The sequence below is a fragment of the Massilia sp. UYP11 genome (assembly GCF_050434805.1).
Taxonomy (GTDB): Bacteria; Pseudomonadota; Gammaproteobacteria; order Burkholderiales; family Burkholderiaceae_D; genus Telluria.
In genome coordinates this window covers 1-56722 of sequence record NZ_JBNDJE010000012.1, presented here as the reverse complement: position 1 = coordinate 56722, position 56722 = coordinate 1, and the positions used below count along the sequence as shown (strand labels likewise).

Genomic DNA, 56722 nt, shown 5'->3' with positions numbered 1-56722 from the left:
TCTCGATCCACGACGTCGGCGCCGGCGGCCTGTCGAACGCCTTCCCGGAAATCGTCAACGACGCCAAGCGCGGCGCGATCTTTGACCTGCGCAAGGTGCCGCTGGAAGAGAGTGGGCTGGCGCCGAAGGAAATTTGGTCAAACGAGTCGCAAGAGCGATATGTGTTGGCAATTTCGCCAGAAAACATTATAAAATTTGCATCGCTGTGCGAGCGCGAGCGTTGCCCGTTCGCCGTGGTCGGCACCGCGACCGAAGAGCGCCAGTTGAAACTGATCGACCCGCAGGAATGCAACGCGCCGGTCGACATGCCGATGGACGTGCTGCTCGGCAAACCGCCGAAGATGCTGCGCGACGTCGCCCACGTCAAGCACGCCTTCCCGCCGGTGGACCTGACCGGCATCGAACTGCCGGAGGCGGCGCGCCGCGTGCTGCTCAACCCGGCCGTGGCCGACAAATCGTTCCTGATCACGATCGGCGACCGCAGCGTGGGCGCGACCAGCGTGCGCGACCAGATGGTTGGCCCGTGGCAGGTACCGGTCGCCGACTGCGCCGTGACCGCGATGGCCTTCGAAGGCTTCGTGGGCGAGGCGATGGCGATGGGCGAGCGCACCCCGCTGGCCGTGATCGACGCCGCCGCCTCGGGCCGCATGGCCGTGGGCGAGGCGATCACCAACATCGCCGCCGCCGCGATCGACGACATCTCGGACATCAAGCTGTCGGCCAACTGGATGGCGGCCTGCGGCCAGCCGGGCCAGGACGCCGCGCTGTTCGACACCGTCAAGGCGGTCGGCATGGAACTGTGCCCGGCGCTGGGCGTGTCGATCCCGGTGGGCAAGGATTCGCTGTCGATGCGCACCACCTGGAACGACGACGGCCAGAACAAGGCCGTGGTCTCGCCGGTGTCGCTGATCGTGTCCTCGTTCGCGCCGGTCGCCGACGTGCGCCGTTCGCTGACCCCGCAACTGCGGACGGACAGTGGCGAGACCGCCCTGATCCTGGTCGACCTGGGCCGCGGCAAGAACCGCCTGGGCGCCTCGATCCTGGCGCAAGTGACGCAGCAGCTGGGCGACTCGGTGCCGGACGTCGATTCGCCGCAAGACCTGAAAGCCTTCTTCGTCGCGATCCAGCAGCTGAACAAGGACGGCAAGCTGCTGGCCTATCACGACCGCTCGGACGGCGGCCTGTTCGCCACGCTCGCCGAGATGGCCTTCGCCGGCCGCACCGGCGTGTCGGTCAACCTCGACATCCTGACCATGGAAGGCGAGCACGCATCGGACTGGGGCGACGCCAAGAACTGGACCGGCCAGGTGGCCGAGCGCCGCAACGAGATGACGCTGCGCGCGCTGTTCAGTGAAGAGCTGGGCGCCGTGATCCAGGTGCGCGTCGAGGACAAGAGCGCGGTGATGAACGTGCTGCGCGACCAGGGCCTGGGCGCCTGCAGCCACATCATCGGTAAGCTCAACGACCGCGGCGCGGTCGAGTTCACCCGCGATGCGAAAGTGATCTACAACGAATCGCGCAGCAGCCTGCACCGCCTGTGGAGCGAGACCAGCTGGCGCATCGCGCGCCTGCGCGACAACCCGGCCTGCGCCGATGCGGAATACGACCGCCTGCTCGATGAGAGCGACCCGGGCATGCAGCCGAAGATCAGCTTCGACCTGCTCGACAACGTCGCCGCGCCGTTCATCGCGACCGGCGTGCGTCCGCGCGTGGCGATCCTGCGCGAGCAGGGCGTCAACTCGCACATCGAGACCGCGTGGGTGATGCACCAGGCCGGTTTTGCCGCGATCGACGTCCACATGAGCGACCTGATCGCCGGCCGCGCGAAACTGGACGACTTCCACGGCATCATCGCCGTCGGCGGCTTCTCGTACGGCGACGTGCTGGGCGCGGGCGAAGGCTGGGCCAAGACGATCCTGTTCAACCCGCAACTCTCCGAACAGTTCGCACGCTTCTTCCAGCGCCAGGACACCTTCGGCCTGGGTGTCTGCAACGGCTGCCAGATGATGAGCAACCTGAAGTCGATCATCCCGGGCGCGCTGGCATGGCCGAAGTTCACCCGCAACAAGTCGGAACAGTTCGAGGCGCGCTTCGGCATGGTCGAAGTGCTGGATTCGCCGTCGATCTTCTTCGCGGGCATGGCCGGCACCCAGGCGCCGATCGCCATCGCCCACGGCGAAGGCTTTGCCGACTTCTCGCTGACCGGCGACCTCTCCGCCGTCAACCAGGCGATGCGCTTCGTCGACAACCGCGGCCAGGCCACCGAAGTCTATCCGTTCAACCCGAACGGCTCGCCGGGCGGGCTGACTTCGGTCACGACCACTGACGGCCGCTTCAGCGTACTGATGCCGCACGCCGAGCGCGTGTTCCGCGCCGCCACGCATTCGTGGGCGCCGGAATCGTGGGGTGATGAGTCGCCGTGGATGCGCATGTTCCGCAATGCGCGCAAGTGGGTTGGCTGATCGGCTGACGTCGTTTGAAAAACGCCTCTTCGGAGGCGTTTTTTGTTGGCGCGTGATCGAGCGATCGAGGGGCAGCGGAGCGATCTCCAGCCCGCCTGCTCGCAAGTTGCGATCCTCGTTAGCTTGTGACGCTCGCCAGGTTCAGCGTATAGGTGATCTCGTCGCCCGAGTCGGCATGCCGCGTCCAGCCCTGGCGGGCGTAGAACCCCTCGGCCCGCGTGCCGGCTCCGGTCGACAGCGTGACCTGCGCATACCCGACCTCGAACAGCCAGGCGACCGCGAGCTGCAGCAGTCGTCTGGCGAGCCCCTGGCCTTCATGATCCGGATCGACGAACAGCGCCCAGATCGAGCCGTCGAGCTTGTTGGCGTAGCTGAACGCGACGGTGACGCCATCGACCTGCGCCACCCAGCCGCGGCCATCCTTTTCCAGGAAGTCTTCATACATCCGTGGCGTGACCCGCGCCGGGTCGCGCAGCCGGTTCTCAAGCACCGATAAACGGACGCGGGACATGTGCGGGATATCGGCGACGGTCGCACGGCGGAAGACGGGAACAGATGCGCTCATGTGGACTCCCACAAAAGAAAAAAGCGCCCCCGCGGGAGCGCTCTTCGAAACGGCTGAACAGCGATTACTGCACCTTGGCCTTCTTGACCAGGCTTTCGCGATACGCCGCCAGCTGACGCTGCTGCAGGCCTTCCGCGACTTGCTGCTTGACTTCTTCCAGCGGCGGGACCTTGGTCGCGCGCACGTCTTCCAGCTTGATGACGTGGAAGCCGAACTGCGATTTGACCGGGGTCTCGGTGATGGCGCCTTTTTGCAGGGCGGTCATGGCTTTCGAGAACTCAGGCACGTAGGTCGCTGGGCTTGCCCAGCCCAGGTCGCCGCCGTTCTGGGCGCTGCCGTCTTTCGACTGCTTGGCCAGCTCTTCGAACTTGGCGCCGCCTTTCAGCTTGGCGATGATGTCCTTGGCGGTGGCTTCGGAATCGACCAGGATGTGGCGGGCGTGGTATTCCTTGTCGCCGATCATGGCTTTCTGCTTGTCGTACTCGGCCTTGATCTCGGCATCCTTGACCGGGTTCTTCTTGACGTAGTCGGCCAGCATCGCATTGATGATGATGCTCTGGCGGGCATTGTCGATGGCGGACTTGACGTCGGCGCGGTTGCCGATGTTCTGCTTGTCGGCTTCCTGGATCAATACTTCGCGGCTGATCAGGTCTTTCTTGATCGCTTCGCGCAGATCAGGCGAATCGGTGGCGCGGCCCTGGGCGACGACTTGCTTGACCAGCTGGTCGACCCTCGCTTGCGGGATCGCCTTGCCATTGACGGTTGCAGCGTTTTGCGCGAGTGCAGGCAGGGCAACCAGTGCGGTCATGGCTAACAACAGGCGGGCTGGCTTCAAAATCATTGTTGAGATCCTATATAAACACGAAAAGTATCGCCGCAGGCGACGAAAGCCGGCGCAAGATCAGCGCCGACGACAGCACATCTTACTGCACCTTTGCCTTCTTGACCATTTGCTCCTGGTAGTCACGCAGCTTCTCCTGCGCCAGGGAATCGGCGATCTGCGGCTTGACTTCTTCCAGCGACGGCAGCTTGACCGGACGGGTATCGTCCAGCTTGATCACGTGGAAACCGGCGTTGGTCTTGACCGGCACGTCGGTGATCGCGCCTTTCTGCAGCTTGGTGAAGCCGGCCGAGAATTCCGGCGGCAGCGCGTTCGGGGTGACCCAGTCCAGGTCGCCGCCATTGTTGGCGGTGCCGGTGTCCTTCGAGGTCTTGGCCAGGTCTTCGAACTTGGCGCCGCCTTTCAGCTTGCCGATGGCCGCCTTGGCTTCGGCTTCGGTCGTGAACAGGATGTGACGCACGTGGTATTCCTTGTCGCCGGTCTGCGCCTTGAACTTGTCGTACTCGGCCTTGATCTGGGCGTCGCTCACCGGGTTCTTGGTGATGTATTCGCGGGCCAGGGCGTTGACGACGATCGACTGGCGGGCATTGTCCAGCGCTTCGCGCACTTCGGGCTTCTTGTCGTAGCCCTGCTTGACGGCTTCCTGCATCAGCACTTCGCGGGCGATCAGGTCGTTCTTGACGGCTTCGCGCAGCTGCGGCGAATCCTGGCCCTGGCCCTGGGCCACGACCTGCTTGACGACGGCATCGGCGCGCGCCGAAGGGATCGCCTTGCCGTTCACCACCGCGAGGTTCTGGGCGAAAGCGGGAGCCGATGCGACGGCGACAAGGGCTAACAGCAGGCGAGCTGGCTTAAAGGTCATGTGTGTTCCTGTAGCGGGGATAGTTGCTGGACGAAATTAGAAGTTTTCTTGTGACTAGCAGTGACAATTGTCGGGCACATTACTTAAAACTGCCTGAAGCCGACACTCAGGACAGCTCGGAAGGCGCGGTCGCGTTGATGGCGAGCGCGTGGATTTCCGCCTTGTTGATCATATCGTGAACGGCATCATACACAAGACGATGGCGCATGACCAGCTTGAGGCCTTCGAAGCAGGGCGACACGATTTTGACCGTGAAATGGCTGCCGCCGGAGGCCGCGCCGGCGTGGCCGGCGTGCAGGTGCGAGTCGTCGATGATCTCGAGGGACGCCGGGGCCAGCTCGGCCTCGAGGATGGCGCGCAGGCGTGCTTCGCGGTCGATAGTGGTCATGCTTCTTCCTCCTTGATGTATTTCGAAAGCATCATCATCTGGATCACGATGAATCCGAACATGATGCCGGTAAAGCCGAACAGCTTGAAGCTGACCCACGCGCTGGTGTCGTTACGGAAGACCACGAACGCCATCAACAAGTTCAACACGCCCATGCTGGCGAAGAACAGGACCCAGCTGTAGCCAAGCCGGTTCCATACCATGTCCGGCAGCTTGACATTGGCCTCCATCACGGAACGGATCAGGTTCTTCTTGTAGAACACCTGCGCCACCAGCAGGCCAACGGCGAAGGCCCAGTACAGGATGGTCGGCTTCCATTTGATAAACAGGTCGTCATGGAAATAAATCGTGGCGCCGCCGGCAACCAGGATCACGGCCATCGAGATCCACAGCATATTGTCGACCTTGTGACCGCGCACCAGCAGGTAACCGACCTGCACCGCGGTGGCGACGATCGCCACCGCGGTGGCCAGCAGGATCGCCGACTGCGCAGGCGGCACCGCGCCGCCTGCGACCAGCGCGCCCAGGTACTCGATGGCCATGCGATGCGCCCAGTCCTGGTTGCTGTCGCCGTACTTGTAGACGCCAAAGAACAGAATGACCGGGAATAGGTCGAACAGAAATTTCTTCAACGCGCCACCTTCAGATCGGTTCGAACCGCATAGCGGCCGAGTTGATGCAATAGCGCAGCCCGGTCGGCGGCGGGCCGTCGGGGAACACGTGGCCCAGGTGGGCGTCGCACACGCCGCAGATGACTTCGGTGCGCACCATGCCGTGGCTGCGGTCGACCTTCTCGATCACGTTCGCCGGGTCGAGCGCCTGGAAGTAGCTGGGCCAGCCGCAGCCCGAGTCGAACTTGGTGTCCGATTCGAACAGCGGGGTGTCGCAGCACACGCAGTGGTAGATGCCGTGTTCGTGGTGGTCCCAGTACTTGCCGGTGAAGGCGCGCTCGGTGGCGGCGTGGCGGGTCACCTGGTATTCCGTCGGATCGAGCTGGTCGCGCCACTCGGCGTCGGTCTTGGTCACTTTGTCGGTCATGATTCTCTTTCGTGGTTTGAGAGGCCAGGCCCAAATATGGCCCGGGCGGGCTCAGGACGAGCAGCTCACCTCGAGGTGAGTCGCCCAGTCCGGCGGCAGGGCCGCATAGGATTCGTTGCCGGGCTGCTCGTCGAACGGACGTTCCAGCACGGCCAGCAACTTGTGCACGCCACCAAAATCGCCGTTCTGGGCCTGTTCGATGGCGATTTGCGCCAGGTAGTTGCGCAGGATGTATTTTGGATTGACCTTGTGCATGGCGTCGCGCCTGGCCGCGTCGGCGCCGCCTTCCTGGCGCAGGCGGGCGCGGTAGTCGAGCGCCCAGGCGTCGAAGGCCGCGCGGTCGATGAACAGGTCGCGTAAAGGTTCGTCCAGGGCCGGCTCGTCGACCCGCAGCTCGCCCAGGCGGCGGAAGAACAGCGTGAAATCGGCGTGGTTGTCCTGCAGCAGCGTGAACGTATTGTCGAACAGCGCCGCGTCGCCGTCCCGGGTTTCCTTCAGGCCGAGCTTGGCATGCAGCAGGGTGTCGAGCTGGCGGCCGAATTCGGGACGGTAGACGGCGAGCGCTTGTTCGGCCACTTCCGGCTCGCCGATCAGCGGCAGCAGGGCGTTGCCCAGCGCATAACAGTTCCAGTGGCCGACCGGCACCTGGTTGGCATACGAGTAGCGGCCGCCCTGGTCGGTGTGGTTGCAGATGTGCTTGGCGTCAAACGCCTCCATGAAGCCGAACGGGCCGTAGTCGAGGGTCAGGCCCAGGATCGACATATTGTCGGTGTTCATCACGCCATGCATGAAGCCGACCGCCTGCCAGTGCGCGATCATGCGCGCGGTGCGGCGGGTGACTTCGGCCAGCAATTCCTTGTATGGGTTGGCGGCGCCCTGGAACTGCGGATAGAACTGGCGGATGACGTAGTCGGCCAGGGTTTTCAGCTGGGCCTCTGCCCCGCGCGAAGCCCAGTGCTCGAAGGAACCGAAGCGCACGAAGGTGGGCGCCATGCGCGTCACCACGGCAGTGCTTTCCATGGTCTCGCGCGCCACCTGCTGGGGCGAGCCGGTCACCACCAGCGCCCGCGTGGTCGGGATGCCGAGCGCGGCCATGGCTTCGGAACACAGGAATTCGCGGATCGACGAGCGCAGCACGGCGCGGCCGTCGCCCATGCGCGAATACGGCGTGCGGCCGGCGCCCTTGAGCTGGAGTTCCATCGGGCCGTCCGGCGTGCCGACCTCGCCGAGCGTGATCGCACGGCCGTCGCCCAGCTGCCCGGCCCAGACGCCGAACTGGTGGCCGGAATACACGGCGGACAGAGGTTGCGAACGCGCCGCGACCTTGTTGCCGGTAAACACCTCAACGAAATCGGGACGCGCGAGATCGGCCGCATCGAGCCCGATCAGGGCGGCGGCGGGGCCGCTCGCCGCGATGAAATGGGGCGAAGGCAGCGGCGTCGGCATGAGGCGCGTGTAAAACGCCGGCGGCAATTCGGCGAACGAATTGTTCAGTGGAAGTTCGTCGGCAATGATGGCAGTGTCCGTTGAAAAGTAAACAAAGTTGGCGCGATTTTACCGCACCCGACCGATTCTATTCGCGCACCGGTGCGATGTGGGCCGGCGTTACATCCGGTAACCGCCCATTGTCGATCGGGGTCAAGGCGTTGATGCGGTGCATCATCGAATCCGGTTGACGCGCGCCCGATACGAGCGCGACACTACCTTGTCATCCTTACCATGGAAACGCGATGCACGAACATGCAATGACGCCTTTGCCAGGCCAGATGATGGATCAGCCGCTGCTGATCTCGGGCATCCTCGAGTTCGCGGCACGCCATTACGGCGCCACCGAGATCGTCTCGCGCCGCGTCGAGGGCGACCTGCACCGGACCACCTACCGCGAGTGCGCTCGCCGCGCGCGCCAGCTGGCCAATGCCCTCGCGACATTGGGAGTGGGCATGGGCGAGCGCGTCGCGACCCTGGCCTGGAATGGCTATCGCCACCTGGAACTGTACTATGGCGTGTCCGGCTCGGGCGCGGTGCTGCACACGATCAATCCGCGCCTGCATCCCGAACAGATCGCCTACATCGTCAACCATGCCGACGACCGGGTCCTGTTCTTCGACCTCACCTTCTTGCCGGCGGTCGAGGCGATGGCGCGCGAATGCAAGACCGTCAAGGCGTACGTCGCCCTGTGCGGCCGCGAGCACATGCCGCCCGCCACCGCGATTCCCGGCCTGCTGTGCTATGAAGAGCTGATCGAGGCCGCCTCTGGCGACTACGACTGGCCGCAGTTCGACGAGCGTTCGGCGGCGACGCTGTGCTACACCTCGGGCACGACCGGCAACCCCAAAGGCGCGTTGTATTCGCACCGCTCGACCGTGCTGCACGCCTATGCGTCGGCGCTGCCGAACGCGCTCGCCATCGGGAGCGCCGACGTGGTGCTGCCGGTGGTGCCGATGTTCCACGTCAACGCCTGGGGCTTGCCGTACTCGGCGCCGCTGGTGGGCGCGAAGCTGGTGTTTCCGGGGCCGGCGCTGGACGGCAAGTCGCTGTACGACTTGTTCGAGGCCGAGGGCGTGACCTTCTCGGCCGGCGTGCCCACGGTCTGGCTGGGCTTGATCAACCACGTGCTGGAGGGCGGCTTGCGCTTCTCCACCTTCCGTCGCACCGTGATCGGCGGCTCGGCCTGTCCGCCGGCGATGATGGACGCCCTGATCGATCGCCTCGGCGTCCAGGTCGTGCACGCCTGGGGCATGACCGAGATGTCGCCGCTCGGCACCGCCTGCTCGCTGCAGTCGAAGCACGCGGCCATGCCGCAGGGCGCCCAGCGCGCCGTGCTGAGAAAGCAGGGCCATGCGATCTGCGGCGTCGACATGAAGATCGTCGACGACGACGGCGCCGAACTACCCTGGGATGGCGCGACCCCTGGCCACCTGCTGGTCAAGGGACCGTGGGTGGTGTCCGGCTATTTCCGCGGCGAGGGCGGCGACGTGCTGCAAGACGGCTGGTTCCCGACCGGCGACGTGGCCACCATCGACGCCGACGGCTACCTGGAGATCACCGACCGCAGCAAGGACGTGATCAAGTCGGGCGGCGAGTGGATCGGGACGATCGAGCTCGAGAACGTGGCGATGTCGCACCCGGCGGTGCTGCAGGCGGCCTGCATCGGCGTGCAGCATGCGAAGTGGGCCGAACGGCCGTTGATGGTGGTGGTGCGCCGGCCGGGCATGACGGTCACGCGCGAAGCGCTGCTGGCCTGGTTCGACGGCAAGGTCGCCAGGTGGTGGACGCCGGACGACGTGGTGTTCGCCGACAGCCTGCCGGTGGGTGGCACCGGCAAGATCCAGAAGAACAAGCTGCGCGAGGCGTATGCGGGGCACCGGCTGCCGGCGGCTTGATGCCGGCAGATCGGGGCGGCATGGGGTGCGGCGGCGTCAACAGCGCGCGGCGCGCGAGCGGGGGCAGGTAGACTGTTATCACTTTTGACAACTTTCGACCACAGGATTTTCCATGCGCCTCCTCATCGCCCTCATTCTTCCCTGGCTGACCTTCTTCACCATCGGGCGCCCAGTCGCCGGCATCATCTGCCTGCTCCTGCAAATCACGCTGATCGGCTGGCTGCCTGCGGCGATCTGGGCTGTCTACGCCCTCAGCCAGTACAAGACCGACCAGAAGATCGAGCGCGCGCGCCACCAGCGCGACGTGTGACCGGGGCGGCGCCCTAAATAGTACGTTCGTGCATTTTCTGCGGTATAGTGGACGGCTCAGCCAGCACCACCTCCAAGGAGCACGACAGACATGAGCGCCGACTACCAGGTCCACGGCAGCGTTGCCGTCATCACCCTGAACAATCCGCCGGTCAACGGCCTGGGGCTCGCCACGCGCAGCGCCGCCGTGCAGGGCGTGCAGGCGGCCGAGAGCGATCCGGCGGTGAAGGCGATCGTGCTCACGGGCGCCGGCAAGGCCTTTTCGGGCGGCGCCGACATCCGCGAGTTCAATTCTCCGAAAGCGCTCACCGAGCCGACCCTGCATTCGCTGATCCGGGCGGTCGAGGGCGCCGCCAAGCCCGTGGTGGCGGCGATCCACGGGGTGGCCATGGGCGGCGGGCTGGAGCTGGCGCTGGGTTGCCACTACCGCGTGGCGCTGCCGGGCGCCCAGATCGCGCTGCCCGAAGTCAAGCTGGGCCTGCTCCCGGGCGCCGGCGGCACCCAGCGCCTGCCGCGCCTGCTTGGCCTGGAACAGGCGCTGGACATGATCGTCGGCGGCAGAGCGATCCCGTCCGAGAAGCTCGCCGGTTCGCCGCTGTTCGACGAAGTCTTCCCCGCCGGCGCCGAGCTGCTGCCGGCCGCCATTGCCTTTGCCGAGAAGGTCGCCGCTGTGCGCCCGCTGCCGAAGGTGCGCGATCGCCAGGTGACGCATCCCGACGCGGCCGGCTTCCTGGCCAGCGCGCGGGCGCAGGTCGATGGCAGCGCCGGGCCGTTCCCGGCGCCGCGCGCCTGCGTCGAAGCGGTGGCGGCCTCGGTGGCGGCCGCCTCGTTCGAGGATGGCCTGCGCTTCGAGCGCGAATGCTTCATTCATCTGACCACGACGAGCGAATCGAAGGCGCTGCGCCATGCCTTCTTCGCCGAACGTTCGGCCGCCAAGGTGCCCGACCTGGCCGCCGACACGCCGCTACGCCGCATCGCGGCGGCGGCGGTCGTCGGCGCCGGCACCATGGGGCGCGGGATCGCCATGAGCTTCGCCAACGCCGGCATTCCGGTGACGCTGCTCGAGACGCGGCAGGACGCCCTCGACCATGGGCTGGCCGCGATCCGCACGGTGTACGAGAGCGGCGTGCGCAAGGGCAAGCTGGAAGCCGGACAGGTCGGCCAGCGCATGGCCCTGATCCAGGGCGCGCTGTCCTATGACGCCATCGCCCAGGCCGACATCGTGGTCGAGGCGGTGTTCGAAGACATGGAAGTCAAGGAGCGCGTGTTCCGCGCGCTGGACGAGACGATGAAGCCTGGCGCGATCCTGGCCACCAATACCTCGACGCTCGACGTCGACCGGATCGCCGCATTCACCGGGCGAGCGCAGGACGTGATCGGCCTGCATTTCTTCAGCCCGGCCCACGTGATGAAGCTGCTCGAGATCGTGCCCGGCGCGCACACCGGCATGGACGTGCTGGCCACCGCGCTGGCGCTGTCGAAAAAGCTGAAAAAGACCGGCGTGGTGTCGGGCGTGTGCGATGGCTTCATCGGCAACCGCATGCTGGAGCAGTACCTGCGCCAGGCCATGTTCCTGCTGGAAGAAGGCGCGCTGCCGGAACAGGTCGACCGCGCGATCGAGGCGTTCGGCTTCGCCATGGGCCCGTTCCGCATGAGCGACCTGGCGGGCAACGACATCGGCTGGCAGATCCGCAAGCGGCGCGCGCTGGAGTCGCCGGGCTTTTCCTGGTCGAAGCTGCCCGACCTGCTGTGCGAACAGGGACGGTTCGGGCAGAAGACCGGGGCCGGCTGGTACGACTATCGCGCGGGCGAGCGCACGGCGCTGCCGTCGCAGACGGTCAACGACATGGTCGTGCGCCATGCGGCCGACATCGGCGTGGCGCGGCGCGAGGTCGCGGACGAGGAGATCGTCGAGCGCCTGGTGTATGCGCTGGTGAACGAAGGCGCGAAGATCGTGGAGGAGGGCATTGCGCTGCGCGCATCCGACGTCGACATGGTGTACCTGAGCGGGTACGGTTTCCCGTTGCACCGGGGCGGGCCGATGCATTACGCGGACAGCGTGGGTTTGCCCAAGGTGCTGGAGGCGGTCGAAGGGTTTGCCCGCGCGCGCCAGGGCGAGGCGTGGCAGCCGGCGCCGCTGCTGGTACGCCTGGCGGCGCTGGGACGGGGTTTTAACGGGTAAACAACGTTCGGGATGCGGCCGGTTCAAAAAAATGCCGCTGGGGAGCCAGCGGCATTGTTCGTTCTACGCCATCGGGTTCAGTCGTTGGCGTAGATATTGTTGTCCTTGGTTTCCCGCACGAACAGCGCCCCGATGACGAAGGTGACGAGCGCGATGATGATCGGATACCACAGTCCGTAATAGATATTGCCCTTGAACGCCACCAGCGCGAAGGCCGTCGTCGGCAGCAGGCCGCCGAACCAGCCGTTGCCGATATGATACGGCAGCGACATCGAGGTATAGCGGATCCGGGTCGGGAACATCTCCACCAGCATCGCCGCGATCGGGCCGTACACCATGGTCACGTACAGCACCAGGATGAACAGGAACAGCACCAGCATCGGCTTGTTGATCTGCGTCGGATCGGCTTTTTCAGGATAACCGGCGGCCTTCAGCGCGCCGTTCACTTCGCTCTTGAGCGCCGTCTCACTGGCCAGCGACGCCTTGTCGAAGTTCAGGTTATCCGGCGTCATGACGGCGTTGAACGAACGGAACTCGGTCTCGCCGATCCTGATCGTGGCGACCGTGCCGGCTGGCGCATCGACGCGGTTGTAACTCACCGACGCCGCGGTCAGCATGCGCGTGGCGATGTCGCACGAGGACGGGAATTTCTTGGTGCCGGTGGCGTCGATCTGGAAGCTGCACGTGTTCGGGTCGGCGACCACCACCACTGGCGAGGTCTGGATCGCAGCTTCGAGCGCTGGATTGCCGTAGTGGGTGATGGCCTTGAAGATCGGAAAATAGGTGGCGGCGGCGATCACGCAGCCGCCCAGGATGATCCACTTGCGCCCGATCTTGTCCGACAGCGCGCCGAACACGATGAAGAACGGGGTCGCCAGCAGCAGGGCGATCGCGATCAGGATGTTCGCGGTGGGCTCGGCGATCTTGAGCGTCTTGGTCAGGAAGAACAGGGCGTAGAACTGGCCGGTGTACCACACCACGGCCTGGCCCATGGTCAGGCCGAGCAGGGCCAGCAGGGCGACCTTGGCGTTCTTGGGCTTGAGGAAGGCTTCGGACAATGGCGCCTTCGAGGTCTTGCCCTCGGCTTTCATCTTGGCGAAGGCCGGCGACTCGTTCATCGACAGGCGGATCCAGACCGAGATGCCGAGCAGGATCACCGAGATCAGGAAGGGAATGCGCCAGCCCCAGGCCTGGAATTCCTCTTCGCCGGTCAGGGTGCGGGTGCCCAGGATGACCAGGATCGACAGGAACAGGCCGATCGTGGCCGTGGTCTGGATGAAGGATGTGAACAGGCCGCGCTTGCCGTGCGGCGCGTGCTCGGCCACGTAGGTGGCGGCGCCGCCGTATTCGCCGCCCAGCGCCAGGCCCTGCAGGATACGCAGCGTGACCAGGATGATCGGCGCCGCGATGCCGATCTGGGCGTAGCTCGGCAGGATGCCGACCAGGAAGGTCGAGGCGCCCATCAGCAGGATGGTCACCAGGAACGTGTACTTACGCCCGATCATGTCGCCCAGGCGGCCAAACACCAGCGCGCCGAACGGGCGCACGATGAAGCCGGCGGCAAAGGCCAATAACGCGAAGATGAAGGTGGTGTTGGGGTCGCCGATGAAGAACTGCTTGGCGATGATGGTAGCGAGCGAGCCGTACAGATAGAAGTCATACCATTCGAACACGGTGCCCAGGGAAGAGGCGGCGATGACCTTGCGTTCTTCCTTGGTGAGTCCGGTGGAGGTCGGTGCAGCTTGTCCTCCGACAGTATTGCCGGGTGTGATAGCCATAGATGTCTCCGTCATTAATTTTTTGTAACCGGAAATGCTGATTGTTGGTCAGCTGACATGACTGTGCGCCCGAAACCTTACGCGAATCTTGCATCCACCTTACGCACAGCTTACGGATCGCCTGGGGTATCCCGCTTTTTTGTGTCGGACTACATCCCGTGGGGGAAAGAATCGTCCTATCCCGTTGCATATGGATTTGATATTTCGTCCCGAACGGCCACGCTGTCGCTATGCTATCCTCGACCGGCTTTCCGGCACGGCAAGTGCCGGGAGGGCATTCACCCACCATGCATAGACAGGAACAGGAATGATCAAGCACATCGTGATGTGGAAGTTGAAAGAGCAGGCGGAAGGCGCGGACCGCGCGACCAATGCGCGCGAGATGAAGCGCCGGCTGGACGCGTGCGCGGCGGTCGTGCCGGGCATCCTGGCCTTCGAGGTGACCCTGGCCCAGCCCGGCCTCGAGGCGACCTATGACGTGGTGCTGTATTCGGAATTCGCCGACCGCGCCGCGCTCGAGGCTTACGCCAAGCATCCGACCCACCAGGCCGTCGTGCCCTTCATCGGCGCCATCCGTGAAGCGCGCCAGTGCATGGACTACGAGGTCTGAGCAACGCCGCTTTCCGCTAACGACCACCGGGAGACCCCATGCGCACCACCCAGGAACTGTTTTCACTGAAGGGCAAGACCGCCATCGTGACCGGCGGCTCGCGCGGGCTCGGCCTGCAGATGGCGCAGGCGCTCGGCGAGCAGGGCGCGCGCCTGGTGATCGCGTCGCGCAAGCAGGAAGAGCTCGATGCAGCCGTTGCCCAACTGCAGGCGCTCGGCATCGAGGCCAGCAGCTTCGCGGGGGACCTGTCCGACCCGGGCCAGGCGCAGGCGCTGGTCGAGGCCGCGATCGCGCGCCTCGGGCAGGTCGACATCCTGGTCAACAACGCGGGCGCCACCTGGGGCGCGCCGGCCGAGGACTTTCCGCTCGAGGCCTGGGACAAGGTGATGAACCTGAACGTGCGCGCGATCTTCCTGGTGTCGCAGGCGGTCGGCAAGCTGTCGATGATTCCGCGCCGTTACGGCCGCATCGTCAATATCTCGTCGATTGCCGGCCTGGCCGGCAACCCGCCCGATGCGATGCAGACGCTGGCGTACAACACGTCCAAGGGCGCGGTGGTAAATTTCACCCGGACGCTTGCTGGCGAGTGGGGGCGCTACGGCATCACGGTCAATTCGATCGCGCCGGGCTTCTTTCCATCGAAAATGACGAAGGGCGTGCTTGCTGCCTACGGCGCCGACGGCTTGGCGGCCGCGGCGCCGCTCAAGCGCCTGGGCGACGACGAAGACCTGAAGGGCGCCGTGGTGCTGTTCGCCTCGGATGCCGGCAAGCACATCACCGGCCAGGTGCTGGCGGTGGATGGCGGGGTGACGGCGGTGTGACCGCGGTCTGGTTTGACGAGAGGGAGGGGTGGAGATGGACGAGTTTCACGGAAAGGTTGCGGCCATTACCGGCGCCGCCAGCGGCCTGGGGCGCGAGTTCGCGAACCTGGCCGCTGGCCTTGGCATGAAGCTGGTGCTGGCCGACGTCCAGCCCAAGGCCCTCGAAAAGGCGGCCGATGAACTGGCGAAGCGCACCGAGGTGCTGGCCATGGTGTGCGACGTGCGCAAAGGCCAGCACGTGCAGGAACTGGCCGATTCGGCGATGGCGCGGTTCGGTGCGGTGCACCTGGTGTTCAACAACGCCGGCGTCGGCGCGGGCGGCCTGGTGTGGGAAAATTCCGAGGAAGACTGGGAATGGGTACTGGGCGTGAACCTGTGGGGCGTGATCCACGGCGTGCGCGTGTTCACCCGCACGATGCTCGAGTGCGCAGCGCAGGATCCGGGTTACCGCGGCTGGATCGTCAACACCGCCTCGATGGCGGGTCTACTCAATTCGCCGGCGCTGGGCGTCTACAACGTATCCAAGCATGCGGTGGTGTCGCTCACCGAGACTCTGTACCACGACCTCAAGCTGGTCGATGCGCCGATCGGCGCCTCGGTGCTGTGCCCGTATTTCATCCCGACCGCGATCGCGCAATCGCACCGCCACCGGCCGGACGAATTGCGCACCGACGAAATCATGACCGCGAGCCAGATGGCGGCGCAGGCGCTCACCGAAAAGGCGGTAGGTTCCGGCAAGGTGTCGGCGGCGGACGTGGCGCGGCTGACGTTCGAGGCGATCCGCGAGGGGCGGTTCTACGTGTTCTCGCACCCGCAGGCGCTGGGCGCGGTGGCCGAGCGCATGGACGCTTTGGTGCATGCGCGCCAGCCGGCGGATCCGTATGCGGCGACGCCGCATCTGAAGGAAATTTTGAAGGCGGGGATGAAAGGGCGACGCTGACGTTCACGGGGACGATTCTGTGCCGATGCGCCGGCTGGCTTGGGTTCCCGCCTTCGCGGGAACGACGTGCTGGCGCTAACGATCCTGCTCAACGTTGCCACGTGCCCCGAAACGTCGTTCCCGCGAAGGCGGGAACCCAAGTTCGTTCGCGTCATCGCGACGCCAAATTTTGAAGGCGGGATGAAAGGGCGACGCTGACGTTCACGGGGATGATATGCGCCGATGCGCAGGCTGGCTTGGGTTCCCGCCTGCGCGGGAACGACGTGCTGGCGCTGACGATCCTGTTCAACGTAGCCACGTGCCCCGAAACGTCGTTCCCGCGCAGGCGGGAACCCAGGTTCGTTCGCGTCATCGCGACGACGAATCACGCCGCAGCCACGACCCCCGGCTGCACCACCCGCTCATGCAGCTCCGGCGCCGCATCGTGATACAGCTTGACCACGGTCGAGGTGCGCGTGCCGTATTCGGGCGACTCGATGCATACCGGCGACAGCATGCGCTCCATCTCGATCGGCACGCCGGTCTCGGGCAGCCGCACGTCCGGCGCGGGCGTGGTGTCGGCCAGCATCTCGAAGTAGGCATCCTCGGGCGCGCCCTGGCACAAGAGGCTCGCGAACTGCGCCTTGGTGCGCAGCACCTTGGGCCAGGGCGTGTCCAGCAGGCCGTTCGAGATGCCGTAGATGCGGCCCCGTGGCAATGGCTGGCCGTTGTGCGGGTCGGTCTTGCCGCGGTTCGAGTACCAGTACAGCGACTCGCGGTCGCCCAGCACCAGGTTGTAGCCGTTGTACAGGTCGGGGCGCGCCGCCAGTTCGGCCACGTAGGCCGCCGCATCGAGCTCGCCGCGCAGGTAGTCGGCCACCAGCGCGCCGCGCGACGGGGCGTCGGTGCGGCGTTCTTCGGGGCCCCGGATATTGGTCAGCGCCGCGAAGCGCGGGCCGTTGGGGCCGGTGAGCGACACGCCCATCCAGCTGCCGCCGCCCTGCAGGTCGCGCCCCGCGATCACGTGCGGCGCATGCGGCCAGGGACCGGCCGGCGTGGCGGGGCGGTCATAGAATTCGTCGCGGTTGGCCGCAGCGATGACGGGCACGCCGGGAACGACGTGCCAGGCGAAGACGATCAGGCACATGGCGGCAGGTCCGTGAAAATTTCAAGGCGGCGCGGCCCGGCGAGCAGGGCGTCGATGCCGGCCTCGCCGACCGCCCGCGCCAGCACCTCGTCGAAGTCCTCCGTCACGCCCGGATAGATTTCCATCCAGGTCTGCAGGCCGTCCTTGTCTTCGGGGCGGCGCTTGAGCGCGACCCGCACGCCGGCGTCCAGCTCCAGGCGGCGGGCCATGGCGTGCACCAGCGGCGCCAGCCGGGAGGCATCGACGCTGCGCACCTTGTAGTAGACGTAGAAGTCGACCATCGCTAGTCGTCGATCGCGTCGAGGCTGTAGGGCATGGGCAGGAAACGCAGCGGCGCGCCGGCGGCCGAACCCAGGCGCACCTCTTCTCCCAGCGCCGCCAGCTTGATCTCGACCAGCGCATCGGCGCCGCCACGGCCGTTTGGCGCGGCGTTGACCACCATGCCGCAGGGTTGGTCCGGGTCCGCGGTGGAGAAGACCTCGTCGCCGGCACGCGCCGTGGCATCGTCGATGCCGGCCAGCGTGGTGCGGCGCTTGATCTTGCCCAGGTATTTGGTGCGCGCGACGATTTCCTGGCCCGGATAGCAGCCTTTCTTGAAATTGACGCCGCCCAGCAGTTCGAGGTTGATCATCTGGGGCACGAACTGTTCCTGCGTCGCGGCGTCCACCTGCGGCTCGCCGGCGTGGATGGCGGCCAGGCGCCAGGCCTGGTTGCCGCCCAGGGCGAGCTCCTGTTTCAGTATCGGCAGGGCGGCGCTCGCCGCCTCGTTTGACGCGAGCCACAGGTAGCGCGGCGCGCCGAAGGCGTCGTGCAGGCGCAGCACGGTGCCGAACGCGCCGCTGGTCTTGCCCATCGGCGCGCCGGGTAGCGCATTTACGAAGCGGCCGAGTGCCGCCTGCGCCCTGGCGCCGCCAAGGCCGAGCACGGCCGCGAACGGCGCTGCGTCGGTGGCATCGACCAGCTTGGCTTTGCTGCGCAGCACAAACATCGACAGGCGTTTTTGCAGCGGCGCCTGGATCGCGCGCGGCAGCTGCAAATAGATGGTATCAAGGCCGGCGTCAGGGTCGCGCCACATCAGCAGGCTGGCCTGCAGGCGGCCTTTCGGCGTGCAGAATCCGGCGAAACGGGCTTCGGTTTGCTGCAGGTGCTCGACGTCGTTAGTGAGTTGCGCATGCAGGAATTTCGCGGCTTCTTCACCGGCGACGGCGATCAGGCCCTGGTCGCTGACGGCGGCGACAAAACCCGCCGCGAGCGTGTCAATATCGAGGGGCGCGCCGAAGTCCTCGACCTGGGTGGCTCCGTCGGGATGGAAGCGTGCGCCGTATGTGGCGAGGTGATCAGTCCAGTTACTCATGAAAATCCGAAATATTTTGGCAATTAGGCTTTATCATTACGGCCTCATTATAGAGTTGTCGGGGAAATCGCGCCGGGAGCGCCGCAAACTGCACCTGCCGCCGCGCTGAATCCGCACACACCACATGGCATTCATAAAAAAATTACTCGTAACCGGCGTCGTGGTGACGCTGGCAGCCGCAGGCGGATTCTCCTGGTGGACCAAGCACGCGCTCACCACGGGCGGCGAGCCGATCGAATTCACGATCGATGCCGGCAGCGGCGTCGCAGCGAGCGCGCAGCAGATGGTGGCGGCCGGCGTGCCGATCAATCCCACCCTGTTCGTGCTGCTGGCACGCCTGACGGGCGACGCCGCCCGCATCAAGGCCGGCAGCTATGAACTCAAGCCCGATACCAGCCCGCGCCGCCTGCTGACCCAGTTGGTGCGCGGCGAGTTCGCGCAAGAAGCGATCACCATCATCGAAGGCTGGACCTTCCGCCAGATGCGCGAGGCGATCGGTTCGCACAACCGCCTCAGGCACGACACGGTCAAGCTCTCCGACCAGGCATTGATGAGCAAGATCTCGACCGAGTTCAAGGATCCGGAAGGCCTGTTCTTCCCAGACACTTATTTGTTCGCCAAGGGCTCGTCGGAAATCGAGATCTACCGCCGCGCGCACCAGGCCATGCTCGACCACCTGAACGCGGCCTGGGAAAAGCGCAACAAGGACCTGCCGTACAAGACGCCGTACGAAGCCCTGATCATGGCCTCGATCGTCGAGAAGGAGACGGGCCAGAAGAGCGAACGGAACATGATCGCCGGCGTGTTCGTCAACCGCCTGCGCACCGGCATGCTGCTGCAGACCGATCCGACCGTGATCTACGGGATGGGCCAGGCCTATGCGGGCCAGATCCGTAAAAAAGACCTGCTGACCGATACCCCTTACAATACCTATACGCGCGGCGGGCTGCCGCCGACGCCGATCGCGTTGCCTGGTTTGCAGTCTCTGCACGCGGCGCTCGCGCCGGCCGAGACCCCGGCGCTGTATTTCGTGGCGCGCGGCGACGGCACCAGCCACTTCTCGAACAATTTGCTGGATCATAACCGGGCGGTCAACCGTTTCCAGCGCGGCATCACCAACGGGCCACTCACCGAGTCCCACTAATAGAATCAAGGCAGCGCATGCAGGGCAAGTTCATTACCTTCGAAGGCATCGATGGGGCCGGGAAATCGACCCACATCGGCTTCGTCACCGATTACCTGGCATCGCGCGGCAAGCAGATCGTCTCGTCGCGCGAACCGGGCGGCACGCCGCTGGGCGAAAAGCTGCGCGACTTGCTGTTGCATGAAAAAATGCACCTGGAAACCGAGGCGCTGCTGATGTTCGCCAGCCGGCGCGAACACATCGCGCAAGTCATCGCCCCCAGCCTGGCCGCGGGCAAATGGGTGCTGTCGGACCGCTTCACCGACGCCAGCTTCGCCTACCAGAGCGGCGGCCGCGGCCTGCCGCGCGCCAAGATGGAAGCGCTGGAAGCCTGGGTGCATCCCGAGCTCCAGCCCGACCTGACCTTGCTGTTCGACGTGCCGCTCGAGGTGGCGCGCCAGCGCCTGGACGCGACCCGCACGCTGGACAAGTTCGAACGCGAAGAGGCCGACTTCTTCGCCAAGTGCCGCGCCGAATACCTGCGCCGCGCGGCGCAGTTCCCCGCGCGTTTCGTGGTGGTCGATTCGACCCGCAGCATTGCCGATATCCAGGCCAGCCTGGCCCACGTTCTGGAGAAATTGCTGTGACGATGTACCCGTGGCACGGGGCCGCCTGGTCCCAGCTGCAGCAGATGCGCGCGCGCATGCCGCACGCGATCCTGTTCCATGGCCCGGCCGGCACCGGCAAGGCCGACTTCATCGAAGCCTTTGCCCAGGCGCTGCTGTGCGAGAACCCGCGGCCCGACGGCCATGCCTGCGACGCTTGCGCGTCGTGCGGCTGGTTCGTCCAGCACAATCACCCGGATTACCGCCGCGTGCGGCCCGAGGCGTTCGAAGACGACTTGCCGGAGGGCGGCGAGGACGGCGAAACGGGCGCCAAGTCGAAATCGACCAGGGCGCCGTCGAAAGAGATCAAGATCGAGCAGATCCGCAATCTGGCGGATTTCATGAACATCTCGACCCACCGCCAGGGCTTGCGGGTGGTGGTGCTGTATCCGGCCGAGGCGCTGAACATGCCGGCGTCGAACGCGCTGCTCAAGACGCTCGAAGAACCGCCGCCCGGCACCGTGTTCCTGCTCTCGTCCAACAGCCTGGATCGCCTGCTGCCGACGATCCTGTCGCGCTGCCGCAAGTTCGCGCTGCCGATGCCGTCGCACGACGACGCCCTGGGCTGGCTCAACGAGCAGGGTGTGCCGGACGCCGAGAGCTGGCTGCGCGAGCAGGGCGGCGCGCCGCTGGCGGCCCTGGCCGAATCGAACAGCGGCAGCCGCGACGACATGGAGGCGCTGCTGCAATTCCTGGCGCGGCCGGCGCCGGATGCGGCGCTGCGCGCCGCCGAGAAGCTGGCCAAGGCGGAACTGCCGGCCCTGGTGGCCTGGACCCAGCGCTGGCTGTACGATGTGTTTTCGTACAAATTGTCGGGCAAACTCCGCTACTATCCGCGCTACCAGAAGGAGGTGGCGGCGCTGGCCGGCCGCGTCCAGACGCAGGGGCTGCTGCGCGTCGTCAAGGCCGTGAACGAGCGGCGGGCTGTGGCGGATCATCCTTTGTCGGCAAAATTGTTTGTCGAAGATATGCTGCTTGAGTACACTGCTTGCTGCACATGAAAGGACCACGATGAGCGTCACCCAGCCAGAGACGAACCCAGCCCAGGCCCCGCGGCCGTCGGTGCTGTCGCTGGCGATCAAGGAAAAGGCGGCGCTGTACGCGGCCTACATGCCGTTTCTGAAAAACGGCGGCATGTTCGTGCCGACCAACAAACCTTACAAGATCGGCGACGAGATCTACCTGATCCTGGCGCTGATGGACGACCCGAACAAATACCCGATCGCCGGCACCGTGGCCTGGATCACCCCGAGCGGCGCCAATAACAACAAGGCGCAAGGCATCGGCGTGCATTTCCCGGCCGACGAGGCCGGGCAGCGCGCCAAGGCCCGCATCGAGGAAATCCTCGGCGCGGCGTTGCGGTCTTCGCGCGCAACCCATACCCTGTAACTTCACTATCGTTTCATGCCATCCTACGTCCATCGCCTGGCCCGACGCGACGACCTGCCGGTCATCGTCGACATCTACAACTCCACCGTCGCCTCGCGCGAAGTCACCGCCGACACCGAACCGGTCTCCGTCGCCTCGCGCGAAGCCTGGTTCGACGACCACACGCCGGATCGGCGCCCGCTGTGGGTGATCCACGATGCCGACGACCAGAGCGCGCATCCCGAGGTACTGGGCTGGCTGTCGTATTCGAACTTCTACGGCCGTCCGGCGTATTCGGGCACGGCCGAAGTGTCGATCTACATCGCAGAAAGCGCGCGCGGCAAGGGATTGGGCCGCTATTGCCTGGAGCTGGCGATCGCCTTCGCGCCCCAGGTCAACGTGCATACCCTGCTGGGTTTCATTTTCGGCCACAACCAGCCGAGCCTGGCGCTGTTCCGCAAGTACGGCTTCGAGACCTGGGCCAATTTTCCGCGCGTGGCCAATCTCGACGGGATCGAGCGCGACCTGGTCATTCTCGGCAAGCGCGTCGCAGACTGACGGAGGCTGAGGCAGCTGTTATAATTTTTTAACATTTGCCGAGTGATTCCCGTGCGCCGGATCGTCCACATCCTCCTGCTGCTTTGCCTGCCCCTGTATGGTTTCGCCATGCAGGGCGGCTTGCCGCCCGTTGCAGGCGCGGTCTCGCTCGCGCACGCGCTGGAGCACGACCAGGGCATACCCCATCACCATCACGAGGACGACGGCAGCGTTCACTACGACGCGCCGGATGCAACCCTCGACCACGCGCACGAACATTCCTCGCCGTTACAACCGGTAGGCGTCGGTTTCCCGCGCCTGGTGCTCCCGGTGGAACCGCCCGTCTCCGAGCCGGGGCCCTATATCGCCCACGCGGTCCCCGAACCGTTCCTCGACGGGCCACACCGGCCTCCCGCTGTCTCCCTCGGCCACGCTGCCGGGGGATCGCTGCACGCATAATCGACAGATCGAGGCGCAACGCAACTTGCGCCGACGTGCTCGCCCTCGGTGATCTTGAACGTCATCCGATGGAGCACACATGCGCACCTGCCGCCTGTCCCTTTACCTTGTCGGCGCCGCCCTCGGCCTGTCATGCCAGGTCATCGCCGCGCCCGCGGCGCCGGCCGCACCCGGCGCCACCTTACAACTCGCCGTCGAGCGCGCGTGGCAGCGCGCGCCCGCCGCCCGCACGCTGGACGCCCGCCAGGCCGAAGCCGCCGCGGCGCGCGACATCGCCGCTTCGTGGCTTGCCGCCAGCCCGACGCTCGGCCTGTCGCGGCGTGCGGACCAGGGGTCGCTTGACCGCGACCAGCGCGAATCCGAGATCTCGGTGTCGTCATCGTTCTACCTGCCGGGCCAGAAGAGCGCCCGCGAAGCGCTGGCCGCGCGCAGCCTGGAAGAAGTCGCGGCCCATCTCGGCGCCACGCGCCTTGTGGTTGCCGGCCTGGTACGCGCGCGCATGTGGGAAGCGGCCGCCGCCCGGGTCGCCCTGGAGGAGAAGCAGGATCACCTGGTGCATCTCGAAGAACTCCTTGACGAGGTGCAGCAACGGGTCGCGGCCGGCGACCTGGCGCGCAGCGACGGGCTGCTCGCCCAGCAGGAAGTCCTCGCGGCCCGGATCGACGTCGGCGCGGCCCGCACCGCGGCGAGCGAGGCGCTGGCGCGCTATCGCGTCCTGACCGGCCTGTCCGACCTGCCCCCGCTCGACCCCGAGCCGCTCGCCGAACGCGCGGTCGCGGCCAATCCGCGCCTGGCGGCGGCGCAGGCTTCCGAGTTGCGCGCGCAGGCGGCGCTGCGCCTTGCCGCGGCATCGCGCTCGGCGCCGCCGACCATTGCCGTGGCGGTTCGCCGGGAGGAAGAAAGGCTGCTGCGACGGCCCGCCGACAGCATCGGCGTCGCCCTGCAGATCCCGCTCGGCAGCGCCGCACGCAACCGGCCGGCCGAAGCCCAGGCCCACACCGTGATCGCGACCGCCGCCGCCGAGGCGGCCGAGGCCCAGGCCAATGCCGAGGCCGACGTCGAGGTCGCCAGGGAACGGCTGGCGCATGCGCGCGCCGCGCTGGAAAACGCCACGGCGCGCGCCAGCGCGCTGCGCGAGCACACCGCGCTGTTCGACAAAGCCTTCCGCCATGGTGAAAAAGGCCTTGCCGAGCTGCTCCGTTCACGCGCACTCGGCCACGAGGCCGAGGTCGCCGTCGCACGGCAACAAGTCGCGCTCGGGTTCGCGCATGCCCAACTCAATCAAGCCTTGGGAATCCTTCCATGAAATATCTGCACCTGTTATTGACCGCCATGCTGCTCATGTCGTCGGCGTTCGCCGGCCCCGGAGCCCACGGACCCGACGGCGAACACCTCGACGGCCCGGCGAGCGCCGGCGGCGCCGCATCGTCCGCCCCCAGCGTCGAAACCTTCACGGAAGCGTTCGAACTGGTCGGCCATCTATCCGGCGGCGAACTGTCGATCATGATCGACCGCTATGAAACGAACGAGCCGGTGCTGGGCGCCGTCCTCGAGGTCCAGTACCGGGACTTGACGGCGCAGGCCACGTTCCACCCCGACCTGGGCGACTACGCGATCGACGACCCGAAGCTGGTGGCCGCCATCTCCGCGCCGGGCGCCCATGCGCTGCTGTTCACCCTGGTCGCAGGTGAGGAAAGCGATCTGCTCGAGGGCACGCTCACGGTCACCGAAGCGCTTGATGACCACGGACACGGGCACGGGTTCGAGCGCCGCTGGCTGCTGGCCGGGACTGTAGCGCTTGTCCTGGCTGCTGCCGCAATGGTCGTTGTACGACGCCGCCGCCACGCGAAGGAAATCTGACATGACCATCACACAACGCATGATCGCCGGCCTGAGCGCCGGCCTGTTCGCAACGTTCGTGCTGGCCGCGCCCGGCGCGCATGGCCCGAACGGCGAGCATTTGGACGGCCAGTCCACGGCCAGCGCCGGTGGACTGGCGCGACTGCCCGATGGCAGCGTCAACGTTCCCAAGCTGGCGCAGCGCCGCATGGGCGTGCGCACCCTGATGGTCAAGGAGGGGGAATATGCGCGCACCGTGCAATTGAACGGGCGCGCAGGCATCGACCCGAATGCGGGCGGACGGGTGCAGGCGCCGTTCGCGGGCCAGATCGCGCCGGGTCCGAATGGCTTGCCGGTTGCCGGACAGCGCGTCGTCAAGGGCCAGATGCTGGCGCGCCTGCAGCCGGTGGGCGGCGCGATCGAGCGGGGCAACCAGGCCGCGCAACTGGCCGCGCTGCGCGCCAACCGCGCCCTGCTGGAAAAGCGCGTGGAGCGCCTGACATCGCTCGAAGGCGTGGTGCCGGCCAGGGAAATCGAAGCCGCCCGGGCCGAACTGGCCGCGACCGTCGGCCAGGAACGCGCGGTGGCCCGTTCGATCGGCGGCGCCGAGGCGATCGTGGCCCCTGCGGGTGGCGTGATCGCCAGCGCAGCGGTGCTGAACGGCCAGATCGTCGAATCGCGCGACGTGCTGTTTGAGATCGTCGATCCGCAGCGCATGGTGATCGAGGCCATGTCGCCCGATGTGGCGATCGCGCGCAAGATCCGCGCCGCCACGCTCGCCGGCATGCCGGATGTCGAGCTGACCCTGCTGGGCGGCGCGCGCGCGCTGCGTGCCGGCGCAGTGCCGATCAATTTCCGTGCGCGCGGCACGGCGCTCGACCTGGCCGTGGGCCAGCCGGTGACGGTGCTGGCCAGGCTCGATACGACGGTCAAGGGCATTGCCTTGCCGGCCGCGGCGCTGGCGCGCAACCCGGCCAATGAGACGGTGGTCTGGATCAAGTCCGGCGCACAGCGTTTCATCGCCCTGCCGGTGGAGGCGACCGCGCTCGACGCGCGCACTGTCGTCGTCACCAAGGGGCTCAGCCCCGATAACCGGGTGGTGGTCACGGGGACCTCCCTGATCAACCAGATTAGGTGACCATCCATGTTTGATTCAATCGTTCGCTTCAGCCTGCGCAACCGCCTGTTCGTCCTGGCGGCGGCGGCGATGCTGATGGTTTACGGCGCCATGACCGCATGGCGTACCCCGGTGGATGTGTTCCCCGATCTGAACAAGCCGGTCGTCACCGTGCTGACCGAAGCCGGCGGCATGGCCCCGGAAGAGGTCGAGCAGCTGGTGTCCTTCCCGATCGAGACGTCGCTCAACGGCATGCCCGGCGTCACGCGCGTCCGTTCGGTGTCGGGTGTCGGCCTGTCCATCGTGTACGCCGAGTTCGACTGGGGAACCGATATCTACCGCAACCGGCAGCTGGTATCCGAGCGGATCACGCTGGTCAAGGAGCAGCTGCCCGGGAATATTTCGCCGGTCATGGGGCCGGTGTCGTCGATCATGGGCGAGATCATGCTGATCGCCTTGCCGATCGATGTCGCCAGGACCGATCCGATGAAGGCGCGCGAGTATGCCGATTTCGTCTTGCGGCCGCGCCTGCTCTCGATTCCGGGCGTGTCGCAGGTCATCCCGATCGGCGGCGACGTGCGCCAGCTGCGCGTCGAGCCGGATACGGCGCGCATGGCGCAATTCAATGTATCGCTGGAGCAGGTGACGACGGCGCTGCGCGGCTTTGCCTCCAACACCAGTGGCGGCTTCGTCGACCTGAACAACCGCGAATACCTGATCCGCAACCTGGGCCGGACCAACCGCCTGGACGACGTCAAGGGCCTGGCGGTCGCCTATCGCGATGGCGCGCCGGTGCTGCTCGAACAGGTGGCCGGCGTGCGCTACGCGCCCGCCTTCAAGCGCGGCGACGCCGGCCTGAACGGCAAGCCGGCCGTGATCGTCAGCGTGCAGAAGCAACCCGCCGCCGACACCGTGCGCCTGACGCGCGACATCGAGACCGCGCTGGCGGAGCTGAAACAAGGTCTTCCGGCCGGCATCTCGAAGCCGGTGGTCCTGTTCCGCCAGGCGAATTTCATCGACGCTTCCATCGGCAACGTGGTCGAGGCCCTGCGCGACGGCGCGATCCTGGTCGCGATCATCCTGTTCGCCTTCCTGCTCAGCGCGCGCACGACCCTGATCTCGCTGGTCGCCATTCCGCTGTCGCTGGCCATGACGGCGCTGGCCTTCCACCTGCTCGGCCAGTCGATCAACGTGATGACGCTGGGCGGGCTGGCCATCGCGATCGGCGAACTGGTCGATGATGCCGTGGTGGACGTGGAGAACATCGTGCGCCGCCTCAAGCAGCGCCAGGAAAGCGGCCACTCGGTGCTGGAAACCATCTGGCATGCCTCGGTCGAGGTGCGCTCGGGCATCGTCTACGCGACGGTGATCGTCGTGCTTGTGTTCGTGCCGCTGTTCGCCTTGCCCGGCATCGAGGGCCGGCTGTTTGCACCGTTGGGCATTGCCTACATCACCTCGATCCTGGCCTCGATGCTGGTGTCCATGACCGTGACCCCGGCACTGGCCTACTACCTGCTGCCGAAGATGAAGCGCCTGCACCGCGGCGACAGCCCGATCGTGCGCCGCATCAAGGCCTGGGACACGGCCGCCCTGCACTGGTCATTGCCGCGCATCCGCATGCTGCTGGCCGTGGCCCTGATCGCGGTGCTGGCGGCCGCGGCGTCCGTGCCGTTCTTCCCGCGCGCCTTCCTGCCGTCGTTTAACGAAGGCTCGCTGGTCATGGGCATGACCTTCACGCCGGGTACCTCATTGGCGGAGGCGAACCGCATGGGCTCCCTTGCCGAGACCCTGATCGCCCAAGTGCCGGAAGTAACGAAGGTCGGGCGCCGCACGGGCCGTGCCGAACTGGATGAGCACGCCGAGGGCGTGCACTCGGCAGAGATCGATGTCGATCTGAAATCGTCCGAGCGCTCGCGGGAAGAAATCATGGCGAGCATCCGCAACCAGCTGTCGGTGATTCCCGCCTCGGTCGCGATCGGCCAGCCGATCTCGCACCGCCTCGACCATCTGCTCTCCGGCGTGCGCGCCCAGGTCGCCCTGAAGATCTACGGCGACGACATCGATACGCTGCGCGGCCTGGCCGACGGCCTGCAGGGCCGCCTGCGCGCGGTGCCGGGCCTGGTCGACCTGTCGGTGGAGCGGCAGGTCCTGATCCCGCAGATCAAGGTGCGGATCGATTACCGCAAGGCGGCGCAATACGGCCTCGCGGCGGGCGATGTGCTGCAGGCGCTACAGGCCTTGGCTGAGGGCACGCGCGTCACCCAGGTCATTGACGGCGCACGGCGCTTCGATCTGGTCGTGCGTCTGGCCGACGTCGACCGCACGCCGCAGGACTTGGCACGCGTGATGCTCACCACGCCCGCGGGGCAGATTCCGCTCTCGAGCGTGGCCACTGTCGAAGAAGGCGACGGTCCCAACCAGATTGGCCGCGAGAACGGGCGCCGCCGGATTGTCGTCTACGCAAATACCGACGGTTCCAACATGTCGCGCATTATCGACGACGTGCGCAAGACGGTTGCCGCCAGCCAGCTCCCGGGCGGCTACTTCGTCAGTGTCGAAGGGCAGTTCCAGGCACAGGAACAGGCGCAGCAACTGATCGTGGGCCTGTCGCTGGGATCGCTCGTACTGATCTTCCTTGTGCTCTATTCGCGCTACCGCTCGTCGACGCTTGCGCTCGTCATCATGGGAAATATTCCGTTCGCCCTGGTCGGCAGCGTCGTCGCGATGTGGATCGCGGGCGTGTCCTTGTCGGTCGCCTCGATGGTCGGCTTCATCACGCTGGCCGGCATCGCGACACGCAACGGCATCCTCAAGGTGAGCCATTACATCAACCTCTGCAAGTTCGAGGGCGAGACGTTCGGCTGGCCCATGATCGTGCGCGGCTCGATCGAACGCCTGACGCCGGTCCTGATGACGGCGCTCGTCGCGGCCTTCGCACTGACGCCCCTGCTGTTGGCCGCGGATGCTCCGGGCAAGGAAATCCTGCATCCGGTCGCGGTCGTGATCTTCGGTGGGCTGATCAGTTCCACCTTGCTCGATTCGCTGTTGACGCCACTGATCTTCTGGAAGGTGGGACGCCGCCCGCTCGAGCGCCTGCTGGCGGAAAAAGGCGGCGACAGCTATTGATTTACATGGGCCAAGTGGCGGCGCCCATTGTCAGCCGCCACGGTTTTCTGGAGCATCAAATGAAAAACATCCTTGCAGTAGCGGCCCTGGCGGCCAGCATCGTCCTGTCGGGCAACGTCCTCGCGCACGAGGCCAAGCCCAAGCATGGCGGCATCGTGCAAAGCGCGGGCGACCTGTCGTTCGAACTCGTTACCAAAGACGGCGGCGCCACCATTCACGTCGACGACCACGGCAAGGACTTGCCGACCGCGGGCGCCACCGGCACCCTGACCGTGTTGAACGGCGCGCAAAAGTCCCAACTGCCGCTCGTGGCAGGCGCGAACAACACGCTGGTCGCGAAGGGCGACGCCAGGCTCGCCCCTGGCAGCAAGGCGGTCGCGGCCATCACCTTTGCGGACAAGAAGGCGGTGAGCGTTCGTTTTTCGATCAAGTAATTGTTGGGGGAGCGGCCCGCATGGCGCTCCCCGTCAGCTGGCTTTACAATGGCGGGATGTATATCGATTCCCATTGCCATATCAATTTCCCGGAACTGGCAGCGCGCATGCCCGAAGTCCTGGCCAAGATGGCCGAGAACAAGGTGACGCACGCGCTGTGCGTGTCGGTGGACCTGCCTGACTTTCCGCAGGTGCTCGCGCTGGCCGAGCAGTATCCGCATATCTTCGCCTCGGTCGGGGTCCATCCCGACTACGCAGACACGCCGGAACCGACCGTGGCGCAACTCGTCGAGCTGGCGGACCATCCGAAGATCGTCGCCATCGGCGAGACCGGCCTGGATTACTACCGCCTCGAAGGCGATCTGGAATGGCAGCGCGAGCGCTTCCGCGTGCACATCCGCGCTTCGCGCGAGACCCGCAAGCCCTTGATCATCCACACCCGCGCCGCCAGCGAGGACACGATCCGCCTGATGAAGGAAGAGGGCGCCGGCACGGACGCGGGCGGCGTGGCCGGCGTCATGCATTGCTTCACCGAATCGCTGGCCGTGGCCGAGGCCGCCATGGCCCAGGGCTTTTATATCTCGTTCTCGGGCATCGTCACCTTCAAGAGCGCCAAGGAGCTTCAAGCGGTGGCGCAGGCCGTGCCGCTCGAGCGCATGCTGATCGAGACCGATTCGCCGTATCTCGCGCCGGTGCCGTTCCGCGGCCGGATGAACGAGCCGGGCTATGTGGCCCACGTGGCCGAGTACATCGCCACGCTCAAGGGCGTCTCGCTGCGCGAGGTGGCCGAGCGCACCAGCGAGAATTTCTTCAAGTTGTTCACGACCGCCAGGAGCTGACCCATGCCGATCCGCCGCCTGCTTGCCGCCAGTTTGCTGTTTGCCGCAGTCGCCGGCGCCCACGCCGTGGAGCCGCCCACGCCGCAGCAGGTGAGCTCGTTCTTCCGCGCGGTGCAGATGGATGACGCCAGTACGGTGCGCAAGATGGTCGGCGCGGTCGTCAATGCCAACGAACTCAATCCCCTGGGCGGCGAGCCGGCCCTGGTGCTGGCGATCCGCGAAGGTGCGCGCGAGGTGATCGGTGAACTGCTGCGCCATCCGGGCACCGATCTCGAGCGCAAGGCGATCAATGGCAATACGGCGCTGATGATGGCCGCCTTCAAGCGCAACGAAGAGGTCGTCCGCGCGCTGCTGGACAAGGGCGCCAGGGTCAATCAGCCGGGCTGGACCGCGCTGCACTACGCCGCCGCCAGCGGCGACGACAGGATCGTGCAATTGCTGATCGAGCGCGGCGCCACGCTCGACGCCGTGTCGCCGCGCGCCAGCGGCGCCTTCACGCCGCTGATGCTGGCGGCGCGCGAAGGGAATGACAAGACCGCGCGGCTCCTGGTCGCGCGCGGCGCCGACACCGCGCTGAAGAACACGGAAGGGCATACCGCGGCCGGGATCGCCGCGCAGGCGGGGCGCGACGAGCTGGCCAGGGCACTGACCGGCGCTGCCCGCTGATCCTGCCTGAATGACAATTCAATCGTGAATTGGGCGGTAAAACGTAGTTAGCTCGACCAATTGCGTGAGGGCAATGGTGTTCATAATGGTTCCACGGTTAAACGACCACCGACCAACAAGGATACCCATGCTCAACGAACGCGAAATCGAAAGCTGCTACCTGGGGCAGTTCATTCCAGTCCACTACCATCACAATATGCTGATGGACCAGAACCGGATGCACAACTTCAAGAACGCCATCCATTATTCCGTGTTCCCCGGCGCGAAAGTGCTGGAGCTGGGCGGCGGCACCGGCGTGCTGTCCTTCTTCGCTGCCCAGAGTGCCTCGAAGGTGTACTGCGTCGAGTTCAACCCGGACATGGTGCAGGAGGCGCGCCGCTTCCTGGCGATGAATCCGAACGGCGACAAGGTCGAGGTGATCCATGCCGACGCCTTCGACTACCTGCCGCCGGAACCGGTCGATGTCGTGATCTGCGAGATGATCCACGTCGGCATGCTGCGCGAAAAGCAGGTCGAGGTGATCGAATCGTTCAAGCGCCGCTACCTGGCCAAATTCGGCGGCCCGCTGCCGCTGTTCATGCCGGAAGCCGTGATCATGGCGGCCCAGCCGATCCAGCAGGCGTATGACTTCGACGGCTTCTACGCCCCGATCGTCCAGTTCCAGGAAACCGGCGTGGTCCAGCCAGGCACGGTCGAGCTGGCCCAGCCCGCCGTGTACAGCATCCTCGATTTCAGCCAGCCGGTCGACAGCCTGATCGCCTGGGAAGGCGCGCTCGTGGTGGAGCAGGGCGGCACCCTGAACGCGATGCGTTTCGTGACCAAGAACGTGCTGGCCATCGTGCAGGAGCAGGCGGCCACGATCGACTGGCTCAACCACTACATGACCCTGCCGCTGCACCGTCCGCTCGAGGTCGAGGCTGGCGACCTGCTGCGCATCTCGCTCGCCTACCGCGCCGGCGGCTCGATCCCATCGCTGCAGGCGTCGATCCAGGTCGAGGTTGTGGCCGAGGAAGCGCAAACCGCGGCGCAGGCGCCGGCGGTCGAGGAAGCAGCCAGCTTCGCCTGATGTGGCAACCATGGGCGGACCGGGCGGTCCGCTCATCCTTTCCGGCGACCGTTCGGGCCGCCATTTCCCCCATTCATCGCACGCCGCTGGCCCCACGACCTCGTTCGGCATATATTCCTCATGATGCTTCTTCATGGAGAAAGACGATGCTGAGTTTCCTGGCCTGGCTGGTGCTGCTGTTCCTTTGCTGGCCAATCGCGCTGATTGCCCTCGTGCTGTATCCTGTGGTGTGGCTGCTGTTGCTGCCGTTTCGCCTGCTGGGCATCGGCGTCGATGCCGTGTTCAGCCTGCTGCGCGCGATCGTCATGCTGCCCGCGCGCGTGCTTGGACACCATCCCGCGCGCTGACGAGCCTGTTTAAGTGTTCGGCAGATAACAGACTAGGGCCACTTGATCTTCTACTGTGGAGCTGCGCGCTTTCATCCGGAAAGCGTGCATTGAATAGAGGAAAATGACTATGCGCCTGGATATTTACCGCAGAGCCGAGCACGACGGCAAGTTCTCGTACCTGGCCGTGCCCGAAGCGAAGAACATTCCCGAAGAAGCCACCAATACCGATTGGGAGATCGAAGCCCGCGCCTTCGAGGTCGATGACGACGCCGACCAGATCGAGGATTTCGACATCGATAACCTCAACGGCCAGATCGCCGAAAAAGGGTATGCGATGACGTCGGTACTGCACTGACATTTTCCTGGCGGTCTTGCCACCGCCCGCGCCGGCAGACGGGCCGTCCGGCCCGTCTGCCGGCGCCATTCCCGCTCCCCAGCGCGTCGGCGGGGCCGCCACGGCCCAACAGCCGATGTGGTATCCTGCGTCCTTGATCAAGTAGGTCAGCCGCTTGCATGGCTGCGATGGAGGATGTGATGAAGTGGGTCGTGGTGGGTTTCTATGTTCTGTCTATCCTGCACATCCATTTCCGCGGGCGCGTGCGCCTGCCGCTGCGTCGCCAGATCTTCGACCACTCGTCGTTCATGGCGCCGATCAATCTCTTCATGCACAAGTTCTCGAAGGTCCCGAACACGCCCTTCATCCCGGTCAGCGAGTTCCCGGAACTGGCGCGCCTGCAAGAGAACTGGCCGATCATCCGCGCCGAAGCCGAGAACCTGCTCGCGCTCAAGAAGATCAAGGCGGCCGAGCAGAACGACGATGCCGGCTTCAATTCCTTCTTCAAGAACGGCTGGAAGCGCTTCTACCTCAAGTGGTATGACGCCAGCCACCCGTCGGCCGAGCGCCTGTGCCCGCAAACCTACGCGCTGCTGCAATCGATTCCTTCGGTCAAGGCGGCGATGTTCGCCGAGCTGCCGCCGGGCGGCAAGCTCAATCCGCACCGCGACCCGTTCGCCGGCTCGATGCGCTACCACCTGGGCCTGGCCACGCCGAACGACGACCGCTGCTTCATCGACGTCGACGGCGAGCGCCACAGCTGGCGCGACGGCCAGGGCGTGGTGTTCGACGAGACCTATATCCACTGGGCGATCAACGGCAGCGAGAGCGACCGCGTGATCCTGTTCTGCGACGTCGAGCGCCCGATGCGCTACCGCTGGATGCAGGCCTTCAACCGCTGGTTCGGCCGCACCGTGATGACCGCCGCCGCCTCGCCGAACGAAACCGGCGACCAGGTTGGCCTGGTGAGCAAGCTGTTCCGCATCTCCTTCTATGCCGGCCAATACCGCCGCCGCTTCAAGGCCTGGAACAAGACCGCCTACAACATCACCCGCGTGGCGCTGGTCGTCGCGCTGGCCGCCTTCATCTACTGGATCTGATCCGCCTGAGGCAGTAGGGCGCGCAGGCGGGGCGCCTGACCGCTCCATGTGTTTGCGAAAACGGGCTTTTTACAGTCAGCCCGAACTTGCTCATTGTTGCGCGGTCTTATGCAATATGAGCAAGCTTGTTTCGATCAGAGTCGCCGCCAAGGCGCTTGGTGTCTCGGCCAGCACGCTGCGGCGCTGGGAAACGAGTGGACGCCTCGTGCCAGTGCGCACCGAGGGCGGCCAGCGCCGCTACGACCTGGCGGCCCTATGCCCCCGGTTCGCCCATGGCGCGCCGGCGCCGCGCCAGACGATCGCCTATGCGCGCGTCTCCAGTCACGACCAGCGCGCCGACCTGGAACGGCAAAAGCGGGTGCTCGAACTGTACTGCGCAAGCCAGGGCTGGTCCTTCGAAACGATCGCCGACCTTGGCTCGGGCATGAACTACCACAAGAAAGGCCTGGCCCGGCTACTCGAGGCGATCCTGGCAGGCACGGCCGGACGCCTGGTGCTGACCCACAAGGATTGCCTCCTGCGCTTCGGCGCCGAGTTGGTATTCGCCGTCTGCGAGGCAAAACAGGTCGAGGTCGTCATCATCAACCGGGGCGAGGACAGCAGCTTTGAGGAAGACCTGGCCAGCGACGTGCTGGAGATCATCACCGTCTTTTCTGCACGGCTGTACGGCAGCCGAAGCCACCGGAACAAGAAGCTGATCGACGGGGTGCGCCGCGCCGTTCAGGAGGCGCAGTGCTGATCGCGCACCGCATCCGGCTCGACCCCAACAACGCCCAGGCCACGTACCTGGCGCGCGCGGCCGGCGTCGCCCGCTTCGCCTACAACTGGGCCCTGGCCGAGTGGCAGAGACAATACGAGGCGTGCAAGGCCAACCCCGCCCTGCCGGCGCCGTCGCAGCTGGCGCTGCGGCGCCAGCTCAACGCCATCAAGCGCGAGCAGTTCCCCTGGATGCTCGAGGTGACCAAGAATGCGCCGCAGATGGCGATCATCCAGCTCGGCGAGGCCTTCAAGAATTTCTTCGCGCGCCGCGCGCGCTACCCGAAGTTCCGCAAGAAGGGACGGCACGACCGTTTTACCTTGACCAACGACCAGTTCCGCATCGACGGCAAACGCATCCAGATCCCGAAGCTGGGCCCTGTTCGCATGCGCGAAAGCCTGCGCTTTGCCGGCCGCATCGTCTCGGCCACCGTCTCGCGCTCTGCCGGGCACTGGTACGCCAGCATCACGGTCGATACCGCAGAGGAAACGCACCTGCTGCCCGCCGACAACCAAGGCGCGGTCGGGGTCGACCTCGGGGTGGCGGCGCTGGCGACCCTGTCGAACGGCGAAGTGTGGACCGGGCCGAAGGCGCTCCGATCCCTGCTCGGGTGGCTGCGCCGGCTGTCGCGCTCCCTCTCGCGCAAGGTCAAGGGCTCGCGCAACCGGGCCAAGGCGAAACTGAAGCTGAGCCGGCTGCACGCGAAGATCGGCCACCTGCGCAGCAACGCCTTGCACCAGCTCACCAGCAGCATCGCGCGGCGCTTCCACACCATCGGCATCGAGGACCTGAACGTCAAGGGCATGCTGGGCAACCGGCGCCTGGCGCGCGCGATCGCCGACATGGGTTTCCATGAACTGCGCCGCCAGCTGGACTACAAGGCGGCGTGGCGCGGTGGCCGGGTGGTGGTGGCCGGCCGCTGGTACCCGAGCAGCAAGACGTGCTCGATCTGCGGCCACATGCTGGAGAAGCTCGACCTGGGCACGAGGCAGTGGACCTGCCCGGGCTGCGGGACGGTCCACGACCGCGATGTCAATGCGGCCGTTAACCTTGAAACAATGGCGGTGAGTTCTACCGCGACAGCCTGTGGAGGGGCAGGCGCTGGCGCCGTGCGCGGGCACGGCGTGAAACCGGCCCCGGTGAAGCAGGAATCCAGCAGCGAGCAGGTTTAGGCAATTTCGACCAGCGTTGCACAAGTCTGGAGGAACGGCATTCGGCCATTGTCGCTACAATGGCTGTTCCGAATCCCACACATGGAGGAAGTCGATGGCAAAAGTACTGGTACTGTATTACTCGTCGTATGGCCACATCGAGACGATGGCGAACGCGGTCGCCGAAGGCGCGCGCAGCGCGGGCGCGACGGTTGACGTCAAGCGGGTTCCCGAGACCGTCCCGGAAGACGTCGCCAAGGGCGCCCACTTCAAGCTCGACCAGGCCGCGCCGATCGCCACGGTGGCCGAGCTGGAACACTACGACGCCATCATCGTCGGCGCACCGACCCGCTACGGCCGCATGCCCGGCCAGATGGCGGCCTTCCTCGACCAGACCGGCAGCTTGTGGGCGCGCGGCGCGCTCAACGGCAAGGTGGGCGGTGCGTTTACCTCCACCGCGACCCAGCACGGCGGCCAGGAAGCCACGCTGTTCTCGATCATCACCAATCTGCTCCACTTCGGCATGACCATCGTCGGTCTGCCGTACAGCTACCAGGAACAGATGACGCTGGACGAGATCGTCGGCGGCAGCCCTTACGGCGCCACCACCATCGCCGGCGGCCAGGGCCAGCGCCAGCCGAGCGAGAAGGACCTGGGCGGCGCCCGCCACCAGGGCGAACTCATCGCCAAGACCGCCAACAAGCTGTTCGGCTGATCGCTGCGGACCTGCCCGCTGTGCCACTCGCGCAGCGGGCAGTTTGAATCTTTGGTATCGTTGGACTCTGCCGCCGCGGCGGTTCCTGAAGAGGCGCCAACGACATGACCCAGCTCTCCGACTTTCCCATTACTCAAAAATGGCCGGCCGCCCATCCCGACCGGTTGCAGCTGTACTCGATGCCCACCCCGAACGGCGTCAAGATCCCGATCATGCTGGAAGAAATCGGCCTGCCGTACGAGGCGCACCGGGTCGACTTCGCGAAGGACGAGCAGAATTCGCCAGCCTTCCTGTCACTGAACCCGAACAACAAGATTCCCGCCATCCTCGATCCGGACGGCCCGGACGGGCAGCCGCTGGCGCTGTTCGAATCGGGCGCGATCCTGCTCTACCTGGCCGAAAAGAGCGGCAAGCTGATTCCGCCGGATGCGGCGGGGCGCTACCGCGTCATCCAGTGGGTGATGTTCCAGATCGGCGGGGTGGGGCCGATGTTCGGCCAGCTCGGCTTTTTTGCGAAGTTCGGCGGCGCAGAGTACGAGGACAAGCGGCCGCGCGACCGCTTCGCCGCCGAATCGCGCCGGCTGTTTCGCGTGATCGACGCGCAGCTGGCTCAGCATACCTGGATCGCGGGCAACGACTTCACCATTGCCGATATCGCGGTGTTCCCCTGGATTAATGGCTTGCTGAACTTCTACGAGGCGGAAGACTTGGTCGGCGCCGAAGACTTCGGCAATGTGAGGGATGCGCTGGAGCGTTTCCTGGCCCGCCCCTCAGTCAGGAGAGGACTCAAGATCCCGGCCTGACCCGCTGCCGATTGGTCGGGGCTGGAGGTCGGCCGCACGATCAAGTCGCCGACGCCGACGGCGCCCGCGGGCGCCGTCAAGGCAAGCCGCGCTCCACGCGGCCCGGGCCGATCGCGCCTACGCCTTCGATCCCGCCTGGTCGCGCGGACGCTGGCGGTGGAAGGTCAGCGGGCTGTAGGCCACGTTCGACGGCGGCGGCGATTTGAGGATGTTCGTCTTCATCGCGCCGACCACGTGCATCTCGCACGGCTTGCAATCGAAGCGCAGCGTGTACTTCTCGTCGCCGCTCACCAGGGTCATCGGCTCGGCCTTGACCTGCCCCTGTACGCCTTGCACGCCCTTGGCCTGCTTCGGGCACAGGTTGAATGAGAAGCGCAGGCAGTGTTTGGTGATCATCAGCGACACTTCGCCGGCTTCCTCGTGCGCTTCATAGGCGGCGTCGATCAGCTGCACGCCGTGCTTGTGGTAGAAGGCGCGCGCCTTGTCGTTGTAGACGTTGGCAAGGTAGCTCAGTTGGGTGTCGGGGTAGACCGGCGGCGGTTCGACCGGCGCCTTGCGCTGCGGGCGCTCCCAGGCCGCCAGGCGCGCCGCCTCGTGCGCCGCGATGGCGTCGCGGCGCAGGGCGTTGATGGCGGCGCTCGGCACGAACCACGGCTGGCTCAGTTGCAGCGCCACGTGGCCGGCCTCGAACATCGTGTTGCCCAGCTTGGCCAGGCTGGCGCGCAGGCCGGCCTCGGCCTGGGCCGCCTGCTGGGCCGGTTGCAGTTCGAGGGCGGCCTGGACGTGCGACGCGATGCCGTCCTCGTCGACGATGTCCAGGCGCAGGCCGCCCGGGGCTTCGCTCAGGATCAGGTCGATCGCCACCTTGCGCTCGGACGACTTCTTGCTCAGCGTGGCTTCCCACTGGTGGTCGCGGTTGCGGTGGATGACGGTGCCCACCTTCAGGCCGATCAGGGACGGCATCGGCTCGTTCGGGAACACGCGCCAGCGCTGGCCCTCGGCTTCCTCGCCCAGCTTCTCGGCGCGGTTGGCCTGGATGCCGCAGGTGGCGCGCTTGTTCATGTAGTTCAGGCCGTCGCCATTGGCCATCGGCGCCTGGGTGACGATGTCGAAGCTGTCGCCGTTCAGGCGCGCCACGATGCCCAGTTCCACGCCCAGGTATTTGGGCGAATCGAAGGCGCCGATGTCCGGCAGGCGGCCCTGGGCGAAGTATTCGGTGTGGCCGCGGTGGAAGTTCTTGTCGACGTCCGGGGTGAACATCACGCGGGTGCGCCCGCTCGCGGCGCGCGCGAACTCCGGGCGGCGCTCGAGCAGCTCGTCCAGCAGCAGCCGGTAGTGGGCGGTGATGTTCTTGACGTAGCCCATGTCCTTGTAGCGGCCCTCGATCTTGAACGAGCGGATGCCGGCGTCGACCAGCGCTTCCAGGTTGCGGCTCTGGTCGTTGTCCTTCATCGACAGCAGGTGCTTGTCGTAGGCGACCACGCGGCCTTGGCCGTCGGACAGGGTGTAGGGCAGGCGGCAGGCCTGCGAGCAGTCGCCGCGGTTGGCCGAGCGGCCGGTGTCGGCGTGCGAGATGTAGCACTGGCCCGAATAGGCCACGCACAGCGCGCCGTGCACGAAGTATTCGAGCGGCGTGTCGGTGGCGGCGTGGATCTTGCGGATCTGCTCGACCGTCAGTTCGCGCGCCAGCACCAGCTGCGAGAACCCGACGTCGCCCAGGAATTTCGCCTTCTCCGCGCCGCGGATGTCGCACTGGGTGCTGGCGTGCAGCTGGATCGGCGGCAGGTCGAGTTCGAGCAGGCCCAGGTCCTGGATAATCAGCGCATCGACGCCGGCCTCGTACAGCTGCCAGATCTGCTTGCGCGCCAGATCGAGTTCGCTGTCGTGCATGATCGTATTCATGGTCACGAAGATGCGCGCGCGGTAGCCGTGGGCGAACCGGACCAGCGCGGCGATGTCTTCCAGCGGATTGCTGGCGTTATGGCGCGCCCCGAAGGCCGGTCCGCCGATGTACACGGCGTCGGCGCCATGGAGGATCGCTTCGCGGCCGATCTCGGCGGTCTTGGCGGGCGAAAGCAATTCGAGCTCGTGGGCAAGCAGGGACATGGGTTTTCCTTTGGGGCGAAGGACGAGATTATAGCGAGATGGGGCCCGCGCGTCATGCCCGGCGTGGCGGGTTGTCAGGATGGAACCATCTTCACCCTGGCGTCGGGCGAACGCCGCAGCCTGGACGCGGTCCAACCCGCATCGACGCCACTCACGAAAGGAAGGCCGATGACGGATCAGCCAGCTACCCCGGAGTCGGCCGAGTCGTCCGTTCGCGAGCACGCGCGCCATGCGCGCTACCTGCTGGTCGGCGGCGGCCTGGCCGCGGCCACGGCCGCCGAGACGCTGCGCCAGGAGGGCGCCCAGGGCGCGATCGTCATGGTGGCGGACGAGCGCGACCCGCCTTATCACCGGCCGCAGCTCTCGACCCGCTTCCTGGAGGGCGACGCCGCGCCGCCGCTGGCGACGGTGCTGCCGCCCGACTACTTCCACGATCATGGGGTGACGCTGCTGTCCGGCGTGCGCGCCACCGGCCTCGACGCCGACGCCCAGCTGGTGCATACCGACCACGCCGGCGTCATCCGCTATGAGCGGCTGCTGGTCGCCACCGGGGTGCGTCCCGTGCATCTCGACGTGCCGGGCGCCGCGCTGCCCGGCATCCACTACCTGCGCACGGCCGTCGACGCGCGCACCCTGCGCGGCGCGATGGAGGGCGCGGCGCGGGCCGTGGTGGTCGGCGCCGGCTTCATCGCCCTCGAGATGGCCGCGGCGTTCGCGCGCAAGGGCGTGCGGGTGACGGTGCTGGCGCGCCACGGCATGTTGTTCGACAAACTGCAGGACCACGGCATCAGCGACTACCTGCGCGCATTGTACGTGGGCCAGGGCGTCGAAGTGCTGGCCGATACGGTCGCCGCCTTCCATGGCGAGCGGCGGGTCGAGATGGTCGTGACCGAAGGCGGGCGCCGGCTGCCGTGCGAGCTGGTCGGCGTCGGCATCGGCGTCGCTCCCGATCTGGGTTGGCTCGAAGGCAGCGCCCTGGCGCTGGACGACGGCGTGTGCGTCGACCAGTACCTGCAAGCCTCGCATCCGCTGGTGTGGGCGGCGGGCGACGTCGCCAATTTCGTCGACCCCGTGTTCCGGCTGCGCCACCGCATCGAGCACTGGGACAACGCCGTCAAGCAGGGGCGGCTGGCGGCGCGCAATATGCTCGGCATGCGCCTGCGCTACGACGAGGTGCCGTATTTCTCGTGCGAGCTGTTCGGCCAGGGGTTCCAGTTCCTGGGCCTGCCCGAGGCCGGCCACCACCATGCCCGGCTGGGCCGCCCCGAGACCCGCTCCTGGGCCTGCCTCTACCTCGACCACGACGTGCCGCGCGCCCTGTTTTCCACGGGGCGGCCGGCGGTCGAGACGCGCGCGATCGAATCCCTGATCCGCTACCGCACCAATATCGGCTGGGCCTGCAAGCGCCTGGACGAGCCCGATTTTTGCATCACCCGCATTCCCAGCCAGACCGCGCTGATCCTGCAGGGCGGCGGCGCATTGGGCGCCTTCGAATGCGGCGTGGCCCATGCGCTGGAAGCCGCGGGCATCCAGCCCGACGTCATCGCCGGCGTGTCGATCGGGGCCTTCAATGGCGTCATCATGGCCGCCAATCCGGGCCGCGCCGCCGCCGCGCTGGAGGATTTCTGGCGCCGCCTGGCGGTCGACCTGCCGCTGGACCTGGGATCCGACCTGCAACCCGGCCTGCGACCCGACCCGCCGCTCCAGCCCCCGCCCGAGCGGCCGTTCGACCTGCCGCATGCCGCCGGGACGCTGCTCGACGACCGGGCGCGCCGCCTGCTCGGGTCGTGGCAAACGCTCGCCTTCGGCGTCCCGGCGTTCTTCCGCCCGCGCTGGACCGGCATGCCTTTCCTGGGCACGTCGCCTTTGGACTGGACCAGCCTCTACGACCCGACACCGGTCAAGGAATTACTGATGCGCTACGTCGACTTCGGCGCGTTGAAAGCGAGCCCGGTGCGGCTGCTGGTCAGCGCGGTCAATGTCGAGACCGCGCGCCTGGAGATCTTCGACAGCTATGTCGACGACCTGAGCGCCGACCATATCCTGGCCAGCGGCAGCCTGCCGCCCGGCTTTCCCTGGACCACCATCGACGGCAAGCACTACTGGGACGGCGGCATCATCAGCAATTCGCCGCTGGAACTGCTGCTGGAGCACTCGGGCACGGCGCGCAAGCGCATCTTCATCGTGGACCTGTATCCGGAAACAGGTGCGCTGCCGACCAACCTGATGGAGGTGCTGGGCCGGCGCGACGAGATCGTGTTCGCCGAGCGCATCCGGCGCGATAGCGCCGAGCAGTCGCTGGTGCGCGATTTTCGCAAGCTCGTCGAGGGTATCCTGGACTACGCCACCTCGCCGGCCCAGGCCGACCAGGTGCGCCAGTGGCCCACCTATATTCAGCTGATGGGCGACAAGGATGCCGCGCCCAGCATCACCCGCATCATGCGCAAGGGCTCGGAGTGCGAGACCGCGGCGCGTGACTTCGATTTTTCAGCGCTGTCGATCGCCCGCCATATGGCGGAAGGCCAGGCCGCCGCGCGCGAAGCGCTGGCGGCGCGGCGGGGCGCGGGATAGCATGACGCCGGAGGCGCATGTTAGCGCAATCGATGGGCAGGTCTTCCATAGTGTCGAACGGGGATTTTCCGTCACCGGCAAGGCCGGCGAGGGGCCCGATGGCAAATCCCTAACTATGCTAACATCGGCCAACATGAACGACTTGCAAAGAGATTCACCGACATGAACAAAACGAGCGTCGAGGCCGTGCGCGAATCGATGGAGCAGGGCAAGCCCACCATGGTGGACGTGGCCAGGCTCGCCGGCGTGTCCGCGATGACCGTCTCGCGGGTCATGAACGGCAAGAGCCTGGTGCGCGAAAGCACGCGCCGCAAGGTGGCGGAGGCGGTCGCGGCGCTGAACTACACCCCGAACCAGGAAGCGCGCAACCTGGCCGGCTCCAAGCCGATCCGCGTCGGTTTCTTGTACAGCAATCCGAGCGCCGCTTACCTCAGCGAATTCCTGGTCGGCCTGCTCAACCAGTCTGGCCTGAACAACGTCCAGCTGTTCGTCGAGAAGTGCGAGGCCGGCAACCATGAGATCGAGCATACCCAGCGCCTGATCAACAATGGCCTGGACGGCGTGATCCTGCCGCCGCCGCTGTGCGACAGCGTGGCCGTGCTCGACTGTGTGGCCAAGGCCGGGATTCCGGCGGTGGTCGTGGCGTGCGGCTCGCCGGCCCCCGGCGTCGGCGCGGTCAGCATCGACGACTACGAAGCGGCCCGCTACATGGCCCGGCACCTGATCGCGCTGGGCCACCAGCGCATCGGCTTCATCGTCGGTCACCCGAACCAGACCGCGAGCGCGCGCCGCCTCGACGGCTACCGCGCGGCGATCGCCGAGAAGGGCGCCGACGCCTCCGACGAGCTGGTGGTGCAGGGCATGTTCACCTATCGCTCCGGCCTGGACGCGGCCGAGCAGTTGCTGGCGCTGAAGGACCGGCCGACGGCGATTTTCGCCAGCAATGACGATATGGCGGCCGCCACGGTGGCGGTCGCGCACCGCCTGGGCCTGGACGTGCCGGGCGACCTGACCGTCACCGGGTTCGACGACACCGCCCTGGCCACCACGATCTGGCCCGAGCTGACCACCGTGCGCCAGCCGATCGCCGGCATGGCGCGCGAGGCGGTGCAGGCGCTGGTGCGGCGCGTGCGCGCGCTGCGCGAAGACCAGCCGGCCGAGCCGGAACAGGCCCGCATGGACTTCGAGCTGGTGCGGCGCCAGTCCGACGCCGCCCCGCGCATCCGGCCGCCGGCGCGCCTGCCGGCGGTGGCCAAGGCGCGCTGATCTGATCTGATCGCCGGCGCCGGCATGCGCCTGTCGGCTCGCGGCTGGCGCACGCGGTTGCGATATCCGGCTGCGCCGTGCGGGGCATCCGCCGTCTCTGAAATCCATTTCAATAATTCGTTGACAACCGTCGAAGGCCCCGATTAGACTGGGATGATTGCGCTAACAGTCCTACTCATGGAATGTTCTGCGCATCGACTATATTCAGAATAATCTGGAGACGACCATGACGGCACCTGCCGACCCGACGCCGGGCGCGGGCGAACCCGGCCGCGCCTTGCCGGCCAATGCGACCTATCCGGGCCTGCGCGGCAGGCGGGTCGTGATCAGCGGCGGCGCCTCCGGGATCGGCAGCGCGCTGGTCGTCGACATCCTCCTCAACACCGCCACCAGCGACGAGCGCCCCCGCATCACGGACGTGATACCGGCGCGGTCGAGGGCCTCGGCCGCGCCCTGGCGCGTGACCTGGGCCGCACCATATCCGCGTCAACAATGTGGTGCCGGGCGCCGTGTGCACCCCGCGCCAGGACGCCTCGTGGCATACGCCGGCCGAGGAAGACCGTATCCTGGCCGGCCAGTGCCTGCCTGCGCGTGAGGGAGTTCGCCAGGGACGGCGATCCTGGCGATTCTTGAGAAAAAGTCAATACGGTGCGGGGAAGGATCCCGCCCGATAGTGAAAAAGGAGACAAGGATGAAGACAAGGATGAAGACAGGCACGAAGACGAGCATCACCAGGCTGGGCGCGGCCATCGGACTCGGTTGCGCGCTGCTGTTCGCGTCCGGCCCGGGCATGGCCGACGCGAAGAATCCCAGGATCGGCTTTTCGATCGACGACCTGCGGCTGGAGCGCTGGACGCGCGACCGCGATTATTTCATCGGCGCCGCCGAGAAGCTCGGCGCCAGGGTCTACGTGCAGTCGGCCGACGCCAGCGAGCAGCGCCAGATCGCCCAGATCGAGAACCTGATCTCGCGCGGGGTCGACGTGCTGGTGATCGTGCCCTATAACGCCACGGTCCTGAACAACGCCATCCGCGAAGCGAAAAAGGCGAAGATCAAGGTGCTGTCGTACGACCGCCTGATCCTCAATGCCGACATCGACGCCTACATCTCGTTCGACAACAAGGCGGTGGGCGAGCTGCAGGCGCAGTCGATCGTCGCCATCAAGCCCAAGGGTAACTACTACCTGCTGGGCGGGGCGCCGACCGACAACAACGCCAAGATCCTGCGCGAAGGCCAGATGAAGGTGCTGCAGCCGCTGATCGACAAGGGCGACATCAAGGTGGTCGGCCGCCAGTGGGTGAAGGACTGGAGCCCATCCGAGGCAATGTCCATCGTCGAGAATGCGCTCACCGCCAACGGCAATAAAATCGACGCCGTGGTCGCGTCCAACGACGCCACCGCCGGCGGCGCGATCCAGGCGCTGGCCGCGCAGAAGCTGGCCGGCAAGGTGCCGGTGTCGGGCCAGGACGCCGACCTGGCCGCGGTGCGGCGCGTGATCGCCGGCACTCAGGCCATGACGGTCTACAAGCCGCTCAAGACCATCGCCGCCAGCGCCGCCACCCTGGCGGTGCAGCTGGTGCGCAACGAAAGACCGGCCTACAACGCCCAACTCGACAACGGCTACAAGCAGGTCAGCACGGTCCTGCTCAAACCGGTCCTGCTGACCAGGTCGAACGTCGACCTCCTGGTAAAGGACGGGTTCTATACCCAGGGCCAACTGGACGGCAAATAAGCCCGGATCTCTCCTTTCCCCGGTTCCCGCCAACGCGGTCCGGGGATTTTTTCACGCCTTGGAAAGTGGTGCGATGTCGGGCTATCTGCTTGAAATGAAGGGAATCGCCAAGCGATTCGACGGGGTGCCGGCGCTGGACGGCATCGACCTGGCGATCCGGCCCGGCGAGTGCGTTGGCCTGTGCGGCGAAAACGGGGCCGGCAAGTCGACCCTGATGAAAGTGCTGTCGGCGGTCTACCCGCACGGCAGCTGGGACGGCGAGATCCTGTGGGACGGCCGGCCGCTGCGGGCGCGCTCGGTGCGCGAGACCGAAGAAGCCGGGATCATCATCATCCACCAGGAACTGATGCTGGTGCCCGAGCTGTCGGTGGCCGAGAACATCTTTTTGGGAAACGAGATCACCTTGCCCGGCGGGCGCCTCGACTATCCGGCCATGAACCGGCGCGCTGGCGAGATCCTGCGCGGCCTGCGCCTGCCGGACGTGAACGTGGCGCTGCCGGTGAAGCATTACGGCGGCGGCCACCAGCAGCTGATAGAGATCGGCAAGGCGCTGAACAAGCATGCGCGCCTGCTGATCCTGGACGAGCCTTTGGCATCGCTGAGCGCCTCCGAGATCGACGTGCTGCTCGGCACGGTGCGCGACCTGAAGGCGCGCGGCGTGGCCTGCGTCTACATTTCGCACAAGCTCGACGAAGTCGCGGCCATCTGCGACACCATCGTCGTCATCCGCGACGGCAAGCACATCGCCACCACGCCGATGCCGCAGATGAGCGTGGACCGCATCATCGCCCAGATGTGCGGGCGCGAGATGAGCCGGATGTATCCGCTCATCCATCACGACATCGGGGACGTCGTGATGGAGGCGCGCCACATCACCTGTTACGACCCCGACAATCCCCGCCGCAAGAAGGTGGACGACGTCTCGTTCTCGGTGCGGCGCGGCGAGATTCTCGGCATCGCCGGCATCGTCGGCGCCGGCCGCACCGAGCTGGTGACGGCGCTCTTCGGCGCCTATCCGGGCCGCCACGAGGGCGAGGTCTGGCTCGAAGGCCGGCGGGTCGACACTTCGGAGCCGTTGAAGGCGATCAGCGCCGGCTTCGCCCTGGTGCCCGAGGACCGCAAGCGCCACGGCATCGTGCGCGACCTGTCGGTGGGCGAGAACATCACGCTGTCGGTGCTGCGCCGCTTTGCGCACGCGAGCCGCATCGACGCCGGCGAGGAAGCCAGCGCGGTCAGGCAGCAGATCGCGCGGCTGGCGCTCAAGACCGCCAGCCCGGCGCTGCCGATCACGGCGCTCTCGGGCGGCAACCAGCAAAAGGCGGTGCTGGCCAGGATGCTGCTGACCGGGCCGAAGGTGCTGATCCTCGACGAGCCGACGCGCGGCGTCGACGTCGGCGCCAAGTTCGAGATCTACCGCCTGATGCTGGAACTGGCGGCCCAGGGCATTGCCATCGTCATGGTCTCGTCCGAGCTGGCCGAGGTGCTGGGCGTGTCCGACCGCGTGCTGGTGCTGCAGGAAGGCCGGCTGCGCGGCGATTTTCTCAACGATGGCCTGAGCCAGGAGACGGTGCTGGCCGCCGCCCTGGGCCAGGACTGACAGGCAAACGACATCCATGGATACCACGACACTTAAGCGGCTGTTCACCCAATACAAGATCCTGGCCCTGCTGGTGGCGGTCGCCCTGATCTGGACTTTCTTCCACTGGATGACCGAGGGCGGCTTCACCTCGGCGCGCAATGTCTCGAACCTGATGCGCCAGATGTCGGTCACCGGCATCCTGGCCTGCGGCATGGTGTTCGTCATCATTGCCGGCGAGATCGACCTGTCGATCGGTTCGCTCCTGGGCCTGCTGGGCGGGATGGCGGCGGTGCTCGACGTCACCCACGGCATGCCGCTGCCGCTGTCGATCGCGGTGGTGCTGGGCGCGGGCCTGTTGTGCGGCTTCCTCAACGGGTACCTCACGGCCTATGCCGGCATCCCGTCGTTCATCGTCGGACTCGGGGGCATGCTGGCCTACCGCGGCGCGGTGCTGGGCCTGACCGACGGCGCCACCGTCGCGCCGGTCTCGCCCGGCTTCGAGCAGATCGGGCAGGCCTATCTGCCGCCGGCGTGGGGGATCGGGCTGGGCGTGCTCCTGTTCGCGCTGGCCGGCGTGCTGGCCTGGCGCCAGCGGGTCAACCAGGCGCGCCACGGACTGCCGGTGATCGCGCCGTGGCGCTCGGTGCTGCGCGTGCTGCTGGTCGGCGCGGTGCTGGCCGGCCTGATCTCCACGTTCAACAGCTATGAAGGCATTCCGCTGCCGGTGCTGATCCTGCTCATCTTGCTGGGCGTGTTCAGCTACATCGCGCGCCAGACCGTGTTCGGCCGCCGCATCTATGCGGTGGGCAGCAATATGGAAGCGACCCGCCTGTCCGGCATCGACGTGCGCAAGGTGAAACTGTGGATCTTCGGCTTGATGGGGTTGATGTGCGCGCTGGCCGGCCTGATCAACACCGCGCGCCTGGCGGCCGGCTCGCCGTCGGCCGGCGTGTCGGCCGAGCTGGACGTGATCGCGGCCTGCTTCATCGGCGGCACGTCGATGCGCGGCGGCGCCGGCACCGTGCACGGTGCCCTGGTCGGCGCGCTGGTGATGGCCAGCCTGGACAACGGCATGTCGATGCTCGACGTCGACGCTTACTGGCAGATGATCGTCAAGGGCCTGATCCTGACGCTCGCCGTATGGCTGGACGTGGCCACGCGCAGCGGCACACGCTGATGGCGGCGATGGGTGGCGATGGGCGGTGATGTTGTCGGTTTGATGGACGGCGATGCCGTCCACCCTACTAATCAGGCGGGGAGCTTCACTTCACCATCGACCAGGCGCACGATGCCGAGCGGATTGCCGTCCTTGAGCGCATCGGGCAGCAGGCCGGCCGGCACGTCCTGGTAGCACACCGGACGCAGGAAGCGCTCGATCGCGGTCGCGCCGACCGAGGTGCTGCGCGCATCCGACGTCGCCGGGAACGGCCCGCCGTGCACCATCGCATGTGCCACCTCGACGCCGGTCGGGAACCCGTTGAACAGGATGCGGCCCACCTTGCGCTCCAGCAGCGGCAGCAGCGCGCCGGCCAGCGCACCGTCGCTGTCGTCGGCGTGCACGGTGGCGGTCAGCTGGCCTTCGAGGTGGCGGGTCACGGCCAGCATCTCGTCCTCATTGCGGCAGGCGACCAGCAGGGACACCGGTCCGAAGATCTCTTCCTCCAGCGCCGGGTTGGCCAGGAAGGTCGCGGCGTCGCACTGGTAGAGGGCGGCGCGCGCCGAGCAGCCGGAGCCTCCCTGGCTGCCGTGCGCCACCAGCTGCACGCCGGCGACGCCCGCGCGTTTGCCGATGCCGCTGTCATAGGCCTGATGGATGCCGGCCGTGAGCATGGTGCCGGCGGGCTTGCCCCGCAGCGCGGCGGCGGCGGCGTCGCGGAAGGCGTCGAGTTGCGCGCCGGCCAGGCCGATCACCAGGCCCGGGTTGGTGCAGAACTGGCCGACGCCCAGGGTCAGCGAATCGACGAAGGCGCCGGCCAGCCCGGCGCCGCCGGCGGCGAGCGCGCCCGGCAGCAGGTAGACCGGATTGATGCTGCTCATCTCGGCATAGACGGGAATCGGCTCCTTGCGCCCGGCGGCGATCCGGGCCAGCGCCAGGCCGCCCGCGCGCGAGCCGGTGAAGCCGACCGCGCGGATCGCCGGATGGCTCACCAGGTCGGCCCCGATTTGGTTGCCGTCGCCGATCAGGAGCGAAAACACGCCTTCCGGCATGCCGCATGCGAGCGCGGCCTGCAGCACGGCCTTGGCCACCAGCTCCGAGGTGCCGAGGTGGCCGTTGTGGGCCTTGACCACGACCGGGCAACCGGCGGCCAGGCTTGCTGCGGTGTCGCCACCGGCCACCGAGAACGCGAGCGGGAAGTTACTGGCGCCGAAGACGGCGACCGCGCCCAGCGGAATCTTGCGCATGCGCAGGTCGGGGCGCGGGGGCGTGCGCTCGGGCAGGGCCGAATCCAGCGTCGCTTCCAGGAAGTGGCCGTCGCGGACCACCCTGGCGAACAGGCGCAGCTGGTTCACGGTGCGGCCGCGTTCGCCCTCGAGGCGGGCCACGGGCAGGCCGCTTTCCTGCGCCGCGCGTTCGATCAGCGCCGGCCCCAGGTCGAGGATGCGCTGGGCGATCGTCTCGAGGAAGCGTGCGCGCAGTTCCAGCGGCAGGGCGCGATAGGGCTCGACGGCGGCGTCGGCCAGTTCGCAGGCGCGGGCCAGGTCGGCGGGCGTCGCCAGGCCGAAGTCGGGCGCCAGCGCCTGTCCGCTGGCGGGATCGTAGGCGCGCACGGCGCCGGCGGCGCCGCGCAGGATTTGGTGGCCGATGATCATTTCTCCGCTGATATTCATGGTGGGGTCTCCTGGTTGAAGGTGGTGGGTGGTGGGCAGGCGTTGTCCGGCGCTATCAGGCGCAGTCGCAAGGGCGCTGACACAAAAGGCAGCCCGCGGTAAGCCAGTATGATAACGTTTTCTGTTAGCGCGAACATTTTTGTTGCAAGCATCGCCTGGTTTGATTAGCATGGTTGCAAGCAAGCCGATAAAAAAGACAGCAGGAGACATGATGCGTACCACGATCGCCCGTCGATCCGGCATGGGTCGGCGCCCGGGCCTGGGTTTGGCTGTGGCTGCGGCCGTGCGCGCCGCCGCTGCCGTCGTCCGGGGCGAGTGGCCCGGTGACGCGATCGTGCGCCAGACGCTCGCGCTGCTCTGCCTGCTGCTGGCCGGGGCCGCCGCCGCGGCTGCCAGCCCCGAGCTGCCGCGCCTCGTCGCACGGGACGGCCGGCACGCGCTGATGGTCGACGGCGCGCCGTTCCTGATGCTGGCGGGCCAGGCCCACAATTCCAGCAACTATCCTGGCGCCCTGCCCAAGGTGTGGGCGGCGCTCAGGGATGCGCGCGCCAATACCCTCGAGATGCCGGTCGCCTGGGAACAGGTGGAACCCAGGGAAGGGGAGTTCGACTTCAGCTTTCTCGACACCCTGGTTGCGCAAGCGCGTGAAAACGATATCAGGCTCGTCATCGTCTGGTTCGGCACCTGGAAGAACACGGGCCCAGGCTACCTGCCGGAATGGGTCAAGTTCGACAACCGGCGCTTCCCGCGCATGAAGGACAAGGACGGCAAGACCGTCTACAGCCATTCGCCGTTCGGCGAGCAGACCCTGGCGTTCGATCGCCGCGCCTTCGTCAAGATGATGGAGCACGTCAGGAAGATCGACAGCGGCCACCGCACCGTGATCATGGTGCAGGTCCAGAACGAGGTGGGCACCTATGGCGTCGCGCGCGACCATGGTGCGCGCGCCGAGGTGGCCTTCCGCCAGCCGGTGCCGGCCGCCGTGCTGGCGCGCCAGAAGCCGAAGGTGGCGGGCGTGACCGGGGGCAGCTGGCGCCAGGTGTATGGCGACTATGCCGACCAGTACTTCCATGCCTGGGCCATCGCCCGCTATATCGAGTCGATCGCCAGCGCCGGGCGCGCGGTGTACGACCTGCCGATGTTCGTCAACGCCGCGCTGCGCCAGCCTTCGGTCGATGGCAAGCCGGCGGCGCCGTGGAAGGCCGATTTCGCCAGCGGCGGGCCGACCTGGGACGTGATCGACATCTACAAGGCGGCCGCGCCGCATATCGACCTGGCGGCGCCCGACATCTACATGCCGGAGTCGCACAAGGTGACGGCGGTGCTCAAATCCTACCAGCGGCGAGATAACGCGCTGATGGTGCCGGAGATGGGCAATGCGGCCGCCTATGCGCGCTACGTGTACCAGATCGTCGGCATGGGGGCGCTGGGGGTGGCGCCGTTCGGACTGGACTACTTCGAATACAGCAACTACCCGCTGGGCGCGAAGTTCACCGACCGCCGCATGACCGAGCCCTTCGCCGCCGTGTATGGGGCGTTCGCGCCGATGCAGCGCCAGTGGGCGCGCTGGGCCTTCGAGGGCCGCACCCAGGGCGTGGCCGAGGGCGACGACCGCGCGCCGCAAACGGTGGCGCTGGAGGGCTGGAGGGCGACCGTGTCGTTTCGCGAATTCCAGTTCGGCGAGCGCCAGTACCTGAAGGACAAGAGCGAGTACCAGTCAGGCACCGAGAAACCCGGCGGCGGTGTGGCCTTCGCCCAGGTCGGAGAGAACGAGTTCGTGCTCGTCGGCCAGCAGGCGCGGGTCAGGTTCGCGGCCGACGGCCCGAACGCAGGCAAGCCGTCGCTGCTGGCGCGGGTGGAGGAGGGCCGTTTCGACGCCGATGGCCGCTGGGTCATGGAGCGCAACTGGAACGGCGACCAGACCGACTACGGCCTGAACCTGCCGGCGACGCCGGTGGTGCTGAAGGGTACTGTCAAGTTGGTGAACTGGCGGGGCGAATTGTAGAATCCAGGGCGAATTTGCCTCGGTTCGGGTAACAAACTCTGGCGGATTACGCGTTCTTCGCTATATCAGTGACCTCGTTCCAGAGCGAAAACGCTTGAGTACGGACGTGCCGGTACTGCTGCGCCGACAGGCGGCTGCGCTGGCACCGGAAGACGTTGTTGATGGGCCCGTGTGTCGACAGAAATCGCTGCGCATGCCTGGGTGACTTGTAACGACGCATTTGCCGCTCTCGCTGCCGCGTCGGTTGGTGCGACAGCTCGGCCTGATTGTTCAGTCCCTTGTGCTGGCGATGCTCTACGCCTGGCATGACCTGAACCTTGGCAGCGGCATAACTCTTCAGCTTGTCGGTAATCAGAACCCTTGGCGCATAGCGCAAGCCCTTGAGAAGTTTACAAAAGAATCGTTTGGCCGCCTGTCGGTTGCGCTTGCTCTGCACGAGGACGTCCAGGACATGGCCCTCCTGATCGACTGCGCGCCAGAGATAATGGTGCTTGCCCTTGATCGTCAGCACAACCTCGTCGAGATGCCATTTATCGCCCCGTCGTGGCTGACGTCGGCGCAGCTCATTGGCAAATTGCTGGCCGAATCGCAGCGTCCATTGCCGGATCGTCTCATAGGTAACGATGACGCCTCGGCTGGCCATCAGTTCCTCAATGTCGCGAAAGCTCAGCGAGAACCGGAAGTAGAGCCACACTACGTGGCTGATGATCTCACGAGGGTAGCGGAAGCCGCGGTAAAGTCGAGTGTTTGCCATCCCCCATTTTAGGGAGCGACGGCGGACTCCGGCAACTTGACAATACCAGCCAGTGCCAGCCGATCCATTCCTGTGGCAGTAAAGCCATATCTATCGAAGAGCTGTTCTGCCGTGGCAACAAGGGGGTGATGAGATTTCATTGCTCAAGTGTAAAACGATCGTTTTACACCGTCAATATTGGCCCGATCATCACCGTGCGAACCCTCGACTTCGCTATGTTGTTGGCAGGATTGATGGGCGCGACTGCCTGCGTGGCTGGCAGTGCTGAGCTCACGCTGGGGCATGACCACGGCAAGCGGTGGTCTATTGGCGGTCGTGGTGGGTGGCACTACCTTGACAATGCATTGCCCTACATGAAGGACGTCAGTCGCACCGTGTGCAGTGCACCAACGCGACCCGTCCCACAGAGAGCGGCACTGCCACTGAACTCAGATCAGCTTCTGCAAGTTCTTGAGCAATTCCGCAATGTTCCCTTCGTGACGCTTGTAATAGGTCCAAGGTCCGATGCGCTGGGACGTGACCAGCTTGGCCCGCTGCAAGACCGTCAAGTACTGTGAAATTGTTGACTGTGACAGTCCCGCACTCTCCTGGATGATGCTCACGCAGACCCCGACCTTTTCGGGATCGACCTCTTGCTCTGGATAGTGTTTGCGTGGGTCTTTGAGCTTGGCCAAGATCGCCAATCGGGCGGGGTTGTCCAAAGCCTTCAGTGCCTCGTGGATATCAATGCTCATGGCAACCTCAAAACTACTTTTCTCGATATTATAATATCTCAATTACTAATAGCAGTGCACGGATGTAGTGAGAGCCACTACCGCAAAGTTCAGAGTGATGTCAGGCATCAGCAATGCCATCCACCTGTTCGCTGCTCGCTAGTCTCTGTAACCGTTTAGTGCATCACAGAACGTGCGTCAGTCTACCCATAACGAGTTGATCTCTTGCGGCCTCATGGCGCGTGCGCACCAAACCGGGGCGCGATGTAAGAGCCGAGTTCATCCATGACTTCTGCTGCCGGACGGCGACCATACTTGAGATTGAGAATTACATGATCGACGCCAATCGACTCAAGCGACTCCAATAGCGCCAGCAGATGATTTCGCCCCAGCCGGTAGCCCAGATGGATTGGCTCTGGCGGTGCGTCCGGACGCACATCCAGGTCGATGTAAAGCGACTGGAGGAAAGGTTTGTAGGTGTCCCCAGAGTGGGCTTTGACCACCTCTCGCCAGTTTGCCACCATCGTCTTCTGCAACTGCGGTGCCCGTGGATAGGTGATCCACCCGGAACTCTCCCGCGCGATCCACTCCATGGACTGGCGACTGTTGCCCGTCACGAAAAATGGAATCTCGTTCGTAGTCGGCTTCGGAATCAGGTCCGCGCTCTCCAATCGACCGCGACTCCATTGCAGCGGCTCGAAGCTGGTGCGCTGAGCCTTGCGGATTACTTCCAGATGTTCCCGGAAAATATCGCCCCGCTGATCCGGGTCAACATCAAATGCAGGGAACTCCACAGGTCTGTCGCCCGAGGCGACACCCATCAGGAAGCGGCCGCCGCTCAACTGGTCCACGCTCGCAGCCGCCTTGGCCGTGTGCAGCGGGCTGCGCAGCGGGATCGCTATCGACGCAGTCCCCAGTGCAATCGTCGACGTATGTGCTGCGATGAAGCCCAGATAGACCCAGGGATCAAAAACCTGGCCCACATCGCCGAAGCTGGGGTCGCGCAACGGTACGTCCCGGAACCAGAGCGCGGAGAAGCCCAGCGCTTCGGCACGACGGGCCAACTCGACCTGGTTGGACATCGTCGGCGTATCGCCCTGGAAGGCCTCGATGGGGAAAAACAGCCCCAGGCTCAGGTGGCCGGCCTTGAAGGTTCGACCGAACCCTTGGTGCTGCTGATAAGGGGTTGTACTTGGCTGATACATTGTCAGGCTCCTCTGGGTCTCAAGGTTTCCATCGCACGCGCGCAGCGCCACTGGCGCGTCCGAAGCTGCGAACGCGGCCAGTACTGCCTTATGGCCGGTAAGAGGGGTAGTCGGTGTATCCCTTGTCAGTGCCGCCATACATCGTCGCTGGATCTACTGCGTTGAGCGGCCAGCCATGGGCGATGCGCTCAGGCAGATCCGGGTTGGCGATGAAGGGACGGCCGAACGCGATCAGATCGCCCCAGCCCGCCTTGACCACGCGCACACCGCGCTCCACGTTGTATTTACCGGCATAAAGGATCTTGCCGCTGAAGTTGCTGCGCACATCATTTCGGAAGGTCTCGGGCAGCTCTGGCGCGTTGTCCCAATCGGCCTCGGCAAGCGAGACATAGGCAATCCCGACCTGTTCGAGAACCTTGATGGCCTCGATATAGGTTTCATGGGGATCTTCCTCCACCAGCCCCAGATAGACGCGGTCTTCTTCGGTGCTGGCGAACAGCGGGGCAAATCGCACCCCGAGCCGTTCCTTGCCGACCACATCAGCAACCGCCTGTACCACCTCGCGCAGGAAGCGCAGACGATTTTGCAGGGGGCCACCGTATTCATCGGTGCGCCGATTGGTGTGCGAGGAAATGAACTGGTTGACGAGGTAGCCGTTGGCGCAGTGGAGTTCGACACCATCGAAGCCCGCATCGAGTGCATTGCGGGCCGCCTGGGCGTAGAGCTGTACCAACTCTTTCACTTCGGCAGTTGTCAGCGCACGCGGCACCGACGGCTCCGTAAGTGCGCCCTGGCCCGGGCCGGTTTCGACGAACACCTTGACGTTGTCGGCAGCGATTGCCGATGGTGCGACGGGTGCCGCACCGCCGGGTTGCAGCGAGTTATGCGAAACCCGCCCCACATGCCAGAGCTGCGCAAAGATGATGCTGCCTTCGGCATGCACCGCTGCCGTGATCTTGCGCCAGCCTTCAACCTGTTCCGGGCTGTGCATACCGGGCGTCCAGGCATACCCCTGGCCACGCGGCTCGATCTGCGTGCCTTCGGTGACCATGAAGCCCGCCCCGGCCCGCTGACGGTAGTAGTCGGCCATCAGGTCGTTCGGAATGTTGCCCGGCTGGGAACTGCGCGAGCGGGTCAACGGCGGGAGCACGATCCGGTTTTTCAGGGTATAAGGCCCCAGCTGCGTGCTTTCAAACAGTATTTCTCTATTCATTTCAATACTCCTAAATATTTAGAAATCTCGATGTTACTGGGCAAAATTTTGGCGATGAATCGAACTCAAAACACGCCGAACGGTTGACATGGCTATCATAGCCACATATCGGGATATGTCAATATCTAAATTGATAGATGTCATGTGCCGTGCAGCGTGCACAACTGCGCTCGCAGTCTTGCCCCGCTAATCCGATTTCCCATCCGATAAGGAGCTACATATGTTCAACGCCATCCTCATTGATAAAGACGATTCTGAACCGCCCCGAGTTTTGTAGAGGCTCCATTGTTTGAGAGAATGGAGCTATGAAAAAGGAACCGAAGTATTCCCCCGAAGTCGCTGAGCGCGCCGTGCGCATGGTTAGTGAAGCCGGCAGCCAGTACGAGTCGCAGTGGGCCGCGATCACGTCGATCGCGGCCAAGATCGGCTGCACGCCGGAGACGCTGCGCCGCTGGGTACGCCAGCAGGCGCGCGATACCGGCCAGCGCCCCGGACCGACGACCGCTGAAGAGGAGCGCGTCAAGGCGCTCGAGCGAGAAGTGCGCGAGCTGCGCAAGGCAAACGAGATCCTACGGCTGGCGAGTGCTTTTTTCGCCCAGGCGGAGCTCGGCCGCCACTTCAAGCCGTGAGAGCATTTATCGACCGGTATCGTCATGCCTACGGCGTTGAGCCGATCTGCAAGGTGATGCAGGTCGCGTCGTCGGGTTACTGGCGCTACGCGGCGCAGCAGCGTAACCCGGCATTGCGCTGTGCACGCGTTCAGCGCGACGAGGTGCTGAGCGTCGACATCGAGCGAGTCTGGCAGGCAAACCTGCAAGTCTACGGGGCCGACAAGGTCTGGCGCCAACTGCGACGTGAGGGAACGGACGTGGCCCGCTGCACCGTGGAGCGCCTGATGCGCAAGACCGGCCTGCGCGGCGTCATGCGCGGCAAGGGTGTGCGCACGACCTTAGCCGATGCAAAGGCGCCATGCCCGCTCGACCGAGTCAACCGCCAGTTCAAAGCGCAGCGGCCAAACCAGCTGTGGGTATCGGACTTCACGTACGTCTCGACCTGGCAGGGCTTTGTCTATGTTGCCTTCGTCATTGATGTTTTTGCCCGGCGCATTGTCGGCTGGCGGGTCAGCAGCTCGATGCAGACCGATTTCGTGCTCGATGCACTGGAACAGGCGTTGTACGCGCGTCAGCCCGAACGAAACGAGCTAGTCCACCATAGCGATAGGGGCTCGCAATACGTATCGATAAAGTACAGCGAGCGCTTGGCAGAAGCCGGCATCGAACCATCTGTGGGTAGCAAAGGCGACAGTTACGATAATGCTTTGGCCGAGACGATCAATGGGCTCTATAAGGCTGAACTGATCCACCGCCGCGCTCCCTGGAAGACGCGTGAGGCCGTCGAATTGGCCACGCTCGAATGGGTGTCCTGGTTTAATCATCACCGCCTTCTCAAACCGCTCGGCTATATACCGCCGGCGGAAGCTGAGGCAAACTATTACAAGCAACTGAGCAGTCAAGCTATTCCGGCCTGACTCACACTAACCGGCCTCCACGAAAGCCGGGGCGATTCAGCCCTTTGCGAATGCGATGCATGAGCTCAATGCCTTGTATTGTCGTGGTAGCGGAAGTGAAGCTTTTCAAGCCCAGCATCGGTCCAAGTCTGGAT

At 65.8% G+C, this 56722-nt stretch carries 52 protein-coding genes, 1 pseudogene and 1 other annotated feature (1 of these 54 cut by a window edge); of the genes and pseudogenes, 35 read left to right on the top strand and 18 right to left on the bottom strand.

Translation table 11 applies throughout. The features are described 5' to 3' along the window. A protein-coding gene (purL, locus tag ABIB38_RS16310) for a phosphoribosylformylglycinamidine synthase (RefSeq protein ID WP_429205381.1) crosses the window boundary here: on the top strand, nucleotides 1-2462 show its 3' portion. 1558 nt of this gene lie to the left of the window's left edge; 2462 of the gene's 4020 nt are visible here — the last part of the coding sequence; its start codon lies beyond the left edge, outside the window; it ends in the stop codon at nucleotides 2460-2462. Between the two features lie 118 nt (nucleotides 2463-2580). Here purL and ABIB38_RS16305 read toward each other — a convergent pair whose 3' ends face one another. The 7 genes from ABIB38_RS16305 to ABIB38_RS16275 all read right to left on the bottom strand — a co-directional run bounded on the left by ABIB38_RS16305 (nucleotide 2581) and on the right by ABIB38_RS16275 (nucleotide 7671). Beyond that, the gene (locus tag ABIB38_RS16305) at nucleotides 2581-3027 is read right to left on the bottom strand and encodes a GNAT family N-acetyltransferase (RefSeq protein WP_429205379.1); all 447 of its coding nucleotides are present in this window, start codon (nucleotides 3025-3027) and stop codon (nucleotides 2581-2583) included. Between the two features lie 64 nt (nucleotides 3028-3091). Next, a complete protein-coding gene (locus ABIB38_RS16300; RefSeq protein WP_429205378.1) occupies nucleotides 3092-3868 on the bottom strand; it encodes a peptidylprolyl isomerase in 777 nt (258 codons plus the stop codon). Between the two features lie 82 nt (nucleotides 3869-3950). Then, the gene (locus ABIB38_RS16295; protein ID WP_429205377.1) at nucleotides 3951-4730 is read right to left on the bottom strand and encodes a peptidylprolyl isomerase; all 780 of its coding nucleotides are present in this window, start codon (nucleotides 4728-4730) and stop codon (nucleotides 3951-3953) included. Between the two features lie 106 nt (nucleotides 4731-4836). Next, nucleotides 4837-5118 carry a BolA family protein gene (locus ABIB38_RS16290; RefSeq protein WP_429205376.1) on the bottom strand — a complete coding sequence of 94 codons (282 nt, stop codon included), beginning with the start codon at nucleotides 5116-5118 and terminating at the stop codon, nucleotides 4837-4839. Next, nucleotides 5115-5750 (bottom strand): septation protein A, encoded by a 636-nt coding sequence (locus tag ABIB38_RS16285; RefSeq protein ID WP_429205374.1) that lies wholly within the window; start codon nucleotides 5748-5750, stop codon nucleotides 5115-5117. Before ABIB38_RS16285 ends, ABIB38_RS16290 begins: the two co-directional genes overlap by 4 nt. A gap of 10 nt (nucleotides 5751-5760) precedes the next feature. Next, nucleotides 5761-6156, bottom strand: coding sequence for a peptide-methionine (R)-S-oxide reductase MsrB (gene msrB / locus ABIB38_RS16280; RefSeq protein ID WP_429205372.1), 396 nt, complete (start codon nucleotides 6154-6156; stop codon nucleotides 5761-5763). A gap of 51 nt (nucleotides 6157-6207) precedes the next feature. Further along, nucleotides 6208-7671: a protein adenylyltransferase SelO gene (locus ABIB38_RS16275; protein ID WP_429205499.1), complete on the bottom strand. Its 1464-nt coding sequence runs from the start codon at nucleotides 7669-7671 to the stop codon at nucleotides 6208-6210. Between the two features lie 215 nt (nucleotides 7672-7886). Between ABIB38_RS16275 and ABIB38_RS16270 the strand changes: the two genes are divergently transcribed. From ABIB38_RS16270 to ABIB38_RS16260, 3 genes are all read left to right on the top strand, one after another. Then, complete coding sequence (locus ABIB38_RS16270) at nucleotides 7887-9539, top strand: 3-(methylthio)propionyl-CoA ligase (RefSeq protein ID WP_429205371.1); 1653 nt, start codon at nucleotides 7887-7889, stop codon at nucleotides 9537-9539. A gap of 112 nt (nucleotides 9540-9651) precedes the next feature. Continuing rightward, nucleotides 9652-9849 (top strand): YqaE/Pmp3 family membrane protein, encoded by a 198-nt coding sequence (locus ABIB38_RS16265; RefSeq protein WP_429205369.1) that lies wholly within the window; start codon nucleotides 9652-9654, stop codon nucleotides 9847-9849. Between the two features lie 90 nt (nucleotides 9850-9939). Further along, the gene (locus ABIB38_RS16260) at nucleotides 9940-12030 is read left to right on the top strand and encodes a 3-hydroxyacyl-CoA dehydrogenase NAD-binding domain-containing protein (protein ID WP_429205367.1); all 2091 of its coding nucleotides are present in this window, start codon (nucleotides 9940-9942) and stop codon (nucleotides 12028-12030) included. 77 nt (nucleotides 12031-12107) lie between these two features. Here ABIB38_RS16260 and ABIB38_RS16255 read toward each other — a convergent pair whose 3' ends face one another. After that, nucleotides 12108-13823 (bottom strand): MFS transporter, encoded by a 1716-nt coding sequence (locus tag ABIB38_RS16255; RefSeq protein WP_429205366.1) that lies wholly within the window; start codon nucleotides 13821-13823, stop codon nucleotides 12108-12110. Nucleotides 13824-14115: 292 nt separating this feature from the next. Here ABIB38_RS16255 and ABIB38_RS16250 point away from each other — a divergent pair, with 292 nt between their 5' ends. From ABIB38_RS16250 to ABIB38_RS16240, 3 genes are read left to right on the top strand one after another with little or no spacing between them, the layout of a single operon-like run. Further along, nucleotides 14116-14418, top strand: coding sequence for a Dabb family protein (locus tag ABIB38_RS16250; RefSeq protein ID WP_429205365.1), 303 nt, complete (start codon nucleotides 14116-14118; stop codon nucleotides 14416-14418). A gap of 38 nt (nucleotides 14419-14456) precedes the next feature. Next, a complete protein-coding gene (locus ABIB38_RS16245; protein WP_429205363.1) occupies nucleotides 14457-15239 on the top strand; it encodes an SDR family oxidoreductase in 783 nt (260 codons plus the stop codon). Nucleotides 15240-15273: 34 nt separating this feature from the next. Further along, nucleotides 15274-16179 (top strand): SDR family oxidoreductase, encoded by a 906-nt coding sequence (locus ABIB38_RS16240; protein WP_429205362.1) that lies wholly within the window; start codon nucleotides 15274-15276, stop codon nucleotides 16177-16179. Between the two features lie 364 nt (nucleotides 16180-16543). Here the strand turns inward: ABIB38_RS16240 and ABIB38_RS16235 are convergent, their stop codons facing one another. The 3 genes from ABIB38_RS16235 to ABIB38_RS16225 are packed head-to-tail and all read right to left on the bottom strand — an operon-like array spanning nucleotide 16544 to nucleotide 18659. Continuing rightward, nucleotides 16544-17305 carry an NRDE family protein gene (locus tag ABIB38_RS16235; RefSeq protein ID WP_429205361.1) on the bottom strand — a complete coding sequence of 254 codons (762 nt, stop codon included), beginning with the start codon at nucleotides 17303-17305 and terminating at the stop codon, nucleotides 16544-16546. Beyond that, nucleotides 17296-17586, bottom strand: coding sequence for a DUF4936 family protein (locus ABIB38_RS16230; RefSeq protein WP_429205360.1), 291 nt, complete (start codon nucleotides 17584-17586; stop codon nucleotides 17296-17298). Before ABIB38_RS16230 ends, ABIB38_RS16235 begins: the two co-directional genes overlap by 10 nt. Before the next feature lie 2 nt (nucleotides 17587-17588). Then, nucleotides 17589-18659: a YgfZ/GcvT domain-containing protein gene (locus tag ABIB38_RS16225; RefSeq protein WP_429205359.1), complete on the bottom strand. Its 1071-nt coding sequence runs from the start codon at nucleotides 18657-18659 to the stop codon at nucleotides 17589-17591. Between the two features lie 124 nt (nucleotides 18660-18783). On the opposite strand from ABIB38_RS16225, the gene mltG reads away from it, so the two are divergent. From mltG to ABIB38_RS16120, 21 genes are all read left to right on the top strand, one after another. Next, on the top strand, nucleotides 18784-19803 hold the full coding sequence (gene mltG / locus ABIB38_RS16220; RefSeq protein WP_429205357.1) for an endolytic transglycosylase MltG: 1020 nt from the start codon (nucleotides 18784-18786) through the stop codon (nucleotides 19801-19803). 17 nt (nucleotides 19804-19820) lie between these two features. Next, nucleotides 19821-20429, top strand: a complete 609-nt coding sequence (gene tmk / locus ABIB38_RS16215; RefSeq protein WP_429205355.1) for a dTMP kinase — start codon at nucleotides 19821-19823, stop codon at nucleotides 20427-20429. Nucleotides 20430-20431: 2 nt separating this feature from the next. Then, nucleotides 20432-21448, top strand: a complete 1017-nt coding sequence (locus ABIB38_RS16210) for a DNA polymerase III subunit delta' (protein WP_429205497.1) — start codon at nucleotides 20432-20434, stop codon at nucleotides 21446-21448. Nucleotides 21449-21458: 10 nt separating this feature from the next. Then, the gene (locus tag ABIB38_RS16205) at nucleotides 21459-21836 is read left to right on the top strand and encodes a PilZ domain-containing protein (protein WP_429205353.1); all 378 of its coding nucleotides are present in this window, start codon (nucleotides 21459-21461) and stop codon (nucleotides 21834-21836) included. 15 nt (nucleotides 21837-21851) lie between these two features. Next, nucleotides 21852-22373 carry an N-acetyltransferase family protein gene (locus ABIB38_RS16200; protein ID WP_429205351.1) on the top strand — a complete coding sequence of 174 codons (522 nt, stop codon included), beginning with the start codon at nucleotides 21852-21854 and terminating at the stop codon, nucleotides 22371-22373. A 51-nt stretch (nucleotides 22374-22424) separates the two neighbouring features. Then, a complete protein-coding gene (locus ABIB38_RS16195; protein WP_429205349.1) occupies nucleotides 22425-22811 on the top strand; it encodes a hypothetical protein in 387 nt (128 codons plus the stop codon). Between the two features lie 79 nt (nucleotides 22812-22890). Next, a complete protein-coding gene (locus ABIB38_RS16190) occupies nucleotides 22891-24117 on the top strand; it encodes a TolC family protein (protein ID WP_429205347.1) in 1227 nt (408 codons plus the stop codon). After that, the gene (locus ABIB38_RS16185) at nucleotides 24114-24671 is read left to right on the top strand and encodes a hypothetical protein (protein WP_429205345.1); all 558 of its coding nucleotides are present in this window, start codon (nucleotides 24114-24116) and stop codon (nucleotides 24669-24671) included. Before ABIB38_RS16190 ends, ABIB38_RS16185 begins: the two co-directional genes overlap by 4 nt. A 1-nt stretch (nucleotide 24672) precedes the next feature. Beyond that, entirely contained in the window at nucleotides 24673-25788 is a 1116-nt protein-coding gene (locus ABIB38_RS16180; protein WP_429205343.1) for an efflux RND transporter periplasmic adaptor subunit, read from the top strand. Between the two features lie 6 nt (nucleotides 25789-25794). Further along, nucleotides 25795-28893, top strand: a complete 3099-nt coding sequence (locus ABIB38_RS16175; protein ID WP_429205342.1) for an efflux RND transporter permease subunit — start codon at nucleotides 25795-25797, stop codon at nucleotides 28891-28893. A gap of 59 nt (nucleotides 28894-28952) precedes the next feature. Beyond that, nucleotides 28953-29327 (top strand): hypothetical protein, encoded by a 375-nt coding sequence (locus ABIB38_RS16170; RefSeq protein ID WP_429205340.1) that lies wholly within the window; start codon nucleotides 28953-28955, stop codon nucleotides 29325-29327. 56 nt (nucleotides 29328-29383) lie between these two features. Next, the gene (locus ABIB38_RS16165) at nucleotides 29384-30166 is read left to right on the top strand and encodes a TatD family hydrolase (RefSeq protein ID WP_429205495.1); all 783 of its coding nucleotides are present in this window, start codon (nucleotides 29384-29386) and stop codon (nucleotides 30164-30166) included. Nucleotides 30167-30169: 3 nt separating this feature from the next. Further along, the gene (locus ABIB38_RS16160; protein WP_429205338.1) at nucleotides 30170-30832 is read left to right on the top strand and encodes an ankyrin repeat domain-containing protein; all 663 of its coding nucleotides are present in this window, start codon (nucleotides 30170-30172) and stop codon (nucleotides 30830-30832) included. Between the two features lie 127 nt (nucleotides 30833-30959). Next, nucleotides 30960-31898, top strand: coding sequence for a methyltransferase domain-containing protein (locus ABIB38_RS16155; protein ID WP_429205337.1), 939 nt, complete (start codon nucleotides 30960-30962; stop codon nucleotides 31896-31898). Nucleotides 31899-32044: 146 nt separating this feature from the next. After that, on the top strand, nucleotides 32045-32245 hold the full coding sequence (locus tag ABIB38_RS16150) for a hypothetical protein (protein ID WP_429205335.1): 201 nt from the start codon (nucleotides 32045-32047) through the stop codon (nucleotides 32243-32245). Between the two features lie 109 nt (nucleotides 32246-32354). After that, nucleotides 32355-32582 (top strand): DUF6139 family protein, encoded by a 228-nt coding sequence (locus ABIB38_RS16145; protein WP_429205333.1) that lies wholly within the window; start codon nucleotides 32355-32357, stop codon nucleotides 32580-32582. A gap of 179 nt (nucleotides 32583-32761) precedes the next feature. After that, nucleotides 32762-33661 (top strand): lipid A hydroxylase LpxO, encoded by a 900-nt coding sequence (gene lpxO, locus ABIB38_RS16140; protein ID WP_429205332.1) that lies wholly within the window; start codon nucleotides 32762-32764, stop codon nucleotides 33659-33661. A gap of 115 nt (nucleotides 33662-33776) precedes the next feature. After that, on the top strand, nucleotides 33777-34400 hold the full coding sequence (locus tag ABIB38_RS16135; RefSeq protein WP_429205331.1) for an IS607 family transposase: 624 nt from the start codon (nucleotides 33777-33779) through the stop codon (nucleotides 34398-34400). After that, nucleotides 34394-35590, top strand: a complete 1197-nt coding sequence (locus ABIB38_RS16130) for an RNA-guided endonuclease InsQ/TnpB family protein (RefSeq protein ID WP_429205330.1) — start codon at nucleotides 34394-34396, stop codon at nucleotides 35588-35590. The genes ABIB38_RS16135 and ABIB38_RS16130 overlap by 7 nt, the downstream gene beginning before the upstream one ends. Before the next feature lie 94 nt (nucleotides 35591-35684). Further along, the gene (wrbA, locus tag ABIB38_RS16125) at nucleotides 35685-36284 is read left to right on the top strand and encodes an NAD(P)H:quinone oxidoreductase (RefSeq protein WP_429205328.1); all 600 of its coding nucleotides are present in this window, start codon (nucleotides 35685-35687) and stop codon (nucleotides 36282-36284) included. A gap of 104 nt (nucleotides 36285-36388) precedes the next feature. Continuing rightward, the gene (locus ABIB38_RS16120) at nucleotides 36389-37087 is read left to right on the top strand and encodes a glutathione binding-like protein (RefSeq protein WP_429205326.1); all 699 of its coding nucleotides are present in this window, start codon (nucleotides 36389-36391) and stop codon (nucleotides 37085-37087) included. 117 nt (nucleotides 37088-37204) lie between these two features. Here the strand turns inward: ABIB38_RS16120 and ABIB38_RS16115 are convergent, their stop codons facing one another. Further along, on the bottom strand, nucleotides 37205-39193 hold the full coding sequence (locus tag ABIB38_RS16115) for a peptidase U32 family protein (protein WP_429205324.1): 1989 nt from the start codon (nucleotides 39191-39193) through the stop codon (nucleotides 37205-37207). Nucleotides 39194-39361: 168 nt separating this feature from the next. Here ABIB38_RS16115 and ABIB38_RS16110 point away from each other — a divergent pair, with 168 nt between their 5' ends. From ABIB38_RS16110 to ABIB38_RS16090, 5 genes are all read left to right on the top strand, one after another. Further along, entirely contained in the window at nucleotides 39362-41764 is a 2403-nt protein-coding gene (locus tag ABIB38_RS16110) for an FAD-dependent oxidoreductase (protein ID WP_429205323.1), read from the top strand. Nucleotides 41765-41926: 162 nt separating this feature from the next. Next, nucleotides 41927-43030, top strand: coding sequence for a LacI family DNA-binding transcriptional regulator (locus tag ABIB38_RS16105; protein ID WP_429205322.1), 1104 nt, complete (start codon nucleotides 41927-41929; stop codon nucleotides 43028-43030). A 703-nt stretch (nucleotides 43031-43733) separates the two neighbouring features. Further along, nucleotides 43734-44762, top strand: a complete 1029-nt coding sequence (gene xylF, locus ABIB38_RS16100) for a D-xylose ABC transporter substrate-binding protein (RefSeq protein WP_429205320.1) — start codon at nucleotides 43734-43736, stop codon at nucleotides 44760-44762. A gap of 73 nt (nucleotides 44763-44835) precedes the next feature. Next, nucleotides 44836-46359 (top strand): D-xylose ABC transporter ATP-binding protein, encoded by a 1524-nt coding sequence (xylG, locus tag ABIB38_RS16095; protein WP_429205318.1) that lies wholly within the window; start codon nucleotides 44836-44838, stop codon nucleotides 46357-46359. A gap of 16 nt (nucleotides 46360-46375) precedes the next feature. Beyond that, a complete protein-coding gene (locus ABIB38_RS16090) occupies nucleotides 46376-47518 on the top strand; it encodes a sugar ABC transporter permease (protein ID WP_429205316.1) in 1143 nt (380 codons plus the stop codon). A gap of 71 nt (nucleotides 47519-47589) precedes the next feature. On the opposite strand, the gene ABIB38_RS16085 is transcribed toward ABIB38_RS16090, so the two are convergent. Then, a complete protein-coding gene (locus ABIB38_RS16085) occupies nucleotides 47590-49170 on the bottom strand; it encodes an aldehyde dehydrogenase (NADP(+)) (protein WP_429205314.1) in 1581 nt (526 codons plus the stop codon). A gap of 211 nt (nucleotides 49171-49381) precedes the next feature. Here ABIB38_RS16085 and ABIB38_RS16080 point away from each other — a divergent pair, with 211 nt between their 5' ends. Then, entirely contained in the window at nucleotides 49382-51175 is a 1794-nt protein-coding gene (locus ABIB38_RS16080; RefSeq protein WP_429205312.1) for a DUF5597 domain-containing protein, read from the top strand. 46 nt (nucleotides 51176-51221) lie between these two features. Here ABIB38_RS16080 and ABIB38_RS16075 read toward each other — a convergent pair whose 3' ends face one another. From ABIB38_RS16075 to ABIB38_RS16060, 4 genes are all read right to left on the bottom strand, one after another. Further along, entirely contained in the window at nucleotides 51222-51929 is a 708-nt protein-coding gene (locus ABIB38_RS16075; RefSeq protein WP_429205310.1) for an IS6 family transposase, read from the bottom strand. Between the two features lie 428 nt (nucleotides 51930-52357). Continuing rightward, nucleotides 52358-52663 carry an ArsR/SmtB family transcription factor gene (locus tag ABIB38_RS16070; RefSeq protein ID WP_379737139.1) on the bottom strand — a complete coding sequence of 102 codons (306 nt, stop codon included), beginning with the start codon at nucleotides 52661-52663 and terminating at the stop codon, nucleotides 52358-52360. Between the two features lie 212 nt (nucleotides 52664-52875). Next, nucleotides 52876-53847: an LLM class oxidoreductase gene (locus tag ABIB38_RS16065; RefSeq protein ID WP_152385716.1), complete on the bottom strand. Its 972-nt coding sequence runs from the start codon at nucleotides 53845-53847 to the stop codon at nucleotides 52876-52878. Nucleotides 53848-53935: 88 nt separating this feature from the next. Continuing rightward, entirely contained in the window at nucleotides 53936-55060 is a 1125-nt protein-coding gene (locus ABIB38_RS16060; RefSeq protein WP_184238331.1) for an alkene reductase, read from the bottom strand. Between the two features lie 305 nt (nucleotides 55061-55365). On the opposite strand from ABIB38_RS16060, the gene ABIB38_RS16055 reads away from it, so the two are divergent. Beyond that, a protein-coding gene (locus tag ABIB38_RS16055; protein ID WP_429205307.1) for an IS3 family transposase occupies nucleotides 55366-56588 on the top strand; the annotation gives its coding sequence in 2 pieces (ribosomal slippage) (nucleotides 55366-55645 and nucleotides 55645-56588; 1224 coding nt in all). Beyond that, nucleotides 55644-55760, top strand: a sequence feature (AL1L pseudoknot). (Overlaps the previous gene by 117 nt.) Before the next feature lie 40 nt (nucleotides 56589-56628). Here ABIB38_RS16055 and ABIB38_RS16050 read toward each other — a convergent pair. Beyond that, a pseudogene (locus ABIB38_RS16050) lies at nucleotides 56629-56722 on the bottom strand (IS6 family transposase); the annotation flags it as partial.

Bases quoted from the DNA above. Each gene is read 5' to 3' on its own strand.
- ABIB38_RS16300 (WP_429205378.1), bottom strand. From the start codon at position 3,868: ATGATTTTGAAGCCAGCCCGCCTGTTGTTAGCCATGACCGCACTGGTT.
- ABIB38_RS16235 (WP_429205361.1), bottom strand. From the start codon at position 17,305: ATGTGCCTGATCGTCTTCGCCTGGCACGTCGTTCCCGGCGTGCCCGTC.
- ABIB38_RS16060 (WP_184238331.1), bottom strand. From the start codon at position 55,060: ATGAATAGAGAAATACTGTTTGAAAGCACGCAGCTGGGGCCTTATACC.
- ABIB38_RS16190 (WP_429205347.1), top strand. From the start codon at position 22,891: ATGCGCACCTGCCGCCTGTCCCTTTACCTTGTCGGCGCCGCCCTCGGC.
- ABIB38_RS16080 (WP_429205312.1), top strand. From the start codon at position 49,382: ATGCGTACCACGATCGCCCGTCGATCCGGCATGGGTCGGCGCCCGGGC.
- xylG (WP_429205318.1), top strand. From the start codon at position 44,836: ATGTCGGGCTATCTGCTTGAAATGAAGGGAATCGCCAAGCGATTCGAC.
- ABIB38_RS16255 (WP_429205366.1), bottom strand. From the start codon at position 13,823: ATGACGGAGACATCTATGGCTATCACACCCGGCAATACTGTCGGAGGA.
- ABIB38_RS16205 (WP_429205353.1), top strand. From the start codon at position 21,459: ATGAGCGTCACCCAGCCAGAGACGAACCCAGCCCAGGCCCCGCGGCCG.
- mltG (WP_429205357.1), top strand. From the start codon at position 18,784: ATGGCATTCATAAAAAAATTACTCGTAACCGGCGTCGTGGTGACGCTG.
- ABIB38_RS16170 (WP_429205340.1), top strand. From the start codon at position 28,953: ATGAAAAACATCCTTGCAGTAGCGGCCCTGGCGGCCAGCATCGTCCTG.
- ABIB38_RS16175 (WP_429205342.1), top strand. From the start codon at position 25,795: ATGTTTGATTCAATCGTTCGCTTCAGCCTGCGCAACCGCCTGTTCGTC.
- ABIB38_RS16110 (WP_429205323.1), top strand. From the start codon at position 39,362: ATGACGGATCAGCCAGCTACCCCGGAGTCGGCCGAGTCGTCCGTTCGC.
- msrB (WP_429205372.1), bottom strand. From the start codon at position 6,156: ATGACCGACAAAGTGACCAAGACCGACGCCGAGTGGCGCGACCAGCTC.
- ABIB38_RS16180 (WP_429205343.1), top strand. From the start codon at position 24,673: ATGACCATCACACAACGCATGATCGCCGGCCTGAGCGCCGGCCTGTTC.
- ABIB38_RS16160 (WP_429205338.1), top strand. From the start codon at position 30,170: ATGCCGATCCGCCGCCTGCTTGCCGCCAGTTTGCTGTTTGCCGCAGTC.
- ABIB38_RS16290 (WP_429205376.1), bottom strand. From the start codon at position 5,118: ATGACCACTATCGACCGCGAAGCACGCCTGCGCGCCATCCTCGAGGCC.
- ABIB38_RS16165 (WP_429205495.1), top strand. From the start codon at position 29,384: ATGTATATCGATTCCCATTGCCATATCAATTTCCCGGAACTGGCAGCG.
- xylF (WP_429205320.1), top strand. From the start codon at position 43,734: ATGAAGACAGGCACGAAGACGAGCATCACCAGGCTGGGCGCGGCCATC.
- ABIB38_RS16265 (WP_429205369.1), top strand. From the start codon at position 9,652: ATGCGCCTCCTCATCGCCCTCATTCTTCCCTGGCTGACCTTCTTCACC.
- ABIB38_RS16105 (WP_429205322.1), top strand. From the start codon at position 41,927: ATGAACAAAACGAGCGTCGAGGCCGTGCGCGAATCGATGGAGCAGGGC.
- ABIB38_RS16260 (WP_429205367.1), top strand. From the start codon at position 9,940: ATGAGCGCCGACTACCAGGTCCACGGCAGCGTTGCCGTCATCACCCTG.
- ABIB38_RS16245 (WP_429205363.1), top strand. From the start codon at position 14,457: ATGCGCACCACCCAGGAACTGTTTTCACTGAAGGGCAAGACCGCCATC.
- tmk (WP_429205355.1), top strand. From the start codon at position 19,821: ATGCAGGGCAAGTTCATTACCTTCGAAGGCATCGATGGGGCCGGGAAA.
- ABIB38_RS16075 (WP_429205310.1), bottom strand. From the start codon at position 51,929: ATGGCAAACACTCGACTTTACCGCGGCTTCCGCTACCCTCGTGAGATC.
- ABIB38_RS16090 (WP_429205316.1), top strand. From the start codon at position 46,376: ATGGATACCACGACACTTAAGCGGCTGTTCACCCAATACAAGATCCTG.
- ABIB38_RS16070 (WP_379737139.1), bottom strand. From the start codon at position 52,663: ATGAGCATTGATATCCACGAGGCACTGAAGGCTTTGGACAACCCCGCC.
- wrbA (WP_429205328.1), top strand. From the start codon at position 35,685: ATGGCAAAAGTACTGGTACTGTATTACTCGTCGTATGGCCACATCGAG.
- ABIB38_RS16155 (WP_429205337.1), top strand. From the start codon at position 30,960: ATGCTCAACGAACGCGAAATCGAAAGCTGCTACCTGGGGCAGTTCATT.
- ABIB38_RS16270 (WP_429205371.1), top strand. From the start codon at position 7,887: ATGCACGAACATGCAATGACGCCTTTGCCAGGCCAGATGATGGATCAG.
- ABIB38_RS16150 (WP_429205335.1), top strand. From the start codon at position 32,045: ATGCTGAGTTTCCTGGCCTGGCTGGTGCTGCTGTTCCTTTGCTGGCCA.
- ABIB38_RS16185 (WP_429205345.1), top strand. From the start codon at position 24,114: ATGAAATATCTGCACCTGTTATTGACCGCCATGCTGCTCATGTCGTCG.
- ABIB38_RS16305 (WP_429205379.1), bottom strand. From the start codon at position 3,027: ATGAGCGCATCTGTTCCCGTCTTCCGCCGTGCGACCGTCGCCGATATC.
- lpxO (WP_429205332.1), top strand. From the start codon at position 32,762: ATGAAGTGGGTCGTGGTGGGTTTCTATGTTCTGTCTATCCTGCACATC.
- ABIB38_RS16085 (WP_429205314.1), bottom strand. From the start codon at position 49,170: ATGAATATCAGCGGAGAAATGATCATCGGCCACCAAATCCTGCGCGGC.
- ABIB38_RS16200 (WP_429205351.1), top strand. From the start codon at position 21,852: ATGCCATCCTACGTCCATCGCCTGGCCCGACGCGACGACCTGCCGGTC.
- ABIB38_RS16120 (WP_429205326.1), top strand. From the start codon at position 36,389: ATGACCCAGCTCTCCGACTTTCCCATTACTCAAAAATGGCCGGCCGCC.
- ABIB38_RS16240 (WP_429205362.1), top strand. From the start codon at position 15,274: ATGGACGAGTTTCACGGAAAGGTTGCGGCCATTACCGGCGCCGCCAGC.
- ABIB38_RS16065 (WP_152385716.1), bottom strand. From the start codon at position 53,847: ATGTATCAGCCAAGTACAACCCCTTATCAGCAGCACCAAGGGTTCGGT.
- ABIB38_RS16230 (WP_429205360.1), bottom strand. From the start codon at position 17,586: ATGGTCGACTTCTACGTCTACTACAAGGTGCGCAGCGTCGATGCCTCC.
- ABIB38_RS16115 (WP_429205324.1), bottom strand. From the start codon at position 39,193: ATGTCCCTGCTTGCCCACGAGCTCGAATTGCTTTCGCCCGCCAAGACC.
- ABIB38_RS16135 (WP_429205331.1), top strand. From the start codon at position 33,777: ATGAGCAAGCTTGTTTCGATCAGAGTCGCCGCCAAGGCGCTTGGTGTC.
- ABIB38_RS16225 (WP_429205359.1), bottom strand. From the start codon at position 18,659: ATGAGTAACTGGACTGATCACCTCGCCACATACGGCGCACGCTTCCAT.
- ABIB38_RS16210 (WP_429205497.1), top strand. From the start codon at position 20,432: ATGTACCCGTGGCACGGGGCCGCCTGGTCCCAGCTGCAGCAGATGCGC.
- ABIB38_RS16295 (WP_429205377.1), bottom strand. From the start codon at position 4,730: ATGACCTTTAAGCCAGCTCGCCTGCTGTTAGCCCTTGTCGCCGTCGCA.
- ABIB38_RS16250 (WP_429205365.1), top strand. From the start codon at position 14,116: ATGATCAAGCACATCGTGATGTGGAAGTTGAAAGAGCAGGCGGAAGGC.
- ABIB38_RS16145 (WP_429205333.1), top strand. From the start codon at position 32,355: ATGCGCCTGGATATTTACCGCAGAGCCGAGCACGACGGCAAGTTCTCG.